The organism is Exiguobacterium sp. LL15 (assembly GCF_024436095.1).
GTDB lineage: Bacteria > Bacillota > Bacilli > Exiguobacteriales > Exiguobacteriaceae > Exiguobacterium_A > Exiguobacterium_A indicum.
The window spans coordinates 2,139,338-2,180,415 of record NZ_JANFNX010000001.1 but is presented as its reverse complement, the minus strand read 5'-3'; the positions used below and the strand labels follow the sequence as shown (position 1 = coordinate 2,180,415).

Here is a 41,078-nt window from a genome sequence, read left to right as displayed (position 1 = left end):
GTCCTGTGGTGTAGCGGTTAACATGCCTGCCTGTCACGCAGGAGATCGCGGGTTCGAATCCCGTCAGGACCGCCATTGTTAAGGCTTTGTAGCTCAGTTGGTAGAGCAAAGGACTGAAAATCCTTGTGTCGGCGGTTCGATTCCGTCCAAAGCCACCATCTTTATTAACAACATGATTTTCCCATTTGTGGGGGGGTAGCGAAGTGGCTAAACGCGGCGGACTGTAAATCCGCTCCCTCGGGTTCGGCGGTTCGAATCCGCCCCCCCCCACCACCATAGGGGCATAGTTTAGCGGTAGAACTACGGTCTCCAAAACCGTCAGCGCGGGTTCGATTCCTGCTGCCCCTGTTTACCATGGCGATTGTGGCGAAGTGGTTAACGCACCGGATTGTGATTCCGGCATTCGTGGGTTCAATTCCCATCAGTCGCCCTCTTATTATTGGGCTGTAGCCAAGTGGTAAGGCACTGGATTTTGATTCCAGCACGCGAAGGTTCGATCCCTTCCAGCCCAGCTTTTCAAGCGGAAGTAGTTCAGTGGTAGAATACGACCTTGCCAAGGTCGGGGTCGCGGGTTCGAATCCCGTCTTCCGCTCCAATGAGTGGCGCCATAGCCAAGTGGTAAGGCAGAGGACTGCAACTCCTTTATCGTCAGTTCGATTCTGACTGGCGCCTCCAACTATTTCTCAATTAAATAGTTTTGCAAGAGATTGTGCCGGTGTGGCGGAACTGGTAGACGCGCACGACTCAAAATCGTGTTCCTTTGGAGTGTCGGTTCGATTCCGACCACCGGTATCTTGCGGGTGTAGTTTAATGGTAAAACCTCAGCCTTCCAAGCTGATGACGAGGGTTCGATTCCCTTCACCCGCTTTATACTTTTTACACAATCTGATGTTTCACCTGATCATGCGGGTGTAGTTTAATGGTAAAACCTCAGCCTTCCAAGCTGATGACGAGGGTTCGATTCCCTTCACCCGCTTACCAAAAAAGAGCAATGTGTCGTTTTCGCTGACACCTTGCTCTTTTTGTTTAGGAAGGAATCTTAACAGGAAAGGAGTGAGTCGTGATGGATGGTGTACAATTGAAATTGGCTTTACAAGAGTACGCAGCAGAGATTGGAATCGATGAGCTGAAGGTGACGACGGCTGATCCGTTTCTTGTTTTAAAACGTAGACTCCAAGCACAACAGGAGAAAGGATTTGCTTCTGGTTTCGAAGAGCCCGATCTCGATCTACGAACGACTCCTGCGTTACTCGTAGAAGATGCTGCTTCGATCATTGCCATTGCGGTCGCGTATCCAAGTACTCTCAAAAATGCACCTCGTGGCAAGGAAGGGGAGCGACGGGGGATTTTTTGTCGATCGTCCTGGGGACTCGATTATCACCAGGCGTTGCGACAACGCTTGTCGTTACTTGAAGAAAAAATTCAAGAATTGAGTCCAGGTGCAAGGACGCGCTCCATGGTCGATACAGGAGAACTCGTCGATCGAGCAGTAGCAGAACGAGCAGGTATCGGATTCAGTGGGAAAAACTGCTCGATCATCAGTGAGGAGCACGGATCCTATCTCTATCTTGGTGAACTGATTACAGATATCGTCCTACCGCCTGATCAGCCAGTCGAAGAATTATGCGGGACATGCAATAAGTGTATCGACGCTTGTCCGACGGATGCGCTTGTTGAACCTGGCGTCATCGACGCTAAACGGTGTATCTCGTTTTTGACGCAGACGAAAACATTACTACCAGAACCATTCCGAATGGCGCTTGGGAACCGTCTATACGGTTGTGATACGTGTCAGCAAGTATGTCCGTATAACCGGAAGAAGAATGCGACACATCACGCTGAACTGCAGCCGGATCCAGAGCAAGTCAAACCGCTCTTAGTTCCACTCTTATCTATGAGTAACCGTGAGTTCAAGAGCCGGTTCGGGACGTTGTCTGGCGCATGGCGTGGAAAGAAGCCGATTCAGCGTAATGCGATTTGTGCGCTCGTCCATTACCGAGACAAGAGCGCGATTGAAGCGTTACGGTTAATGACAGAAACGGATGCCCGGGAAGACATGCGGGCACTGGCACTCTGGGCAGTCGGCCGGATTGGCGGAATCGATGAGAAGTCGTACATCGAATCACGTCTTTTAGCCGATATTGCAGTGGATGTGCAAACCGAAGGACAACGGTTACTTGAGGAGTGGGGGGAAGCAGATGCCATTTCAACAGCTCACTTATGAGTTTGGTACGTTGCTCGTCGCATGGGAAAAAGAGCACATCGTGTATCTCGATTTTGGATTGAATGAAGAGCGTGCTCGAACCTATTTGCAAAAAGAAACCGACGACGGTGAATTACCGAATGCTTGGCGCATGGCGTTTGATCGTTACGCAGTAGGCGATCGACAAGCGCTTGATGTACTTCCTTGTCAGTTGCGTGTCACGCCTTTTGCAGAGCAAGTATTGCACGCTTTACGAACCGTTCCGTTTGGTCAGACGATCAGTTACGGTGAACTGGCTCGAATGATTGGGAAACCAAAGGCAGCACGAGCCGTTGGCGGTGCCTTGAACCGGAATCCGATCGCGCTAATTTATCCGTGTCACCGTGTCATCGGGGCGACTGGTAAACTGACGGGTTTTGCAAGTGGGATTGCCCATAAAGAAGCGCTTTTAGCGCATGAGATAGGAGAGAATTAAACCATGGCTATTCATGTCGTTATGTATCAACCGGAGATTCCTCAAAACACAGGAAATATTTCACGAACATGTGCAGCGACGCATTCCGTCCTTCACTTGATCCGACCGCTCGGCTTCTCGACGGACGATAAGCAGCTTAAACGTGCGGGTCTCGATTACTGGGAATTCGTCGATGTCCGTTATCATGATTCGTTAGAAGAACTGTGGGAGAAGCATCCGGAGGGGATTTTCTACTATATTACGAAATATGGAGAACAGTACCCGAGCCAGATCGACTTATCGGACGTCGAACAGGATTATTTCTTTGTCTTTGGTCGGGAAACAAAAGGATTGCCGCTTGAAGTCATCGATGCGAACGCGGAGCGTTGTATCCGTCTCCCTCAATCGAACCTCGTTCGTTCACTGAACGTCTCGAACACGGCAGCGATCATCGTCTATGAAGCATTGCGTCAGCAAGGATATGCAGGTCTTCTATAAAGCAAAAGCTCCATCCTGATTCAGGATGGAGCTTTTATGAATTATTCGTTACCTTCAGGTTTTTTGTTGTAGCCTGCAGTGAAGATTGCTGTCAAAAACGCAAGACTTACGCCGACCATTAAGATAAATGCCATTTTTGTTTCCCCCTTCAGTCTCTTGAACCGATATAATCTATTATAGTATACCTGTAAGTGAAATTGTGTGCTACATATGAATTTTCTATGAATGGAGACTCCACATGCGTACGAATGTTTACCTGTTAAGTTATGCCCCGCTGATCAGCATCTTGTTATTTAGTACATCCCTTGCAATTGCAACGACAGAACTCGCATTACATTGGCTCGATCAAGTTGGTGTGTACGATGAACTACTGCAACTCTTGACGGCGCGCGATACGAAGCTCGTCGTTTGGCTCGGCTTTTTGATCGTCTACTTCATGATCTTCAGTTCATTGAAGTTATTATCGGATACGATCAATCAACTCGGTTTCGCCTTTTTCATCAAGGAACAAGAGGGGACGACACTCGGCATGTTACGTCCGGGTAGTATTCTGTTACTTATCGGAGGTTGTGTCAGCTTTGCCTTCATGACGTCCTTCTTACATGTCGGAATCGTGTTGCTTGCGTCCTTCCTCATCTATTTTATCTTTTATACAGTACAAATCAGTAAGATGACGAGTGCAGCAGGAGCCGTCGGATTGATCATCTTCTCCTTCTTGGCCTGGGGCGTTCTACTTGCTGGTCTATCATGGGTCGGTTTGACTTTATTTAATTCCTTCGGGGAAGCAATTTTATTTTCGAGTTGACTCAAGGGCGTAAAATCGTTGCCCACGTCTTAACCTGTAGCGTTGCATTCGCTTCGACAGGGAAAGGACGCGGGCGATCTGCCCCTAGCCAAATCCCTCCGATATGTTGATTTTTGATGCCAACGAACCACATATCCTTATTGTCGTTCGTTGTTCCTGTTTTTCCTCCAATATAACGAGCAGAGGAGTCAAATCCTTTGCGTCCCGTTCCATACGTCATGACATTTTTCAAACCAGCCCGTAATTCCCGGTTCGTCTGACTGGACCAAATCCGTTGTTCCTTTTCTTGTGGTCGTTCGACCGTTCCATTCTTAAGCGTAATACTTTTAATCATCGACGCCGGTCGATAGATCCCGTCATTGACGAATACGGTATAGGCATTTGTCAGTTCATATGGACTGATCCCGTACTGTAAACCGCCTAGAGCACTCGTAAACGCATCATCTTCCCGTGTCCATTGACTGAACTGAAACGGACGGATGGACTTCAATCCTTCCCGGAAGGAGACCGCGAACGCGCGAATCGCTGGTGTGTTGTAGGAATAGGCAATTGCGTCGGCAATCGTCACTCGTCCAAGTATTCGATTTCCGCTATTTGAAGGGCAGTAGCCATCGATACAGACGGGACTACCGTCTAGCGTACTGGACAAGCGGGCTTTCGTCTTCTCGAGATAAGGACCGTAGACAAGTAACGGTTTGATTGCTGAACCAGGCTGTCGGTAGGATTGTACAGCCCGGTTGAATTGACCGGTCAATTCGGATTTATAGCCGACAAGAGCGGTGACTCCGTGTGTTTGTCCGTCGATGCCAACATAAGCACCCTCAATCGGGTTGGGTAGATTGCGAAGAGCTTCTTTAGCCCGTCGTTGTTCTGCTGAGTCGAGATATGTCGAGATGACCGCCCCTTGTTGATGCAGATATTCTGCAGCATGCTGCTCACTCCAACCCTTTTTTTGAGCGGTCATCCGAACGGCAGCTTGAACGGTGGCATCGATATAATCTGGATAAGGAATACGCGGTTTATAGGATCGAGGCGACACACGAGAAATAGCAAAATCTTTCGTCAGTACACGATCGCGTATTAACGCTTGAACGATTCGTTGCTGACGTTTTTTTGTGTTTTCAGGAAAGCGCAGCGGGTCATAAAGAGAAGGATTATTCGGAATTGCTGTCAAAAAGCTGACTTCTGACCAATTTAACTCGCGTGCCGGCTTATTGAAATACGATTTTGCGGCAAGTTCGATGCCATAAATATTATTCGCGAAATAGGCTTGATTGACATACGCTGTCATCAGTTCTTTTTTCGAATATTTTTGCTCCAAAGACACAGCAATTAACAACTCTTTTATTTTTCTAGTATATGTTTTTTCGTTTGTTAGATATGTCATTCTTGCTAGTTGTTGTGTGATCGTACTGCCACCTTGAGATTTAGAATCAGACTGGTTTTTCGTAAACGCGCGTAAGATTCCTGTGATGTCATATCCGTCATGTTGATAGAAACGCTGATCTTCGATTGCCACAAACGCTTGCTCGACTTTTTTCGGCAATGTTCGAGGTGTTAAGTCATCCCGTCGCAATCCGTCATAGAGCTCGACCCGTTTGTTTTCATAGGTTACGGTGATTGGTTGGTAGGAGGTCAGTGGATGTCGTGTCGTCTGTTCATCGGCCCAGAAAAAAAGTGTGCGTGCTGTTTTTAACTCATCTTTAATTGAAAATAAGGAAAACAGAAGCATCATTGTAAGACCAAGTAAGACGAGATATCCTGTCGTAATTCGCATGAGAACTCCTTTCAAAAAGCCATTTCATTCCTATTATCGGTCTTTTATGGAGAAATCAATAGATTTTTTTTCGATTTTTGTATTTTAATAAACCTATTTTGCAGGAATGTTATATTAAAAAGAGAAAAGATTGGGTATATAGAAGTATCTGTGGATTTTAGAACGCGAGTCATCTGTAAAAAAAGAGCATAAATGGAGGGGACGAAATGGCTAAAAAGAATGTCGTTGCGATGTTACTTGCAGGCGGAGAAGGGAAACGTCTGGGAGCTTTGACGAAACACACTGCGAAACCAGCTGTTGCATTTGGAGGAAAATACCGGATCATTGATTTCCCACTTTCGAACTGTACGAACTCAGGAATCGATACAGTTGGCGTGTTGACGCAATACGAACCATTAGAGTTGAATCGATACCTTGGCATCGGAAGTCCATGGGATTTGGATCGTCGTAATGGCGGATTAACGATTCTTCCACCATACCAAGCACAGAACGGCAAAAACTGGTATGAGGGCACAGCAAATGCTATTTATCGAAACATGAGTTATATCAATCAATTTGACCCTGAATATGTTCTTGTTCTATCAGGCGACCATATTTATAAAATGGACTACGAAAAGATGATTGAGGAGCACCGTGTGACAGGTTCTGATGTCACGATTTCCGTACGTGAAGTACCATGGGACGAGGCACCGCGATTTGGTATCCTCAATACGGACGATGACTTACGAATCAATGAATTCGAAGAAAAACCAAAAAATCCGAAATCAAATCTTGCATCGATGGGGATTTATGTCTTTAACTGGGATATCTTAAAACGCCACTTGATTCAAGATGCCGGCGATGCGGAATCAAGCTTTGACTTCGGTAAAAATATCATCCCGAACATGCTTTTTGAAAATCTCAATATCCGTGCGTATAAATTCAAAGGATACTGGAAAGACGTCGGGACGATTCAATCCCTTTGGGAAGCGAACATGGATCTATTGACGGCAGAGCCTGAATTCGATTTGTACGAACCGTCATGGAAAGTACATTCGGTCAACCCGAATCAGCAACCACAATACATTGGAAACGCTGCGACAGTCGAGACATCGATCATCAACGAAGGATGCCACATCGAAGGAGAAATCAATCATTCGGTTCTCTTCTATGGTGTCGATGTAGCAGAAGGATCACTCGTCAAAGACTCGGTCATCTTCCCGAACGTCAAAATCGGACGAGACGTCACGATTCACCGGGCGATCTTAGCAGATGGCGTGATCGTAGAAGATGGTGCAACGATTGGTTCTCCAGACGGAGAAGTTTTCGTCATCGAAGCAGACAGTATCGTCAAGAAGAACGAAGTCATCAAAGAAGCGATTCAATAAGGGGGATATTCGAATGAAGGTCGATTTATTAGGTGTCATCAATCTGAGTGGGGAAGAAGGCTTTTTCAAGGAATTGACGGAGCATCGTAACTTAGCGGCAGTTCCATTTGCAGGGCGTTATCGGTTAATCGATTTTACATTAACGAACATGGTACAAAACGATATCGCGAACATCGGGATTTTTACGCTCGAGAAATATCGTGGCATGATGGACCATCTTGGATCTGGTAAAGAGTGGGATCTTGACCGTTCAAACGGTGGACTCTATATCTTCCCACCTGCATTGTCACAAGATGCGAACGAGTTCCGTGGGGATCTATCGAACTTCCACCTTCACCGTGATTTTTTCCTTCGCAGTAAGGAAAACTATGTCGTCGTCTCTGGTTCAAACATCTTATCCGCGGTGGATTATCGCGATGTATTACGTGAACATAAAGAATCGAATGCGGATATTACAGTCGTCTATACGAAGCGTGAACTACCTTGTAAATACTGCCGCCCGATCCGTTTTGGTGAACAGAATCGCGTGACAGCGATTGGATCACGCGGATTCCAGCCGACGGATGAGACGTTCTACATGGAGACGGTCGTTCTATCGAAAAATCTCTTTGTTCGTTTAATTGATGAAGCGATTGCTCGTGGTGAGTACGATTTACTTCAGAGTATCATTCGTTCGCAACTGAACCGTCTACACGTGCACGGTTATGAGTACAGTGGTACATCACAAGTCATTCACTCGCTTCGTTCATACTATCGTGAGAGCATGCTGTTGCTTGAACAATGGGGAGCAATCAATGACTTCCAGCACGTCTATACGAAAATCAAGCATGAGCCACCGACACGTTATCTACCGGGTTCTGACATCAAGAACTCACTTGTCGCGAACGGCTGTAAATTAGAAGGAACGACGACGGACAGCATCTTGTTCCGTGGTGTCAAAGTCGGTAAACACGCTCGTGTCAAGAATTCGATCATCATGCAAAAATCAGTCATTGAAGAGGGCGCAGTCGTTGAGTACGCGATTCTCGATAAAGAAGTCACCGTCAAACGCGGTCAAGTCATCCGCGGAACGGCAGAAGAACCAATCGTCATCAAAAAACAAACAATCGTTTAAAGGAGATGTCATTCATGAAGGTATGGTTTGCTGCCACGGAAGCGACACCCTTCATCAAGACAGGGGGGCTAGCTGACGTCGTCGGTTCGCTCCCTTTAGCGCTTGCTGAGGAAGGGGCGGACGTTTCGGTCGTCTTACCCAATTACGGTCAAATCAAGGAGCAATACAAATCAGAGATGGAGTTTTTATTCGACTTCATCGTACCGGTCGGCTGGCGTCAGCAATTTGGTGCTGTCCTCCGATTGAAACAAGATGGTGTGACGTTCTATTTCATCGATAATGAGTACTACTTCAAACGGGATGGCGTCATTTATGGACATTACGATGATGCGGAACGGTTTGCGTATTTCTCACGTGCTGTCCTTGAGATGATTCAACATCTAGATCGAAAGGAAGTACCGGATGTTATCCATTGTCACGATTGGCAAACAGGTGTGATTCCAGCGTTCTTACGCATCCATTATCAACATCTTGAGCGCTATCAAGACATTAAAACGGTCTTTACGATCCACAACTTACAATACCAGGGTGTCTTCCCGGAAGAAGTGCTCGGTGACTTACTTGGTTTGAGTCATGAACATTTCACAGCGGATGGGATCGCTCATAACGGTCTCGTCAATTACATGAAGGCAGGACTTGTCCACTCCAATCAAATCACGACAGTCAGTCCATCGTACCGTGATGAAATCATGGATCCGTATTACGGTGAGACACTTGAGCCGGTCTTGCAACATCGCGCTGTCGACGTGCGTGGAATCTTGAACGGAATCGACTATCGTCAATTTGATCCTGCTCATGATACGCATCTCGTTGAGACGTATTCCGTTGATACCGTCACGGAAGGAAAAGCAAAAAACAAGGCTGCCTTACAAGAGGAACTAGGTCTCCCGATCAATCCGGACGTACCACTGTTCGGTTTCGTTTCTCGTCTTGTCGACCAAAAGGGAATCGATTTACTCGCGCATATCTTACCAGACTTGTTCGAACTCGATGCGCAGTTCATCATTCTCGGATCGGGTGAAGCGGAATATGAAGGGTTGTTCCATCATGCGACATCGATTCGTCCAGACAAAATCGCTTCTTATATCGGATTTGACGTTGGTCTCGCACAACGGATTTATGCAGGAAGTGATGCTTTCTTGATGCCTTCGCGTTTTGAACCGTGTGGTCTCAGTCAGTTGATTTCGATGAAGTATGGCTGTTTACCGGTCGTTCGGGAAACAGGTGGGCTCCGTGATACGGTTAAACCGTTCAATCAGTTCACGTTAGAAGGAAATGGATTCTCGTTCGCGAATTATAATGCACATGAGTTTTTAGAAGCGATTAGACGTACGATTGAGGTTTATCATGATCGACCAGTCTTTGAGCATTTGATTGAGACAGCGATGAATGAGGACTTCAGTTGGTTGCGTTCAGCCGACGAATACTTGGCTTTATATCGTTTGATTGCACCGTCCGCCACTTGATCGTATCACTGGGAAAAGGGGTTACGTCATGTTCAAAGATAAAGAGAAGTTCAAGGAGAGGTTTACGGAACGATTCGTTTCGATGCATGGTAAAGCCATAACGGAAGCAACAGAAAACGATATCTATCAGACACTTGCCTATCTGGTACGTGAGACAGTCACGACTGATTGGTTACGAACGAAAGAAACATATATCCATAAAAAAAGTAAGCAAGTCTATTACTTTTCACTCGAGTTTTTACTCGGACGTTTCCTGCATAACAACCTATTGAGTCTTGATGTCTTAAAGGATGTGGAACGGGGACTTGACGAACTCGGATATCAGCTCAGTGATTTGACAGAAGAAGAGCCGGAACCTGGACTTGGGAACGGAGGGCTCGGTCGTCTCGCGGCGTGTTTCCTCGATTCCCTGGCTGCGCTGGGTCTGCCTGGACACGGGAACGGGATCCGGTATCAGTACGGTCTGTTTAAGCAAAAAATCATTGATGGTTATCAAGTCGAGTTACCGGATAACTGGCTGAAGAACGGGAACATGTGGGAAATCAGACGTTCTGATAAAGCGGTCGATGTTCCATTCGGTGGACATGTCTGGCTCGAAGAAGTCGGTGATGGATATCGTGTCCATCATGAGCCGGCTGAAATCGTCCGTGCTGTTCCGTACGATATGCCGATCGTCGGCTATCAAAACAAGGTCGTCAATAACCTGCGACTCTGGAGTGCTGAGTCTCCACTTGATGATGATGAATTACTTAGCCAATACCGTGGGAACTATAAAGATTTACTGGCACATAAACAATCGATTCAGACGATTTCAGAGTTTCTGTATCCGGATGATACGACGTATGAAGGAAAAGAGTTGCGTTTGAAGCAACAATACTTCTTTGTCTCTGCCGGATTACGGAGTATCTTGACGTCCTTTAAAAAGCGAAATCATTCATTGAAGCAACTCGGCAACCATATCGCTATCCATATCAACGATACACATCCGGTCGTCGCGATTCCGGAGTTGATGCGGATTCTTGTCGATGAAGAAGGATTTGGATGGGAAGAAGCATGGCGGATCACGAAGAGTGTCATGTCGTTTACGAACCACACGTTACTGTCAGAAGCACTCGAGCGCTGGCCGATCGATTTGTTCCGTCGCTTGTTACCGCGCATCTACCTCATCATCGAGGAAATCAACCGACGCTTCTGTAAGGATGTGCTTGCAAACTATCCACACATGGAAGCGCATATGCGAGATATCGCCATCATCGCGGATGACCGGATCAACATGGCTAATCTGGCTGTCGTCGGCACGCATTCGACGAATGGTGTCGCTCAGATTCATACTGAGATTCTGAAGCAGCGCGAGATGCGACTATTTTATGAGATGTTTCCGCTTCGCTTTAATAATAAGACGAACGGAATTACACATCGTCGCTGGTTCCTCTCATCGAATCCAGCACTGGCAAATCGTGTGACAGAAGCAATCGGGGATAGTTGGATTCAGCATCCGTCCGATTTGCAAAAGTTGACGAAATGGGCAGAAGATTCAGCATTACAGAAGGACATCGCCGAGATCAAACTTCAGCGTAAAGAAGAATTAGCGTTGCTCATTGAAAAAGAAACCGGGATCGTCGTGGACCCGACCTCGATTTTTGATGTTCAAGTCAAGCGATTGCATGCGTACAAACGTCAACTCTTGAATGCGTTACACATTCATTCACTTTACTATCGTCTGAAGGAAGACCGTTCCTTCACGATGACACCGCGGACATTCATCTTTGGTGCAAAGGCGGCGCCAGGCTATCATTATGCAAAAGAAGTCATTCGTTACATTAATGCATTGGCACGCTTGATTAACGATGATCCAGACGTCAGTCCGTACTTGAAAGTCGTTTTCCTAGAAAACTATCGTGTATCGCTTGCTGAGAAAATCTTCCCGGCAAGTGACGTCAGTGAACAGATTTCGACTGCAAGTTATGAAGCCTCTGGAACCGGCAACATGAAGTTCATGATGAATGGTGCACTGACAATCGGAACGCTCGACGGAGCGAACATCGAAATTCGAGACGAGGTCGGGGATGCGAACATCTTCATCTTCGGCTTAACACCGCAGGAAGTCATGAATTATAAGCAGTACGGTGGTTACAGTGCATACGATCAATACAGTGCCCAACCCGAGCTACGACGAATCATCGATAGTCTCGTTGATGGAACATTATTTGCTCCAGGTGAATTCCAAGCGATTTATGATTCATTATTGACGTATAATGATGAATATTTAATTTTAAAAGATTTCTTATCCTACCAACAAGCGCAGGAACGAATCGATCGGATGTATCAGCAACCAGAAGAATGGTATAAACGCGTCATTCTTAATATTGCACGGTCAGGTGTGTTCTCAAGTGACCGAACGATTAAAGAGTATGCGAATGCGATCTGGAACATCAAACCGATTCAACTCTGAACAAAAAGACACTGACAGATGTTTCTGTCAGTGTATGATGCTTACGAACGGGAGACATCTTCACCACGGCTGACCCAATCACTATAAGAGCCGGCGTAAAGCCGGACATCGGTTTTCCCGAGTGAATGGAGAGCGATGACATTGACACACGCTGTCACACCACTTCCACAATAGAGGATAGGGGCTTTGACCGGTAGGATGTCGGCGTACAGTTCTTTCAAATCTTCCGCGTCCCGTAAGCGACCATCTGGTGAGAGTGCTTGTTCGAAGAAACAATTCACGGCACCTGGAATGTGGCCGGCGACGTGATCGAGTGGTTCGATTTCTCCACGGTATCGATCGGGTGCACGGGAATCGATGACCATCGTTTCTGTCAGCTGATCTTTCAACTCTTCGAACGAGACAAGCATCTCATCTTGAAAACGAGGCGTGTACTGAGACGGTTCATAAGTAGGAACGTCGTCCGTGACCGGAAGATCGAACGCTAGGTAAGAGGAGAATCCGCCCTCAAGGACGACGACACGCTCATGTCCGATCCATTTAAATAACCACCAGGCACGAGCGGCATACGGAAAACCATCGTCGTACAAGACGACGAAGTCTTCTGGTGTTACACCATGCTGTTCCAGTGTGTGTTGCCACGCTTCTTTTGAAGGAAGCGGATGCCGACCACCGACCTCATCGATGGGACCGGAAAGGTCAGTCGTTAAATCCAGGTGCTGTGCACCTTCGACGTGTTGTTCCAAGAAAGCATTCCGTCCATATTCAGGTTGTTGCAAGTCATATCGGCAGTCAAACCAGCGAATCTGATCCGTTCGGACGAGCTGTTGAAGATCTGCCATTTGAATCGTAGGAAACATGCCTCATCACCTTACCCTTTCTAGTGTTAATCATATGAAAGGTATCGCTTCATCGCAAGTCTTACCCTCATTCAAAAAGGAGTCGATTTACCATGTCATGGAAAGAAACCTATCAAAAATGGGATCAGTTCGCTGATTTAGATAGCGCATTAAAAGAAGAGTTAGTCACGTTAGCAACGGATGAAAAAGCAGCCGAAGAAGCATTTTATAAAGAACTCGAATTTGGAACAGGTGGTATGCGTGGGGAAATCGGTGTCGGAACGAACCGGATGAACGTATATACGGTTCGAAAAGCATCACAAGGGTTCGCAGCATTCATTAAGGCGTCGGGGGAAGAAGCGGCAGCAAAAGGAATCGTCATCGCACACGATTCACGCCATTTCTCACCAGAATTTGCGTTAGAGGCGGCACGGACGCTCGCAAGTAACGGCATCAAAGCGTATCTGTTCGACGGTCTACGTCCGACACCGGAACTTTCGTTTGCGGTTCGGTCTTTACAAGCGGCGGGCGGGATCGTCATCACGGCGAGTCACAACCCACCAGAGTACAATGGCTATAAAGTATACGGGGATGACGGTGGACAACTTCCACCAAAAGAAGCGGATGAACTCGTTTCGTACGTCAGCCAAATCGAAGATGAGCTATCGATTGAACTGGAGCAAGAAGAAGTCCTTCGCGCGAACGGTTTGATCGTCCGTGTCGGAGAAGAGCTCGACGAGGCGTATCAAGAAAAATTACAAACGATTCGTGTCTTACCTTCGATTCAATCGGAATTAGCGAATCCACTTAAAATCGTCTTCACACCACTTCACGGAACAGGTCTTGTGCCGGTAACAGAAGGCTTGAAACGGTATGGATTCGAACACGTGATAGTTGTTAAGGAGCAAGCAGAACCAGACGGCGCGTTCCCGACCGTGACGTCACCGAACCCGGAAGAACATGCTGCCTTTAAACTGGCGATCGAATATGGTGACCGGACAGATGCAGACATTTTGATTGCGACGGATCCCGATGCTGACCGTGTTGGAGTCGCAACACGTGATGCAGCCGGAGAATGGACAGTCCTGACAGGGAATCAGACGGGAGCGTTATTGCTCGACTACATCCTTTCACAAAAAGCGGCACAGGGAACACTTCCAGCGAACGGATTCGTCGCGAAGACGATCGTTACTTCAGAACTGGGTGCATTGATTGCGCGTCACTATGATCTTCATGTCGAGAACACGTTGACAGGCTTTAAGTTCATCGGGGAAAAAATCAAACAATACAACGCATCGGGTCAATATGAGTATCTCTTCGGATACGAGGAGAGCTATGGTTACCTTATCGGTGACTTCTGCCGAGACAAGGATGCCGTCCAAGCGTGCTTGTTAGCTGCTGAGATGGCTGCGTACCATAAGAAAGAAGGACGGACGCTCTATGAGGCATTACAGGCGATTTACGAGCAGTTCGGGTACTTTGAAGAGTCACTCCGCTCTCTTACACTCAAAGGGAAGGATGGCGTGGCACAGATCGGGCGTATCATGGATACGTTCCGTGAGAATCCGCCAAAACAAGTGGCTGGAGAACAGGTCGTCTTATTCGAGGACTATGATGCGAGCATCGCCCACGATTTGAAGACACATCAACCTTCACCGATCAACCTGCCAAAATCCAACGTACTGAAGTTTACGCTTAGCGATGGATCATGGTTCTGCCTTCGTCCATCGGGTACGGAACCAAAAATCAAATTCTACTTCAGCGTCACGTCACCCGATGCTGCTGAGACGACACGGAAACGTCAGCAGATCGAAGATGAAGTCATGCAAGAAGTCGAACAAATTCAATAAGTCCTATGCAGGATCACGTCATCGACGGGATCCTGTTTTTTGTCTGAGAGCATCAAAAAGTGAAATCCGTGCAACCGGTACCATTTTGAGGTACAGTAAACGAGATAGAGTTTATACGATAGAGGAGTTGGAAGACAGATGGAACGGATTCAACTAACAGAAGATTTATCATTCTCACGCATTATTCATGGTTTATGGCGATTGAATGAATGGGAGATGACGAAAGAAGAGCGGCTTGAATTGATTGAAGCATGCCTTGCTTTAGGAATTACGACATTTGATCACGCGGATATCTATGGTGACTACACGAATGAACGCTTATTCGGAGAAGCGCTTGCTTTAAAACCGGAGTTACGTGACCGAATGGAGATCGTTACGAAGACGGGCATCAAGATGAAAGGGAACCATTTCTCGGATCAGTCGTTATCATTCTACGATACGACGAAAGAGCATATCATCAAACAGGTGAATCGTTCTCTTCAAGAACTCGGTGTCGAGTACGTGGATACGTTGTTGATTCACCGTCCAGATCCGTTGATGGACCCGAACGAGATTGCTGAAGCGTTCGTAGAGTTGAAGGACGCAGGAAAGGTACGGACATTCGGTCTCTCGAACCATACACCTGCGCAACAAAGTCTCATTCAGTCGCGCTTACCATTCATGCTCGTGACGAACCAACTCGAGTTGTCGGTTTCGGAACTGAAACATTTCGAGGATGGATCCGTTGATCTCTGTCATGAAAATGAGATGCCGTTGATGGCATGGAGTCCGCTTGCAGGCGGTCGTCTCTTCAAGGAAGAGCAATATGCACCGTTACGCGAAAAATTAGCTGAGATCGCAGAGACGATCGGGGCAGAAGAAATCGATGAAGTCGCATATGCATGGTTGCTCAAACATCCAGCACGTATCATGCCAATCGTTGGTTCTGGTAAGATTGAACGTATCGAATCTGCTGTTCGTTCGACGAAATTGTCTTTGACACGCGAGCAATGGTTTGAGATTTTAAAGGCATCACGTGGTCGTGACGTCGATTAATTGGTTTTAAGATAGAAGCGGATCAATGCGCACGTTGTCCGTTAGCGAAATAAAGTGAGAGGATCGTTTCCGATATATCATCTGGAGGCGATCCTCTCTTTCGTTTACGAATAGAGTGTTCCTCTCATTTAAAAGTAAATAAAAAAAGCCCCATCTCAAGGGGGAGGAGAGATGGGGGATCTATGAGGTTAAGCTTCTAAGCGAAGCATCTCCTGACGATATTTATCTAAACGATCTTTACTTGCTGACATGGCAGCTTGGTCATTGGCTTGAATCGCATCGAAGAGCGTACTGAGCTCATAATCGATTTCGAGACGTAGCACTGGAATTCGCTGCTCTGCATCTTGTCTACGGAAAGCTTCAATTACTTGTTTCATCTAGGCCACGCTCCTTTATAAGTTGTCAGATAATTCTGATTTTTATTAGTATACTTGATTATTCCCGGATTGCCTAGTGCTAAACCTAAAAAAATCTAAAAAAACACACTTGAAATCCTGACGGTTCCAAGTGTGGAAAATTCATTCTGGAATGCTGAATCGTGCCTCTAAGCGATGTTGAACACTTTGAATGAGTGTCGACATGATCCAGTAAATTGCAGCTGAGAATAGCAACAACGGCATGACGAGATACGTCGTTGCTGAAATCTGGTCAGAGACATACGTCAATTCTTCAACAGCAACAATCGTACCGAGTGATGTTGATTTGATGATATCGATGACAGAGTTCGAAAGTGGTGGAATCGCCCGAGATAGTGCTTGCGGCAAGATGACGTCCTTGAATGTCTTACGGCGCGGAATACCGAGCGAGTCAGCGGCTTCCCATTGTCCACGATCGACAGAGGAGATGGCAGCCCGGAACGATTCAGAGATATACGCAGAAAAGTGAAGCGATAAGCCGAAAGCGAGAGCTTGGAATCCAGTCAATTGAAGGACAACGAGACCATTGTATAAAATCAGGATTTGTAACAGCAATGGTGTTCCTCGGAAGAAGGAGACGTATAAACGTGCAAAACCGCTAAAGACGGCAAGACGGCTATCACGCATGACGGCAAGAATCAACCCGAGAATAAGCGCAAAGACGATGGCGAGACCACTTGCTAGAAGGGTCGTACCAATCGCCTTTGCGTAGACGTCCGAGTTATCCCGGACGATCGTTAGTAATTCACTCACTTACTGATATCCTCGTTGAAATACTTCTCACCGATTTTTGCAAGAGTGCCGTCTTCTTGCATCTCAGAGAGTGCTTTATTGAAGTCTTCTGTATACTTGCTGTTTTTTGCCATCATGAAGCCTGATTCGTTCTTGTCGAACGTCTCACCGACCGCTTTGACTTTATAGCCTGCTTTCTTCAGCTCCGTCAAAACGAAGAGACGATCGTTCATAGCAGCATCAACACGACCTGCTTCAAGATCTTTTAAGACTTGGTTCGCACCTTTGTAGTATTTCACTTTCGCGCCAGCTTCTTCAGCCGTCTTCGCGTAAAGTGAACCTTGTGTCGAACCGACTGTCTTTCCTTTTAAGTCGTCGAGTGTTTTGATGTCGTTCGTTTTATTGTTGACGATGATCGTTGAACCAGAGACCGTATACGCATCAGAGAAAGCGTATTTTTCTTGGCGCTCAGGCGTGATTCCCATTTGGTTCGCGATGACATCGATTCGTTTTGAATCGAGTGCTGGGATGAGTCCTTTGAAGTCCATCGCTTTGTAATCGACTTTATAGCCGGCACGTTTTGCGACTTCGTTCATGACGTCTACGTCATAACCTGTCAATTTTCCTTTTTCTTTATACGTGAAAGGTGGGTACGTTGCTTCTGTACCGACTGTAATGACTTTTGACTCTTTATCAGAACCTGCGTTGTCGTTCGAAGCGCCGCATGCTGCAAGCACCCCCGCTGTCGATAATGCTGCTACAGCTAATTTCAAACCGTGTTTCATAGCGCTCTCTCCTTTATAAATGAATGATTTCAATTCCTAGTTTTCGAATAGGATTAATTTTAAGCTACAAGCAGTATCATACAAAGTTACAGGAACGTCTGTCAATAAAAAAGACTGCCCTTAAAAGGACAGTCTGAAACATCGTAACTGATCGATGATGCGATTAACGGATCGTTGCTTCCGTCGCAGAGTCGAAGAAGTGTGCTTTTGTCATATCGAAGAAGAGATCAAGCTGCGATCCCATCTCGACGTGTGAGCGTGAATCAACACGTGCCGTGAACGCTTGTTGTCCGACTTTTGAGTAGAGGTAAGACTCTGCACCCATCAATTCGGATACTTCGATATGTGCTGGGAAGCGGTGTGCTGTTTTCGTGTCTTGGTAGATCAATTCCGCATGGATGTCCTCTGGACGAATTCCGAGGACGAGATCCTTGTTCGTGTAACCACGGTCGCGGAGAACTTTCATTTTTCCTTCTGGTACTTCGAACTTCTCTTCTGTTCCTGAAACGTGGAAGAGACCGTCTTCCGCTAATTTACCTGTCAAGAAGTTCATCGATGGTGAACCGATGAATCCGGCAACGAACATGTTATCTGGGTGATCATAGACTTCTTTCGGCGTACCGACTTGTTGAATGATACCCGCTTTCATGATGACGATTCGTGTCGCAAGCGTCATCGCTTCCGTCTGATCGTGCGTAACGTAAATCGTCGTCGTCTCAAGACGTTTGTGTAGCTGAATGATTTCCTTACGCATTTGTACACGCAATTTAGCATCTAAGTTCGAGAGCGGCTCATCCATCAAGAAGACTTTAGCATCACGAACGATGGCGCGACCAATCGCTACCCGTTGACGCTGACCACCAGAGAGTGCTTTTGGCTTCCGCTCGAGGTATTCTTCAAGACCGAGGATACGAGCTGCGTTATCGACGCGTTGCTTGATTTCATCTTTTGGGAACTTCCGAAGCTTTAATCCGAACGCCATGTTATCGAAGACGTTCATGTGTGGATACAGCGCGTAGTTTTGGAAGACCATCGCGATATCGCGATCTTTTGGCGCTACATCGTTCATGCGTTTGCCGTCGATGATGAAATCCCCACCTGAGATTTCTTCAAGTCCAGCAATCATCCGGAGCGTCGTTGATTTACCGCAACCTGATGGTCCGACGAAGACGATGAATTCTTTATCTTTAATGTGAAGGTTGAAGTCATCAACCGCTTTTGCATCACCTGAGTAGATTTTATCGATATGTTCAAGACGAATTTCAGCCATGTGTAGTTCCCCCTAATGTAAATGATGAAATAATAACGCTTACAAGATTTAGTATAAAAGAAGTCAGGGAGTCTGCCTATGGACAACCTGACTAAATGCAAACGTTTTCAATTAGGCATCATGCTACAAGAAGTAAGGTATAGAGGAAAGTAGCGCCTTCAAATGAGCGAACATCGATTCCAGTCTGCTCTGTCAACCGGTCGAGTCGATACTGGAGGCTATTTCGATGTAAGAATAGATGTTTTGCTGTCAGGGAGACGTTCAAATTAGCTCGACAAAAAGCAAGGATCGTCTCACGAGACTCTGGCTCGAGTAAACGGATGAACTGATCGACGAGTGTCGCGCGGTGCCGGTCATCTAGACTTGCAAGACGGATCATGGCAGGCAAGAAACGTTCGATTTGCATCGAAGGAACGAAAGCAAGCGCTGCTTGTTCGAGTTGGAACTGAACGGCGATATCACCTGCAGCACGTTGTTGACCAAGCAATACCTTACCGTCGAGTACAAAATCAGATTGTAATGCAAAAAATAAATCGGATAGTTCGGACTCGATGACAAACTCTTCGCGTTCAACGACCGTGAAGCGGTGTGTGCTAAAAGGAATAAGGATGCTCGTCTGCGAAAAGAAAGAGGAGAGCAATTGTTGAATTTCTTCACTTGTCCGTTCATCGGTTGGATTGAACAAAAAATGGACAAGTCGGAACGACTGATCTTCGAGGGCATGAGCAGATTGGATACGCTCTCGCCATAGATCGATATCAGACCGCGACGTCGTGATGATGCGTTCAGCGAATACATCAAGCAGTTGTTGTTCGCGGTCAGAGATGGCAGTCGCCTTGATTCCAAAACAGAGTCCATCTTCAAGGCGATATACGCTATACTGTTCCTGGCAATAAACATTCGGATCGGTCGTAAGCTGGTCATTGAATACAGTCATCAGTTGTCGTAACACACGGCATCACTCCTAAATCGTACATAACTATCTCGACTTTACCATAAGTCGAAAATCGGAAGGAATGATAACTTATGTCAGATACGTTTTTACTCGTATTGAAACTTGTCGGAATCATTGTCATTGGGGCCCTGATTGGCGCAGTCACGAATCATCTAGCGATTCGGATGTTATTTCGACCACTTGAACCGAAATACATCGGAAAATTTCGCGTGCCGTTTACGCCGGGTCTGATTCCTAAACGGCGAGATGAACTAGCAGCGAATCTCGGACGGACGGTCGTCAAGCATCTCTTGACGCCAGAAGGGATCGGGAAACGTCTCGCATCACCAGCTGTTCGTGGAGCTGTCACACGGCTCGTCGAACATGAAGTCATGAAATGGACACGTTCAGAAGAGACGACGGAAGCGTGGATTAGTCGATTCATCGATGAACCCAAACAACGGATTCAAGGGAAAATCAGTTATCACTTGGAACAGGAGTTTTCACTCCTCATGGGTAAATGGCGTGAGCAGTCCGTGCGCGAGTTGATCGGGGAAGCCGGAGAACAAAAAATCGAAGAGGTCATGCCAAGACTCGTCACATCCGTATTGCACCAAGCAGAGGAATATTTTGATGGACCAGAAGGACGTCTACAACTCGAGGAAACTGTTGCTCGTTTCATCCAACAGCGTCTCGGAGGTGGGATGTTCGGGATGTTGCTCGCGAACGTCAACGTCGTTGATATGATTCAGCCGGAGCTGAAACGGGTACTTCAATCAGAGTCGACGTCTCAGTTCATCCTTGCCTTATTACGTCAGGAATGGCAAAAGGGACTAGATCGTCCACTGTCGTCTTATATGACAGAAGAGACGGAGTCACGGATTCGACAGACCGTCAAAGAACAAGTCTTGGCGCGTTTACCGATTGAATCGATGCTTGCTACACCATTACGCGTCTGGTTGAATCCCCTCGAGTCACAATTACTCGAGCAACATGTCCCTGTCGTCATCGATCATCTATTCGAACGGACGACGAATCAAATCGGGCAAATTCTACAAACGCTTGATCTCGAAACGATTGTTCGAGAAGAGGTCGGTTTGCTGGATACTGCGTATCTCGAGGAAATCGTCTTATCGATTTCCAAGCGAGAATTCCGGGCTATCACTTGGCTTGGAGGGTTGTTAGGTGGTTTAATTGGATTGATACAGGCGGGGCTTTATCTCGTCTAAACAAATTGGAGGTTTTACTCATGGCAGAAACAAACTTATATGATCACGCGTACACACTGGAGCGTGCATTACGTGAGACTTCAGAGTACACGACATTAAAAGATTTGTACACGCAAGTTAACGCGGATCCGGAATCAAACGAATTGTTTGCATCGTTCCGTAACATCCAACTCGAATTACAACAAAAGCAGATGCAAGGTGAAGAAATCACACCAGACGATATGGCGTCTGCCCAAACAAAGATGCTTGAAGTCCAAAACAACCCATTAATCAGTCAGCTGATGCAAGAAGAGCAACGGATGCACACGATGCTGACGGAAGTCACACAAATCATCATGAAGCCGTTAGAAGAACTCTACGCGCCAATGATGGAGCAACAAGACGACGTTCAATAAGTCATCAAAAAGGAAGACGCGCCATTATGGCCGTCTTCCTTTTTTGTATAGCTCAAGATGAAGTAGGGACGATCCGTGGCAAGTAAGCGCGCTCGAAATGAATCAAACGACCTGAACGTGTGACACGAGCTGCATGATGAGCGTACCCACTCTCATTGAGACGCCGAATCCCTTCTTCTCGTGCCTGTCCATCTGCTTCTGCTTCAAAAACGTCATCGAGTAACGTTTCACCACGATCTGAAAAGACTGTAATCGTATACTGCATACTTGTTCCTCCCTTGTCTGATCGGTCTTGTACTTAGTATAATGAATAGCTATTCATTTTACAAGCGCAGGTCTAAGTCTTGCCACGTCAACTGTCGCGCAGCGGGAGGAGTAGTCAGGTGACTGACCGTCATACCAATCAAGCGGATCGGTCCGTCGAAGGTGATACCATTGAACAATTTCGTTGTTTCCTCAAGTAAGCGTTCTTCGTCCGCCGTTTCTTCTGAAAATGTATGCCGTTTCGAACGTGACTGGAATGTATCGGTCTTCCACTTGATCGTGATCGTCCGGCAAACGAGTTCTTTTTTTTGAAGACTCGCAATGACGGATTTTGATTCTCGAATCAACGTCTCGAATATCGTATCGATATCCTCCGTATCTTCTTCGAAGGTCGTCTCAGAACCAATCGATTTTCGCTCGCGTTCCGGACGAACCGGACGCTCGTCGATCCCGTGTGCCATCGCATGCAGTTCCGTTCCGCGATCGTGTCCGAGCAATGCTCGTAATTGTTCGACCGGCATTGCTTGGACATCTGCGACGGTTTCAATTCCTTGTTTTCGTAACGCTTGTTCCGTGACTTTTCCGACGCCGTGTAAATCTCCAATTTTTAATGGAGACAAGAAACTGAGGACGTCCTCTGGAGGAACTACCGTCATCCCGTTCGGTTTCTCGTATCCGGATGCGACCTTCGCGACGAGCTTAGAGTTCGAAACACCAGCAGAGGCCGTCAGACCTGTCCGTTCTTTAATTTGCTGAAGAACATATTGCGCGATATAGGTCGCACTTTTTTGATCAAAATAATTTTCCGTGACGTCAAGATACGCTTCATCAAGCGAGAGAGGCTCGACGAGCGGTGTCACTTCTCGAAAAAGCGCCATGATTTGCGCACTGACAGCTCGGTAGACGTCAAAGCGGGGACGAATGAAGACCGCACGGGGGCAGAGCTGGAAGGCACGTCTTGACGGCATCGCGCTATGGATACCGTATTTCCGTGCTTCATAGGAACAGGTCGCTACGACACCACGTGCATGAGGCGGTCCACCGACGACGACGGGAACACCTTTTAATCGAGGACGATCGCGTTGCTCGACGGAAGCGTAAAAGGCGTCCATATCAATATGAATGATTTTTCGTTCCATCGTACAAGCGTCTCCTTTCAGTAGATATGATACAATTAGTATAACGAACTTATGTTCTTATATCTATTTTTTTGGTCGACTGTTCTTTGGCATCCTAACAAGAGCGCCTAACCACCCACGCCAGCGCATCCAGTAGAAGATGCCACCGGTCGAGAGAAAAATTAGACCAAGGGATAGGGCGTAACCGTATTTCCATTCTAATTCCGGCATGATTTTAAAGTTCATCCCCCAAATCGCACCGAGAGCCATCGTTGGTGTCGCGACGGCAGTAAAGATTGTTAATGCCTTCATGATTTCGTTTCCACGGAAGTTCGAGACGGTCGTCGATAAGTCGAGCAGGACCTCAATGTCTTTTTGATAATGTTCAATGAGCATCAACAGACGGCGGACACGTTTCGTAGCTAGTTTCAACGAGAGATCCTCGAGATACGCGTCCTCGTCGAGAAATGATTCTTCACCAGCCATGACGAGCTCTTGAAACGGAACGATTAAATCGGACCAGTTCTCGATCGTGTCGCGTAAAGCGAAGATGCTATCGAGCGAATCTTCATTGATGCTGCCACGTAGTTCATCTTGTCTTGAGAATAGTTCCGTCTCAAACTGATCGATACCGGCAAAATACGTGTTCAGCTGTAAAGCAAGAATCGTATAAAAGGCTGCGAATGGATGCGCGGGAGAATAGGGAGCGACCAGGGACACGATTGAATCCGACAATCCAATCGTGATCAGTTTTTCTTTCGTTACATAAAAGCAAATCGAGCGACGGTCACTTTTGTCGACAGGATTTTGCCAGGTGACGACAGCGCCATAGAGAACCCCTTTTTCCGAGCGGGTGAAGTTCATGTCTTTCGATCGCAGCTGCGTCACCCAGTCCATTTCGGATTGATCGACGGCAGCCGTCGGAAAGGTTTGTTCATAGTCAGCTAAATCGAGATAGCGAGACCAATTAAATTGAGGTTCCAGTTCCATGTTCATGACTCCCATATAGTAGAATGAAATAGTATATGCCTTAAGTGTAGTCAATGGAATATAAAAAAGACACCTATTTTACAGATAAAGGACGTGTTTCAAGTATGAAAGGAATTGGTAAATTAGCAGTTGGAGAAACGCTCGATCAACGAGCGATGATCAAGCAAGCGGTCAAAGGAATTGCAGCGAATGGGAAACCATACTTGACGCTCATCTTGACGGATAAGACAGGCGAAATCGAGACGAAGATGTGGGATACGAGTGATCTTGAAAAATATGCGCCGAAATCAATCGTCCATGCTGCTGGAGAAGTCATGGACTATCGAGGGCGGACACAACTCAAGCTCAAACAAATCACGGTTCTAGAGGAGACGAATGTCGAGGACTATGTCCAATCCGCACCGATTCCGCGAGAGCAAATCGAGACGGAAGTCCTCGCGTTCGTAGAATCGATTCAGAACAGTGATATGAAAAAGCTCGTTAAACATTTGATTACTTCGCGATTCGACGCTTACTTCACGCATCCGGCAGCGGTCAAGAACCATCATGCTTTTTACTCGGGGCTGTCATACCACGTCCTTTCGATGTTGCGTCTAGCGGATCAAATCGCTCAACTCTATCCGACCTTAAACCGTGACGTGCTAATCAGTGGCATCATTCTGCACGATTATGCGAAAATCAAGGAGTTATCCGATCCGGTTGCACCGGAATATACGTTGCCTGGTAAACTCGTCGGTCATATTACGATGATGGTAGCGGAACTTGAAAAAGTCGGAGCAGAATTACAAATTGACGCAGAAGTACTGACGGTCTTGCAACATCTCGTCTTAAGTCATCACGGACGACCGGAATGGGGTTCTGCTGTCGCACCACAGATGCGCGAGGCAGAAGTTTTGTTCTTGATCGATAACCTTGATGCACGGATGACGATGATGGATCGTCTCCTTGAATATGTCGAGCCAGGACAGTTCTCGGAACGATCATTCGCACTAGATAATCGTGCTTTTTACCGTCCGAAGCTATAAGGGGGAGAAAAGATGAAGACGAAGTTGTTTGATACGGTTCAACTCGGAACGTTGACATTCCGAAATCGGGTCATCATGGCGCCGATGTGTATGTACAGTGCAAAAGAAGATGGACTCGTTACGGATTGGCATGTCACGCACTATGCAACCCGTGCGATGGGTGGTGTCGGTGGCGTCATCTTAGAAGCGAGTGCTGTTACGCCAGACGGTCGCATTTCAGCCGGTGATCTTGGAATTTGGTCAGATGCTCATATCGAAGGCTTACAACGGATCGCAGAGCAAGTCAAAGCAGCGGGTGCAAAAGCAGGCATTCAACTGGCCCATGCCGGGCGCAAAAGTACGACGGCAGAACCACCCGTTGCACCGAGTGCTTTACCGTTTGATGATACGTATACACATCCACGAGCATTAACGCTTGAGGAAATCGCGACGATCAAACAACAGTTCATCGATGCAGCACTGCGTGCGGAACGAGCAGGGTATGATTTCATTGAAATTCATGGGGCTCATGGTTACTTACTGAACACGTTCCTCTCTCCGTTATCAAACGTTCGTGAGGACCAATACGGTGGATCGGTTGAAAATCGGATGCGCTTGTTGCTAGAGATCATTGATGGCATTCAAGCCGTTTCCAAGCTCTCGATCTGGGTCCGGATTTCAGCAGCCGATCACGCAACAGGGGGAATGACGGCGACGGATTATATTCCACTCGCGAAAGAACTAGTTGCACGTCACATCGATCTACTCGATTGCAGTTCAGGGGCTGTCGTCGCTAATGCCGTACCGGAAGTGTATCCAGGCTATCAAGTGAGCTATGCAGAAGAGTTGAAACGAGAGACGGGTATTGCAACAGGCGCGGTTGGATTGATTACGACAGCTGCCCATGCAGAAGAAATCGTCCGTAACGGTCGAGCAGATATCGTCCTGCTCGCACGTGAACTACTTCGCCAACCTTATTGGGTCTATCATGCGGCAGCCGAACTAGGAGATACGGTCGCCTTGCCGAAACAATACGAACGGGCACCAATCCGAACGGTTCGTTAACTATCGCTCATATGAATGAAAAACGACACGAAAAAAGGAAGCCTTCGCGGCTTCCTTTTTTGATTACTGCTGTTGTTGTTGCATCATTTGTTGTTGCATTTGTTGTTGTTCTTGTTTATCTAAATCAAAAGCATCCTTGAAGTCTTTGTTTTCGATTTTAACATCGTATTCTTTCATGAGTGAACGGTAGATATCGTTCGGGTTGACTTGTGCTGCTTTTTCTTCAGCAAGTGCTTTTTTGATGCGTGCTTTTTCTTTATCAAGCGTAAAGTCTTTCTTTTCTTTACGATCGACTACTTTGATGATGTGGTAACCGAATTGTGTTTTAATTGGATCGGAGATTTTACCTTCAACGCCATCCTTGAACGCATAATCTTCGAATTCCTTGACCATTTTACCTTTTGTGAAGTATCCAAGGTCTCCACCTTTTGCACCGCTACCTGTATCTGTTGATTTCTCTTTTGCCAGTTTCGCGAAGTCCGCGCCGTCATCCAATTGTTTTTTGATGTCTTTTGCTTCTGACTCTTTCGCAACGAGGATATGGCTTGCTTTGACTTCGACTTTTTCTTGGTCAAAACGCTCTTGGATTTCTTTATCTGTTACTTTTGATTTCGCAGATTTTGCTTCCGTTAAGAGCATTTGTGTGCGAAGAACTGTCTCGAATTCTTTTTCGTTCTTGATTCCAGCAGATTTCAATGTTGTATTGAACTGCTCTTTATCCGGGAACTGGTCTTTTGTCTTCTTGACTTCTGCTTCGACTTCTTTATCCGTGACTTCTTTGCCGTATTTCTTCTCAAGCAATTTGTTCATTGTTTGCTGGAAAGCGATTTGAGCACCAGCTTTTTCGTATGCTTCTTCTTGGACGTCAGCCTTGTTGACTTCGCCACCTTTGTAATTGATGACGGCTTCGTCATTTGATCCACATGCTGCTAACGTAAATACACTTGCGACTGCTGCTGCGCCTAACAATTTCTTTTTCATACATACACCCCTAATTTACCATTTATTTCAACCGTTTTATCATATCATATTCTCGTCTGGTTGACAGCTGTATCTTGTCATGCCAAGAGATACTTGCTCTTTTCCATGCTATCACATCCAAGTAGTCGGTTGAGGATAATTTTTATGGGAAATTGTGAGGGAAATAACGCTCTTGAGACATAGTAGTAATGTCCTTGTCATGAGGAAAAAAGACCTAAAAAAAGCATTCTAGCTAGAGGCTAAAACGCTTTTGGTAAGGTTATGCTTTTTTGATCGAGTCCATGACTGGATCTTGAGGGCGACGATCTGCTTCTTCTGTGATCATCTTTGATGTCTCAGCGAATATGTCCATGAAGCTGTCGCCATACAAGCGACGTACGATCGCAGAAATGTCCGTTAATTCCGGGAACTTCCCGTACAATTCCTGAAGAGGAAGTGATGCACGGAAGACACCGTTTTCTTCAGGGCGGAACGCTTGAATCGTCTCAAGCAAGAGTGATTCGCCCTCTGGTGTCAACTGGACGTAGGTATTTCGTTTATCTGTTTCCTTTTTCGAGAACGTCAACAATCCGCGGTCTTCTAACTTCTTCGAGAAGTTGAATGCCGTCGAGACGTGCATGACACCATACTTCGCGATCTCTGAAATCGAGGCACCGCCTAGCGCGTGCGAAATCCACAAGATATGATGTTCATTGATGTTCAGATCAAAGGGCTTGATCCAATTTTGCCAATCTTTTTCTACCGTTTTCCATAGTGCTTTGCTTAACTGGACAATCTTGTGGCTATACAACAAAGCCTCTTGTCCAGGATATAACTTTTCGTGTTCCATATCTGACTCATCCTTTCGAAAGGTGACAATGGCTCAAACGCGCAAAATGCAAACTATACAAAAACAAATCGAAGCAACGGATCTTACTTTTGTGGAGAAAGCTGGTCTGCTTCCTGTTTCGCTTCATCAGCGAGAGACTGGATCTTCGTGAGCGATGCTTGGACTTCCGTTTGGTATTCCGAGACGCTCTGCATGACTTCTTCTTTGAAGTGCATACCAGACGCTTTTGCTGTCTCTACTAAGTTCTTGCCCTCCTGGGTCAAATCCTGCACATTCGTTACGATTGTAGAATAAGAATTTCGACGTTGATGACCGTTCGAAGAGTCGCTTTTCGTACCTTGGCGAAGCGCCTTCAGACCGTAAAAAGTCACAAGTGTTAGCGTAGCACCAAAAGCGACCCAGTTACGGGCGGGACGCTTCGACATATTGAACCTCCTTTTTAATATTAAAATATTTGTTTCATATTATTTTACCGAAAATCGAATGAAAGAAACCTATTTCGGCAATATTTTTCTAAGAATAGAAGAAAAAGAACAGACTTAGATGCGAGAAGCGATCGAATTTGCGAGTTCAGCTAATTCCTCTGCCGTGTAATCGTCATTATGAACTTCCCATTTTGCACCGAAACCGTCTTGTTTATCGTGACGCGGAATGAGGTGCAGGTGGAAGTGAGAGACCGATTGACCCGCTACTTTTCCTGTATTCGATAAGAGATTCATGCCAGCTGCCTCTGTCTCTTGTTGAAGCGCACGACTGATTTGCGGGATCGTCGCAAATACGTCTTGTGCTTGTTCAGGAGAGAGATCATACAAATTATCGGCATGTTGTTTTGGGATGACGAGCGTATGTCCTTTCGTCACTTGTGACAGGTCAAGGAAAGCGAGAACTTGTTCGTTCTCGAATACGATATGACCAGGGACTTCTTTGCGAGCAATTTTACAGAAGATACATGACTCTTTTTGCATGGAACGTTCACTCCCTTGGGTAAGATAATATTAGTATACGGAAAGTTTCCGACTTCCGCACGATTGACAGTCAAATTGAACCCGATACACTTAGAAACATACAGCTACTGAAGGAAGGAGCGAATTGCATGGCATCACGAGTAGCCTCGACGGCACAAAAAAAACGAAAACGGCGCCTGCTCGTCGGTAGCGTCATCATCGTCGGTCTTTTCTTATTCGTTGCCTTTTGGTTTGGACGTAACATGCAAGAAGCGGCGAGAATGGAGAAAACAGACGAGCGTCTTGCTACCTTGTTAAAGGAAAAGGATCAGCGTGGATTCCAACAACTCGTCACGATGAATGGTAAGTCACTACCGATGAGTGAAGCGACGCGACTCGTTAATTGGTTGACGGCTGACTCAGAACGGACGGGCCGGGTCATCGCACAAGTCAAACAGGATCAAGGCGCAGGGAAGCAAGTGAAGACACATCTGTTTTCGCTTCAAGAAGAAGATGGATGGCTTTGGTATGACCGGTACTCTCTCGATGTGAATCCTCAGCGGTTAACCGTTTCAAGTGATTTACCGGGAACGAAGATTTCATTAGATGGAGAAGAAGTCGGGACGATTGATCAGAAATCCCTTGAACTCAAGCGATCTCCTGGAGAGTACGATGTTCAAGCAAGTGCGGAACAATCCGGACAGACCGTCCAGGAATCAAAGACTGTACAACTCGGAGATGAACCGAACGCGACAGTCGACTTTAAATTGGCTGATCGATTCAATACGACCGTTTCGAACGAATATGCAGTCGATATCAAAACGTTACTTGAGACGGAAGTGAAAGCCCAGACTGGAAAAAGTATCGATACGATGATTGGCTATCTCGGACGTTCGCGTGACTCGTTCGAGAATACGTTCGGCACGCCTGATTCGACCGTTGCCAATCGAGCACGATACGATGGATATGAAGTGACCTATCAATCGGGGCAGGTGGAAGAATTGCTAATCCGATTAAATAAGACTCCGGATGAATTGGAAGCCATCGCTGGAAAACCAGAACGAAAGAAGCGCGAGCAAGTCGGTACCGTTTGGGAATATCCGTCTAGTTTTCTCGAAGGTGTGTTCGAATGGTTGAACTTACGAGCAGAAAAACGAGTCGTCGAGCGAGAGGACGGTATGTGGTTACAATTAAAAGACTAAAAAAATCCTCGGACTAGAACGTCCGAGGATTTTTGGTTATCGTTTATTCACCGCACGGAGAATGAACGATACGATAAGGATAAGAATGATAGCTCCGAGTAAAGCAGGAACGATTGCGAATCCGGCAACCATTGGACCCCAGTTTCCGAATAATGCTTGACCGATCAATGCACCAACAAAACCAGCGATGATGTTACCAATGATACCGCCTGGAACATCCTTACCTAAAATCAAGCTTGCTAGCCAACCAATAATACCACCGACGATTAACGCCCATAAGAATCCCATTTAAAACACTCCTTTTCAATTTAAGATCTATGATTACTTACGTACTGCCCGGAGAATAAGTGAGACGATGAAGATCAAGATGACTGCTCCGAGAATAGCCGGAATGACTGCGAAACCAGCAATTTTTGGTCCCATTGAACCAAAGATGGCTTGACCGATCATCGAACCGATGAAACCAGCGATAATGTTACCGATGATGCCACCCGGTACGTCTTTCCCGATAATTAAACTTGCGATCCAACCGATGAGACCACCAATGATGAGTGCCCATAAGAAACCCATTTCTAAACATCTCCTCTACATATTAGTTTTACCTGTTTTCAGGCAGTTATAAACACGTGCGAAAATGAAAAAATCTGAAATCGTTCATTCTTTAGTTCATTCTTTAAATGACTAGACGATTAGACCACTTGATAGAGAATGAATAGACGATTCATTGATTTCACTTTCAATTTACATGTAAATCGTTTTCATATATTGATGTAACGATTACACTTAGAGTAATTGCCGAAAAAACAAGTATTAAAACATTATATTTTAAAAAACTAGGCGTTACGCTAGAAAAACGAAGCGAGTCTACTTTACGATGAGCCTAAAGGGAGTGGCAGATATGTTATTAGACATTAAAGATTTGTCAGGAGGATACGGATCAAAAACCGTTCTGCATGACATCAATATCGAAGTCGACCGAGGTGAACTCGTCGGTCTAATTGGGTTGAACGGTGCCGGAAAATCAACGACGATCAAGCATATCCTTGGTCTTTTACCGGTCAAGACGGGATCGGTTCGAATCAATGGATTGGATTTAACGACGAACGAAACCGAGTATCGTCGCCAAGTGGCGTATATTCCGGAGCAGCCGATGTTATATGAACAACTGACGTTACGGGAGCACCTTCGTCTGATGGCGCAAGGATATGACGTCGAAGAAGCAATCGCGACAGAACGCGCGCAACATTATGCTGAACGACTTCGAATGACGAAGCAACTCGAATGGTTTCCAAGTGTCTTCTCAAAAGGGATGAAGCAAAAAGCGATGATTTTATGTGCACTCGTCACAGGCAGTGAACTGTTGATCGTCGATGAACCGTTCGTTGGACTTGATCCACTGGCAATCCGAGAGTTACTTCAGATTTTTAGTGAACTGAAGCAGGACGGTAAGGGGATCTTAATGTCGACGCATATTCTTGAGACAGCCGAGCGTCACTGTAACCGATTCGTGCTCTTACATGAGGGGCACATTGCAGCAGAGGGAACGACAGCTGCTTTACGCGCACGATATGGACTGCAAGATGGAACGCTGGATGATCTGTACGTTGCCGCGATCGAGGAGGCGGAACGATGAACAGCCAGTCCTTATGGAAGGAACGCTACCAGGCGGCGATGACGGAAACGGTGAAATATACAAGGTACATGGCGAATGGCGGACTGTTATTTACCGTTTACTTCGTTATTTTGTACGGTTTAGTCGTCTACGGACGTTTCCTCGACCAACTCGATCCATCGTTTCCAGGTCGATTTGTCATGGCAGCCTTGTTTCTGATTTTACCGCTCTATCGGACGAGTCGGACGTTTCTCGTTGAGGCGGACCAAGTGTTTCTATTACCGGTGTTAGCGAAGTTATCAAGTTTCATGCAACAAGTACGAGCGTACAATGCGGTCTTTGGTATCATCCGTGCTGTGATTCCGTTTTTAGCTGTCGTTGTTCTCTATGTTCGAACGGAACAGACCACACCACTTGAACTTGTTTTACTTGGGGTAGCGCTTGCTTTGTTCGGAGCTGCTGCGAATTTATCAAAGCTTGAAGGCATCGCACATCGGACGGTGTTACTGTATGCGTGCGGAGCGGCGCTACTCGTCATCATCGATATGGCGTGGATGACAATCGTCGTCGCACTTCTCTTAATGGTCGTACTCCATTTAAAGCGTCAGGACCATCTTCCTCTACGCGAATGGATTGCGCTCGAACAGGAATCGCGTGATCGTTTTTATCGATTAGCGAACTGGTTCGTCGATGTGCCGCATTTATCGGCAACATATAAACGCCGTCGTCTCTTGAGTAACATGGTCGAGCGGATTCCATATCGAGCGCAAACGACATTCGATTACTTGTATGTCAAACAGTTCATCCGGAGTGGAGACGGGATCGGATTGATTGTTCGTTTGACGCTGATCGGGGCTGTGTTCATGTGGTTAGCGAGTGGCAACGAGTTGTTCGTTGCGCTTGCAATCCCTGCGTTTGCAGGATTGACAAGCTTTCAACTAGCACCGTTCACGAAGGCAGTGGACCAACATCTATTGACTCGTCTATTACCGTATGGAAATGCTGTACAGGCGAAACGAAAAATCATCCGCTTCGCAGCAATCAGTCAATGCATCGTCTTGACGCTACTTGGATTCTTTTTAAGCGGATCCATCTATGTCGTTGGTGGGGCAGCCTTGGCGCTTGTGATTGGTGAATACTACGCTCGAAAATAATAAACAAGAAAGAGCCTACGCGATGAATCCATCGTGTAGGCTCTTGTTCTTTTTATTAATTGACGCGTTCGTTTGAGAGATCTTCTTCTTCGACCATACGCAATTCTTTGCTGACAGGAGCAGGGAGATCGTAAGAAGATTGACCATGTTCCGCAACGTCCAGTCCGCGGAGTTCATCTTCGCGTGTGATCCGAAGACCAATCGTAAGGTCGAGAACTTTTAAGAATGCATAACTCAAGACACTGACGATGACGACGGCAAAGACGACACCAAGTGCTTGAACACCGAGTTGCGTAAAACCGCCACCATAGAAGAGACCAGCTTGTCCGATCCCTGTGATTTCAACGAGTCGTGGTGAAGCGAAGAATCCAGTTGCGAGTGTACCCCAGATACCAGCGACGCCATGAACGGAGAAGGCACATAATGGATCATCGACACGGCTTGCGAGAAGAATGCTCGTTCCATATGTGATCACACCAGCGAGGAAACCGATGACGACAGCTGCCCACGGTTCGACGAAGGCACAGGCTGCTGTGATGGCAACGAGTGCAGCTAAGACACCGTTGATGATCGAAGGGATATCTGCGACACGACGGTGCCAGAATGAGATGGCAAGAGCACCGAGGGCACCTGCTGCAGTCGCAAGTAACGTCGTCAAGGCAACGTAACTAAAGAATCCATCGGCAATCGTTAGTGTCGAACCAGCATTGAAGCCGAACCAACATAACCAGAGGATGAAGGCACCAACGACAGAATAGATGACGTTGTGTCCGAGTAACGGTGTTTTTTCAGCACCGATTCGTTTCTTGAGCAGTAAAGCAGCAACGAGTGCAGCAATCCCACCTTGTAAGTGAACGACCGTTGATCCAGCGAAGTCTTGCATCCCGAGCGAACCAAGGAATCCACCTGCCCAAACGGAACGTGCAATGATCGGATAGATGATAGCAACGAAAAACGTTCCGAACAACAGGTAGACGGATAATTTAGCACGTTCTGCGAATCCGCCCCAAGCGATTGCGAGGGAGACAGCGACGAATGAGAGTTGGAAGAGGAACTTCACATCAATCGTGATGTTCGACCAATCAAGACTGCTGAATCCTCCTTTTAAAAAGAATCCTTCCGTTCCGATGATAGAATTGCCATCACCAAACGTCAATCCGAATCCGATGGCCCAAAAGGCGAGAGCGGCAACCGAGAAGCTGATGATTTGTTTGACGGCGACGTGCCCCGCGTTCTTCGCCCGTAACATCCCTGTTTCTAGAAGTAAGAATCCGATTTGCATCGTAAAGACGAGCAGTGCTGCGAATAAGACATAAAACGTATCGACTGAGATAGCGAGTTGTTCCAGTTTCATTGTCGTTCCTCCTTTATCCATTTAAAGTATGTGTTTACTTTAGACGGAAATACTTTCAAAGAAACGTGTTGTGTCAGAAAATCTGACATGGTATTTTTGTGGAAAGGAGTGACGAAGATGAACTACCGTGAAAAAAAGGTGATGTCGATCGGAATCGTCTGTGAATTGACCGGCTTGTCAGAACGTCAGATTCGTTACTATGAGGAACGGAAGTTGATCTTTCCAGAACGGACAAATGGAAAAACACGAAAATATTCGTTTACGGATGTCGAGCGACTCGTCGAAGTCGCGGAAAAAATCGAGGATGGCTGGCGTACGCACGAAATTCGAGAAAAAGAACGTAAGGTAACGGAACAGCAACGTTCAGACTTGATCCGCGGTCAGTTAAACGCTGCGTTCGGTCTTTACAAGAAACAGTGAACATTTCATGAACTGGTAACAGAACTGTCATTTTGTAAACGATTTATTGGCACAGACTTCTTAATTTCAGATATAATGTTTCTGTGTTCACAAACTTATCGTACGTTTTTTTGGGGCGTTAGAACGAGTATAAAGGGGTAGTTATGATGAAGAAATTCAATGATACGTTTTTGCGGGCGATCCGTGGCGAGCAGATTGATCACGTTCCCGTCTGGTACATGCGACAAGCAGGTCGTTATCAAGCGGAATATCGTGAAATCAAGAAGACGCGGACGCTTTTCGAGATCACACATGACTCGGAACTAGGCGCATATGTGACAGAACTACCTGTAAAACAATTAGGGGTCGATGCAGCGATTCTGTATAAAGACATCATGACGCCACTTCCATCGATGGGCGTTGACGTCGAAATCAAGAGTGGTATCGGTCCAGTCATCGCGAACCCGATTCGCACGATGGCAGATGTCGAAGCATTACAACCATTCAACCGCGAAGATATTCCATATATCTATGAAACGATTCGTTTGTTACGAGAACGACTCGAAGTACCGTTGATTGGTTTTTCCGGGGCACCATTCACGCTTGCGAGCTATATGATTGAAGGTGGTCCTTCGAAGGGATACCATAAAACGAAAGCATTGATGTATGGACAACCTGAGGTATGGCATGCCTTAATGGAGAAACTAGGTGACATGGTCATCGATTACATCAAGTCACAAGTGGATGCAGGAATCCAAGCGTTCCAAATCTTTGATTCATGGGTCGGAACGACAAGCCGGAAAGATTATGTCCGTTACATCAAGCCAACGATGGAACGCATTTTCACGGAATTAAAAGATACAGGCGTGCCGATGATCATGTTCGGTGTAGGAGCGAGTCACTTGGCAGAAGAATGGCACAGTTTACCGTTAGACGTCGTCGGACTTGATTGGCGTTTGTCGATTGACGAAGCACGTGAGCGTGGATTGACGAAACCTGTCCAAGGAAACCTCGACCCGTCTTATCTGCTAGCACCGTGGGATATCCTTGAAGCAAAAACGAAGGAAATTCTCGACATGGGAATGAAGCAACCAGGATTTATCTTTAACCTCGGTCACGGCATCTTCCCGGAAGTCGATCCAGAAGTATTGAAACGTTTGACTGCATTTATCCATGATTATTCGAAAGAAAAAATGGAGGTAGGAAAATGAAGACGTTAGGACTACTTGTTATGGCGTACGGTACGCCATATAAACCAGAAGATATCGAGCGTTATTATACGCACATCCGTCGCGGGCGCAAACCGTCTCCAGAAGCATTGGCAGAGTTGACGGAACGTTACGAAGCCATCGGTGGTGTCTCACCACTCGCACAAGTCACGATTGATCAGGCTGAAGAGCTACACCGTCAACTGTCTGAGAAATATGCTGGTGAAATCGAGTTCAAACTCTATCTTGGTCTGAAACACATCGAGCCATTCGTTGAGGATGCTGTCGAGCAAATGGCAAAAGACGGCATTACGGAAGCGGTCACGGTCGTTTTAGCACCACACTATTCAACGTTCAGTATCCGTTCATATAACGGTCGTGCGAAGGAAGTCGCGGACCAACATGGTATTCGTCTCGCATCCGTCGAATCGTGGTACAAAGAAGAAGCGTTTCTCGATTGGTGGGGGAAAGAAATCCGCAAGACGTTCGACGCTTTACCAGTACCTGAAGAGAAAGCCGTTCTCGTCGTTTCAGCACACAGTCTACCTGAGAAAATCATTGCAAACGGTGATCCATACCCAGAGCAATTGAAGGAAACAGCCGAATTGATCGCGCAACGTGCTGGTGTACCGCATATGATCACAGGCTGGCAATCGGCTGGACAAACGCCAGAACCATGGCTTGGACCAGATGTTCAGGATTTGACACGTGACGTCTACGAAGAAAAAGGATATGAAGCATTCGTCTACGTACCCGTTGGTTTCGTTGCCGATCACCTAGAAGTATTGTTCGATAATGATTACGAGTGTAAAGTCGTCTGCGACGAACTCGGAATTCACTATGCGCGACCTGTCATGCCAAACGCGGATCCAGCTTTCATGAAAGCTGTCACGGAAGCCGTCGCGAAACAGGTGGGTAGTTATGTCCAGTAAACGTCTCGTCATCGTGGGCGGTGGTATATCAGGACTTGCAGCCGCCTATTATGCAGAGAAGCAGTTTCCAGAGATGAACATCACGTTACTCGAGGCAGAGGGTCGTCTCGGTGGTAAGGTGGCGACATATCGGGACGAAGGATTGACGATCGAGCGGGGACCGGATTCATACGTCGCACGGAAACACGTGTTGACGGATCTCATCGAAGAGATCGGATTAGGGGAGCAACTCGTTCGCAATAACACGTCGCAAGCGTATATCTTGGATGCGCGCGGTCTCCACCCGATTCCAAAAGGTGCCGTCATGGGCATCCCGACCGATTTAGAGTTATTCGCAGAGACGTCTCTACTGACGGAAGAAGAAAAGGCAGAGGTGACAGAACGCTTGCTTCACCCTGCTCCTGATTTGACGATTCCGGAAACAGACATCCCATTAGGGGAATACCTGCGTCCGCGTCTTGGAGATGCGCTCGTCGAGAAGTTGATCGAACCGCTTCTTTCAGGCATCTATGCGGGTGATATCGACCGGATGAGTACGTTCGCGACCTACCCGCAATTCGTTGCGAATGAGCAAAAGGCTGGAAGCTTGTTCGAAGGGATGCGCCTCATGCGTCCGCTTGATCAACAACAAGGTCCGACGCTCAAAGCGACAGGTCAATTCCTATCACTTGCTACTGGACTCGAGTCTCTCGTCGAGCGTTTAGAAGAGGTGCTCGAACGGACAGAGATTCGTCTAGAGACACCACTTCGCTCCATCGAACGGGAAGAAGACGGGCGGTATCGTCTCGAAACGGATCATGGTCCAGAATATGCTGATGATATTTTGTTGACGATTCCGCATCGCCAAGTCGTGTCCCTGTTACCAGATGCGACGCTTCCAGGGCTTGCGAACCTTTCAACACACTCGACGGCGACGGTCACGTTGATTTTCGATAAGGAAACAGCGTTACCGATTGATGGAACGGGATTCATCGTCAACCGTCGGGCGCCGTATTCAATTACAGCATGCACGGCGATTGATCAAAAGTGGAATCATGCAGCACCGAATCATACCGTGCTCCGTGCCTTCATCGGACGCCCCGGAAAAGATGCACTCGTTCGTGAATCTGACGAAATGATTGAACGCGTCGTCTTAGAAGATCTTGAAAACATCTGTGGTCGTCCCTTGCAACCGGAACGTGTCGTCATCAGTCGTCTCTTAGACGGCTTACCGGCCTATACGGTAGGACATGCACAGCGGATTCAAGAAGTGCGAGAAATCGTCGCTTCTCATTATCCGCACATTCATTTAGCCGGACTCGCCTATGATGGTGTTGGATTGCCAGACTGTGTAGCAGGTGTCAAAGCGACGCTTGAACAAATGGCGTTACAACAACCGGAACCATGTAAAGAATCATGACACACCTAAACCTTTTTGAAGCTAGCCGTGCTTCAAAAAGGTTTTTTTGTCTTCAGAAGAATGACACGGAAGGAAACGGGAATAAGAGACAGAGGAATCAAAATTGAAGAATACCGTTGAAGCGGGAGGGAATCGTATGGTGGAAGTATGGAGTACGTTCACGATCATCATCGTCTACGGATTGCTTATCATGAATATCTTGGCTGTCCTGACGGTTATTTTTCTTGAGCGGCGCGATATTGGTGCGACATGGGCATGGGTATTCATCTTGTATTTCGTTCCGCTCGTTGGGTTTCTCGTCTATCTGTTTTTCGGAAGACTGTTGAAAAAAACGAATTTTTATCGTGTCACGGATGAAGAACAACTGGAACAGGATAGACGGATCGCCTTACAGAAAAAAGAACTTGTAACGATGGGACGGCACCCGATGATTCAAAAGCACCGGGATATGATTCGGATGAACCTGATGTCGAACGGTTCCCTGCTCAGTCTCTCGAATCAACTGCAGATTCTTTCGGATGGCGAGCAGAAGTTCAATCGGATGATTCAAGATATCCGCCAGGCAGAGCATGAAGTGAATATCCAATATTACATCATTCAGAAAGATCGTCTCGGGTTAGCGTTGATCGATACATTGACCGATTGTGCCCGTCGTGGGATCAAAGTACGTCTATTGTATGATGCTGTCGGATCACGAAGTCTCAAACGGACGGATTTTAAGGATTTACTCGCACACGGAGGAGAAGTGTTCGCCTTTTTCCCGTCGACGATTGGTTTCGTTAATTTTCGATTGAACAACCGGAATCACCGTAAATCCTGTATCATCGACGGTCGAATCGGCTACATTGGTGGGTTCAACGTTGGTACGGAATATCTCGGGATCGATGAAAAGTTCGGCTACTGGCGGGATACACATTTTCGCTTGGAAGGTGACGTCGTTCACGATCAACTCGACCGCTTCATTCTCGACTGGAACCAAGCAAGTGACGTCTATACGGAAAAATCTTTGTTTTACTATGGAACGCACAGGATTCAGGATATATTACCGATGCAAATCGTCACGTCGGGTCCGGATTCTCGTTCAGAGTATTTGAAGCTTGCCTTGATCAAGATGATCAACGAAGCCAAACGGACGATTTATATCCAATCGCCTTATTTCATTCCAGACACGAGTTATTTAGATGCATGTAAGGCAGCCCTTCTGTCCGGAGTGGAAGTCCGTATCATGATTCCGAACAAACCGGACCACCCATTCGTTTACTGGGCAACGACTGCTGCTGTAGGAGAGTTGTTATCGTACGGAGCTAAAGTCTACACGTATGAACCTGGATTTTTACATGCAAAGACGATCGTTGTTGATGGCGAGATTGCTTCGGTCGGGACGACGAATATCGATGCGCGAAGTTTTCGGTTGAACTTTGAAATGAACACGATCGTTTATGATCAGGCAGTAGCGATTGAACTAGAACGTCTTTTCCTCGCTGATTGTGAGGTATCAAAGCTCATGACGGTCGAGTCGTATGCCGCGCGTTCAAGAACGATCAAATTCAAGGAAAGTATTTCGCGTTTGTTGTCACCGATTTTGTAAACCGCGTTTACGACCAGGCAAAATGTGAAAAATGGTATAGTGGTATGGAAATAGAAAAAGAGGAGAGTGAAGACGATGGCAAATCCAATCAAGCTACTCGTATCAGACATGGATGGAACCGTTCTTTCAGGTAAACAAAGAATTGAACCGGAGACGATTCAGGCAATTGAAGCGGCACGCGAACAAGGTGTCGAATTTGCAATCGCAACAGGTCGTAACTACTTAAATGCAAAAGAATTAACAGATGCAGCAGGAATCCACTGTCCGATCATTGCTTCAAACGGGGCACGTGTGATGACCGTCGATGGAGAAGAGTTGAGTGCGACGACGTTGACGACCGAACAAGCACAGCAAATTTACGGCATCATTAGTCAATATGAAGTTTTCTTCGAGATGTTCTGTGATCGAGGACTCGTGACAGCACAAGGAGCGACGATCGACGCAGCCTATGATTCGCTGAAAGAGTTGAGTGAAGAAAGTGATCGGGCGAAACAAGTGCTTGATTTCTTCCACGATCGTTATTATGTCCACGAAGACGTCAAGATGATTGATGGATTCCGATCGTACATCCGTAACCAAGCGGGACAAGTATTTAAATTTATCTCATTCTCGTTTGATCAAGAATTAATGAAAAAAATTTGGCAGGAAATCGAGCAAAAGGTCGACGGTGTCTATGTCACGTCGTCAGGACACGATAACATCGAAGTCATGGCAGTTGGTGCCGATAAAGGAACGGCGGTTAAAATCCTCGCAGACCACCTCGGTGTGCCAATCGAACAGGTTGCTGTCATCGGTGATAACCTGAATGATCTTCCGATGTTCAAAGTTGCCGGTAAGGCGATCGCAATGGGAAATGGTCATGATGAGGCAAAAGCGATTGCCCATTACGTGACGAAAACAAATGATGAGCACGGCGTCGGATATGCGATTCAGCAGTTGGCGTCCCGCGCTTGGTAAGGGGGACGTTTCATGTTTAAGGCATTCAAGGAGTTTGCCTTTCGAGGGAATGTGATCGATTTAGCGGTCGGGGTTATTCTGGGTGCTGCGTTTAGTGGGATCATCAAATCCCTCGTCGACAGCGTCTTTATGCCACTGATCGGTATCATCATCGGGGGCATTGATGTCAAAGGATTATCGGTCATGGTCGGAAATGCAGAGTTGCAGTACGGTCAATTTCTTCAAGCGAGTATCGAGTTCTTGTTGATCGCCTTTGCACTGTTTATCTTCGTCAAAGGCATCACTTCATTCCGGAAGAAGGAAGAAGTCGTCGAAGAAGAAGCGGTACCAACGACAGAAGAAAAATTATTGACAGAAATCAGAGATGCCTTGATTCATCAAAATGAGTCATCGACGAAAAACTGACGGATACAACAAAGGCTGACTCAAAAGTCAGCCTCTACAAAGATAAAGGTGG

The 41,078-nt window shown here is 46.6% G+C and carries 41 protein-coding genes and 10 tRNA genes; 34 read left to right on the top strand and 17 right to left on the bottom strand.

Annotated elements, in window-relative coordinates:
* Positions 1 to 82 precede the first annotated feature (82 nt).
* From NOM72_RS11365 to NOM72_RS11300, 14 genes are all read left to right on the top strand, one after another.
* A tRNA-Phe gene (locus tag NOM72_RS11365) sits at positions 83 to 158 on the top strand.
* Positions 159 to 189: 31 nt separating this feature from the next.
* Positions 190 to 273, top strand: a tRNA-Tyr gene (locus NOM72_RS11360).
* Positions 274 to 277: 4 nt separating this feature from the next.
* A tRNA-Trp gene (locus NOM72_RS11355) sits at positions 278 to 348 on the top strand.
* Positions 349 to 357: 9 nt separating this feature from the next.
* Positions 358 to 430, top strand: a tRNA-His gene (locus tag NOM72_RS11350).
* A 10-nt stretch (positions 431 to 440) separates the two neighbouring features.
* Positions 441 to 512: transfer RNA gene (locus NOM72_RS11345), tRNA-Gln, on the top strand.
* An 8-nt stretch (positions 513 to 520) separates the two neighbouring features.
* Positions 521 to 595, top strand: a tRNA-Gly gene (locus NOM72_RS11340).
* Between the two features lie 6 nt (positions 596 to 601).
* Positions 602 to 675 (top strand) — tRNA-Cys (locus NOM72_RS11335).
* A 36-nt stretch (positions 676 to 711) separates the two neighbouring features.
* A tRNA-Leu gene (locus tag NOM72_RS11330) sits at positions 712 to 792 on the top strand.
* Between the two features lie 4 nt (positions 793 to 796).
* Positions 797 to 867 (top strand) — tRNA-Gly (locus NOM72_RS11325).
* A 38-nt stretch (positions 868 to 905) separates the two neighbouring features.
* Positions 906 to 976: transfer RNA gene (locus tag NOM72_RS11320), tRNA-Gly, on the top strand.
* 87 nt (positions 977 to 1,063) lie between these two features.
* Positions 1,064 to 2,224: a tRNA epoxyqueuosine(34) reductase QueG gene (gene queG / locus NOM72_RS11315; protein ID WP_255999180.1), complete on the top strand. Its 1,161-nt coding sequence runs from the start codon at positions 1,064 to 1,066 to the stop codon at positions 2,222 to 2,224.
* A complete protein-coding gene (locus NOM72_RS16130; RefSeq protein ID WP_305120369.1) occupies positions 2,199 to 2,678 on the top strand; it encodes a methylated-DNA--[protein]-cysteine S-methyltransferase in 480 nt (159 codons plus the stop codon). Before queG ends, NOM72_RS16130 begins: the two co-directional genes overlap by 26 nt.
* A 3-nt stretch (positions 2,679 to 2,681) precedes the next feature.
* Positions 2,682 to 3,155 carry a tRNA (uridine(34)/cytosine(34)/5-carboxymethylaminomethyluridine(34)-2'-O)-methyltransferase TrmL gene (trmL, locus tag NOM72_RS11305; RefSeq protein WP_023467320.1) on the top strand — a complete coding sequence of 158 codons (474 nt, stop codon included), beginning with the start codon at positions 2,682 to 2,684 and terminating at the stop codon, positions 3,153 to 3,155.
* Between the two features lie 238 nt (positions 3,156 to 3,393).
* Positions 3,394 to 3,960, top strand: a complete 567-nt coding sequence (locus NOM72_RS11300; RefSeq protein WP_255999179.1) for a DUF5366 family protein — start codon at positions 3,394 to 3,396, stop codon at positions 3,958 to 3,960.
* Position 3,961: 1 nt separating this feature from the next.
* Here NOM72_RS11300 and NOM72_RS11295 read toward each other — a convergent pair whose 3' ends face one another.
* Complete coding sequence (locus tag NOM72_RS11295) at positions 3,962 to 5,737, bottom strand: transglycosylase domain-containing protein (RefSeq protein ID WP_255999178.1); 1,776 nt, start codon at positions 5,735 to 5,737, stop codon at positions 3,962 to 3,964.
* Between the two features lie 206 nt (positions 5,738 to 5,943).
* Between NOM72_RS11295 and NOM72_RS11290 the strand changes: the two genes are divergently transcribed.
* The 4 genes from NOM72_RS11290 to NOM72_RS11275 are packed head-to-tail and all read left to right on the top strand — an operon-like array spanning position 5,944 to position 12,136.
* Positions 5,944 to 7,104 carry a glucose-1-phosphate adenylyltransferase gene (locus tag NOM72_RS11290; RefSeq protein ID WP_023467324.1) on the top strand — a complete coding sequence of 387 codons (1,161 nt, stop codon included), beginning with the start codon at positions 5,944 to 5,946 and terminating at the stop codon, positions 7,102 to 7,104.
* A gap of 13 nt (positions 7,105 to 7,117) precedes the next feature.
* Positions 7,118 to 8,218, top strand: coding sequence for a glucose-1-phosphate adenylyltransferase subunit GlgD (gene glgD, locus NOM72_RS11285; RefSeq protein WP_023467325.1), 1,101 nt, complete (start codon positions 7,118 to 7,120; stop codon positions 8,216 to 8,218).
* 14 nt (positions 8,219 to 8,232) lie between these two features.
* The gene (glgA, locus tag NOM72_RS11280) at positions 8,233 to 9,684 is read left to right on the top strand and encodes a glycogen synthase GlgA (RefSeq protein WP_023467326.1); all 1,452 of its coding nucleotides are present in this window, start codon (positions 8,233 to 8,235) and stop codon (positions 9,682 to 9,684) included.
* Positions 9,685 to 9,712: 28 nt separating this feature from the next.
* Positions 9,713 to 12,136: a glycogen/starch/alpha-glucan phosphorylase gene (locus tag NOM72_RS11275; protein WP_035398490.1), complete on the top strand. Its 2,424-nt coding sequence runs from the start codon at positions 9,713 to 9,715 to the stop codon at positions 12,134 to 12,136.
* Positions 12,137 to 12,177: 41 nt separating this feature from the next.
* Here the strand turns inward: NOM72_RS11275 and NOM72_RS11270 are convergent, their stop codons facing one another.
* Positions 12,178 to 12,996, bottom strand: a complete 819-nt coding sequence (locus NOM72_RS11270; RefSeq protein ID WP_035398489.1) for a sulfurtransferase — start codon at positions 12,994 to 12,996, stop codon at positions 12,178 to 12,180.
* Positions 12,997 to 13,088: 92 nt separating this feature from the next.
* Here NOM72_RS11270 and NOM72_RS11265 point away from each other — a divergent pair, with 92 nt between their 5' ends.
* Positions 13,089 to 14,825, top strand: a complete 1,737-nt coding sequence (locus NOM72_RS11265) for a phospho-sugar mutase (RefSeq protein ID WP_255999177.1) — start codon at positions 13,089 to 13,091, stop codon at positions 14,823 to 14,825.
* 138 nt (positions 14,826 to 14,963) lie between these two features.
* A complete protein-coding gene (locus tag NOM72_RS11260) occupies positions 14,964 to 15,860 on the top strand; it encodes an aldo/keto reductase (protein ID WP_058714001.1) in 897 nt (298 codons plus the stop codon).
* A gap of 188 nt (positions 15,861 to 16,048) precedes the next feature.
* Here the strand turns inward: NOM72_RS11260 and NOM72_RS11255 are convergent, their stop codons facing one another.
* The 5 genes from NOM72_RS11255 to NOM72_RS11235 form a co-directional block, all read right to left on the bottom strand.
* The gene (locus NOM72_RS11255) at positions 16,049 to 16,237 is read right to left on the bottom strand and encodes a hypothetical protein (protein ID WP_023467331.1); all 189 of its coding nucleotides are present in this window, start codon (positions 16,235 to 16,237) and stop codon (positions 16,049 to 16,051) included.
* Positions 16,238 to 16,378: 141 nt separating this feature from the next.
* Positions 16,379 to 17,029 (bottom strand): amino acid ABC transporter permease, encoded by a 651-nt coding sequence (locus NOM72_RS11250; protein WP_023467332.1) that lies wholly within the window; start codon positions 17,027 to 17,029, stop codon positions 16,379 to 16,381.
* Positions 17,026 to 17,793 carry a transporter substrate-binding domain-containing protein gene (locus tag NOM72_RS11245; RefSeq protein ID WP_023467333.1) on the bottom strand — a complete coding sequence of 256 codons (768 nt, stop codon included), beginning with the start codon at positions 17,791 to 17,793 and terminating at the stop codon, positions 17,026 to 17,028. Before NOM72_RS11245 ends, NOM72_RS11250 begins: the two co-directional genes overlap by 4 nt.
* 163 nt (positions 17,794 to 17,956) lie before the next feature.
* Positions 17,957 to 19,063, bottom strand: a complete 1,107-nt coding sequence (locus NOM72_RS11240) for an ABC transporter ATP-binding protein (protein ID WP_023467334.1) — start codon at positions 19,061 to 19,063, stop codon at positions 17,957 to 17,959.
* Positions 19,064 to 19,181: 118 nt separating this feature from the next.
* On the bottom strand, positions 19,182 to 20,015 hold the full coding sequence (locus NOM72_RS11235) for a PucR family transcriptional regulator (protein ID WP_023467335.1): 834 nt from the start codon (positions 20,013 to 20,015) through the stop codon (positions 19,182 to 19,184).
* Between the two features lie 74 nt (positions 20,016 to 20,089).
* Here NOM72_RS11235 and NOM72_RS11230 point away from each other — a divergent pair, with 74 nt between their 5' ends.
* Positions 20,090 to 21,226: a DUF445 domain-containing protein gene (locus NOM72_RS11230; protein WP_035398483.1), complete on the top strand. Its 1,137-nt coding sequence runs from the start codon at positions 20,090 to 20,092 to the stop codon at positions 21,224 to 21,226.
* A 20-nt stretch (positions 21,227 to 21,246) separates the two neighbouring features.
* Positions 21,247 to 21,621, top strand: coding sequence for a YlbF/YmcA family competence regulator (locus NOM72_RS11225; protein WP_023467337.1), 375 nt, complete (start codon positions 21,247 to 21,249; stop codon positions 21,619 to 21,621).
* 52 nt (positions 21,622 to 21,673) lie between these two features.
* Here the strand turns inward: NOM72_RS11225 and NOM72_RS11220 are convergent, their stop codons facing one another.
* The 3 genes from NOM72_RS11220 to NOM72_RS11210 form a co-directional block, all read right to left on the bottom strand.
* Entirely contained in the window at positions 21,674 to 21,886 is a 213-nt protein-coding gene (locus tag NOM72_RS11220) for a YhzD family protein (protein WP_023467338.1), read from the bottom strand.
* A 58-nt stretch (positions 21,887 to 21,944) separates the two neighbouring features.
* The gene (gene dinB, locus NOM72_RS11215) at positions 21,945 to 23,024 is read right to left on the bottom strand and encodes a DNA polymerase IV (RefSeq protein ID WP_255999176.1); all 1,080 of its coding nucleotides are present in this window, start codon (positions 23,022 to 23,024) and stop codon (positions 21,945 to 21,947) included.
* Between the two features lie 63 nt (positions 23,025 to 23,087).
* Positions 23,088 to 23,993, bottom strand: coding sequence for a magnesium transporter CorA family protein (locus tag NOM72_RS11210; protein ID WP_023467340.1), 906 nt, complete (start codon positions 23,991 to 23,993; stop codon positions 23,088 to 23,090).
* Between the two features lie 104 nt (positions 23,994 to 24,097).
* On the opposite strand from NOM72_RS11210, the gene NOM72_RS11205 reads away from it, so the two are divergent.
* Both NOM72_RS11205 and namA read left to right on the top strand, forming a co-directional pair.
* Positions 24,098 to 25,018, top strand: a complete 921-nt coding sequence (locus NOM72_RS11205) for an HD domain-containing protein (protein WP_029340932.1) — start codon at positions 24,098 to 24,100, stop codon at positions 25,016 to 25,018.
* A 12-nt stretch (positions 25,019 to 25,030) separates the two neighbouring features.
* On the top strand, positions 25,031 to 26,062 hold the full coding sequence (gene namA / locus NOM72_RS11200) for an NADPH dehydrogenase NamA (RefSeq protein WP_255999175.1): 1,032 nt from the start codon (positions 25,031 to 25,033) through the stop codon (positions 26,060 to 26,062).
* A 63-nt stretch (positions 26,063 to 26,125) separates the two neighbouring features.
* On the opposite strand, the gene NOM72_RS11195 is transcribed toward namA, so the two are convergent.
* The 4 genes from NOM72_RS11195 to NOM72_RS11180 all read right to left on the bottom strand — a co-directional run bounded on the left by NOM72_RS11195 (position 26,126) and on the right by NOM72_RS11180 (position 28,837).
* A complete protein-coding gene (locus NOM72_RS11195; protein WP_023467343.1) occupies positions 26,126 to 27,043 on the bottom strand; it encodes a peptidylprolyl isomerase in 918 nt (305 codons plus the stop codon).
* Positions 27,044 to 27,302: 259 nt separating this feature from the next.
* A complete protein-coding gene (locus tag NOM72_RS11190; protein WP_023467344.1) occupies positions 27,303 to 27,872 on the bottom strand; it encodes an HTH-type transcriptional regulator Hpr in 570 nt (189 codons plus the stop codon).
* 83 nt (positions 27,873 to 27,955) lie between these two features.
* On the bottom strand, positions 27,956 to 28,297 hold the full coding sequence (locus tag NOM72_RS11185) for a hypothetical protein (protein WP_023467345.1): 342 nt from the start codon (positions 28,295 to 28,297) through the stop codon (positions 27,956 to 27,958).
* A gap of 114 nt (positions 28,298 to 28,411) precedes the next feature.
* Positions 28,412 to 28,837, bottom strand: coding sequence for an HIT family protein (locus tag NOM72_RS11180; protein WP_023467346.1), 426 nt, complete (start codon positions 28,835 to 28,837; stop codon positions 28,412 to 28,414).
* A gap of 128 nt (positions 28,838 to 28,965) precedes the next feature.
* On the opposite strand from NOM72_RS11180, the gene NOM72_RS11175 reads away from it, so the two are divergent.
* A complete protein-coding gene (locus NOM72_RS11175) occupies positions 28,966 to 30,018 on the top strand; it encodes a zinc ribbon domain-containing protein (RefSeq protein WP_255999174.1) in 1,053 nt (350 codons plus the stop codon).
* 36 nt (positions 30,019 to 30,054) lie between these two features.
* Here NOM72_RS11175 and NOM72_RS11170 read toward each other — a convergent pair whose 3' ends face one another.
* Both NOM72_RS11170 and NOM72_RS11165 read right to left on the bottom strand, forming a co-directional pair.
* The gene (locus NOM72_RS11170; RefSeq protein WP_023467348.1) at positions 30,055 to 30,306 is read right to left on the bottom strand and encodes a GlsB/YeaQ/YmgE family stress response membrane protein; all 252 of its coding nucleotides are present in this window, start codon (positions 30,304 to 30,306) and stop codon (positions 30,055 to 30,057) included.
* A 33-nt stretch (positions 30,307 to 30,339) separates the two neighbouring features.
* A complete protein-coding gene (locus NOM72_RS11165; protein ID WP_023467349.1) occupies positions 30,340 to 30,588 on the bottom strand; it encodes a GlsB/YeaQ/YmgE family stress response membrane protein in 249 nt (82 codons plus the stop codon).
* Between the two features lie 328 nt (positions 30,589 to 30,916).
* Between NOM72_RS11165 and NOM72_RS11160 the strand changes: the two genes are divergently transcribed.
* Together NOM72_RS11160 and NOM72_RS11155 are read left to right on the top strand one after the other, a co-directional pair.
* A complete protein-coding gene (locus NOM72_RS11160) occupies positions 30,917 to 31,651 on the top strand; it encodes an ABC transporter ATP-binding protein (protein WP_023467350.1) in 735 nt (244 codons plus the stop codon).
* A complete protein-coding gene (locus NOM72_RS11155; protein WP_255999173.1) occupies positions 31,648 to 32,784 on the top strand; it encodes an ABC transporter permease in 1,137 nt (378 codons plus the stop codon). Before NOM72_RS11160 ends, NOM72_RS11155 begins: the two co-directional genes overlap by 4 nt.
* Before the next feature lie 55 nt (positions 32,785 to 32,839).
* Here NOM72_RS11155 and NOM72_RS11150 read toward each other — a convergent pair whose 3' ends face one another.
* Positions 32,840 to 34,138: an ammonium transporter gene (locus tag NOM72_RS11150; protein ID WP_255999172.1), complete on the bottom strand. Its 1,299-nt coding sequence runs from the start codon at positions 34,136 to 34,138 to the stop codon at positions 32,840 to 32,842.
* Between the two features lie 117 nt (positions 34,139 to 34,255).
* Here NOM72_RS11150 and NOM72_RS11145 point away from each other — a divergent pair, with 117 nt between their 5' ends.
* From NOM72_RS11145 to mscL, 7 genes are all read left to right on the top strand, one after another.
* The gene (locus NOM72_RS11145) at positions 34,256 to 34,558 is read left to right on the top strand and encodes a MerR family transcriptional regulator (protein ID WP_023467353.1); all 303 of its coding nucleotides are present in this window, start codon (positions 34,256 to 34,258) and stop codon (positions 34,556 to 34,558) included.
* 143 nt (positions 34,559 to 34,701) lie between these two features.
* Entirely contained in the window at positions 34,702 to 35,748 is a 1,047-nt protein-coding gene (hemE, locus tag NOM72_RS11140; RefSeq protein WP_023467354.1) for a uroporphyrinogen decarboxylase, read from the top strand.
* The gene (gene hemH / locus NOM72_RS11135) at positions 35,745 to 36,677 is read left to right on the top strand and encodes a ferrochelatase (protein WP_023467355.1); all 933 of its coding nucleotides are present in this window, start codon (positions 35,745 to 35,747) and stop codon (positions 36,675 to 36,677) included. The genes hemE and hemH overlap by 4 nt, the downstream gene beginning before the upstream one ends.
* On the top strand, positions 36,667 to 38,076 hold the full coding sequence (hemG, locus tag NOM72_RS11130) for a protoporphyrinogen oxidase (protein WP_055967016.1): 1,410 nt from the start codon (positions 36,667 to 36,669) through the stop codon (positions 38,074 to 38,076). The genes hemH and hemG overlap by 11 nt, the downstream gene beginning before the upstream one ends.
* Positions 38,077 to 38,212: 136 nt before the next feature.
* Positions 38,213 to 39,664, top strand: a complete 1,452-nt coding sequence (cls, locus tag NOM72_RS11125) for a cardiolipin synthase (protein ID WP_035398470.1) — start codon at positions 38,213 to 38,215, stop codon at positions 39,662 to 39,664.
* 75 nt (positions 39,665 to 39,739) lie between these two features.
* A complete protein-coding gene (locus tag NOM72_RS11120; protein ID WP_255999171.1) occupies positions 39,740 to 40,621 on the top strand; it encodes a Cof-type HAD-IIB family hydrolase in 882 nt (293 codons plus the stop codon).
* Between the two features lie 12 nt (positions 40,622 to 40,633).
* Positions 40,634 to 41,026 carry a large-conductance mechanosensitive channel protein MscL gene (gene mscL / locus NOM72_RS11115; protein WP_023467359.1) on the top strand — a complete coding sequence of 131 codons (393 nt, stop codon included), beginning with the start codon at positions 40,634 to 40,636 and terminating at the stop codon, positions 41,024 to 41,026.
* Positions 41,027 to 41,078 lie beyond the last annotated feature (52 nt).

What these genes read in the sequence shown, in the direction of transcription:
- queG (WP_255999180.1), top strand. Translation starts at nt 1,064, where the DNA reads ATGGATGGTGTACAATTGAAATTGGCTTTACAAGAGTACGCAGCAGAG.
- NOM72_RS16130 (WP_305120369.1), top strand. Translation starts at nt 2,199, where the DNA reads ATGCCATTTCAACAGCTCACTTATGAGTTTGGTACGTTGCTCGTCGCA.
- trmL (WP_023467320.1), top strand. Translation starts at nt 2,682, where the DNA reads ATGGCTATTCATGTCGTTATGTATCAACCGGAGATTCCTCAAAACACA.
- NOM72_RS11300 (WP_255999179.1), top strand. Translation starts at nt 3,394, where the DNA reads ATGCGTACGAATGTTTACCTGTTAAGTTATGCCCCGCTGATCAGCATC.
- NOM72_RS11295 (WP_255999178.1), bottom strand. Translation starts at nt 5,737, where the DNA reads ATGCGAATTACGACAGGATATCTCGTCTTACTTGGTCTTACAATGATG.
- NOM72_RS11290 (WP_023467324.1), top strand. Translation starts at nt 5,944, where the DNA reads ATGGCTAAAAAGAATGTCGTTGCGATGTTACTTGCAGGCGGAGAAGGG.
- glgD (WP_023467325.1), top strand. Translation starts at nt 7,118, where the DNA reads ATGAAGGTCGATTTATTAGGTGTCATCAATCTGAGTGGGGAAGAAGGC.
- glgA (WP_023467326.1), top strand. Translation starts at nt 8,233, where the DNA reads ATGAAGGTATGGTTTGCTGCCACGGAAGCGACACCCTTCATCAAGACA.
- NOM72_RS11275 (WP_035398490.1), top strand. Translation starts at nt 9,713, where the DNA reads ATGTTCAAAGATAAAGAGAAGTTCAAGGAGAGGTTTACGGAACGATTC.
- NOM72_RS11270 (WP_035398489.1), bottom strand. Translation starts at nt 12,996, where the DNA reads ATGTTTCCTACGATTCAAATGGCAGATCTTCAACAGCTCGTCCGAACG.
- NOM72_RS11265 (WP_255999177.1), top strand. Translation starts at nt 13,089, where the DNA reads ATGTCATGGAAAGAAACCTATCAAAAATGGGATCAGTTCGCTGATTTA.
- NOM72_RS11260 (WP_058714001.1), top strand. Translation starts at nt 14,964, where the DNA reads ATGGAACGGATTCAACTAACAGAAGATTTATCATTCTCACGCATTATT.
- NOM72_RS11255 (WP_023467331.1), bottom strand. Translation starts at nt 16,237, where the DNA reads ATGAAACAAGTAATTGAAGCTTTCCGTAGACAAGATGCAGAGCAGCGA.
- NOM72_RS11245 (WP_023467333.1), bottom strand. Translation starts at nt 17,793, where the DNA reads ATGAAACACGGTTTGAAATTAGCTGTAGCAGCATTATCGACAGCGGGG.
- NOM72_RS11240 (WP_023467334.1), bottom strand. Translation starts at nt 19,063, where the DNA reads ATGGCTGAAATTCGTCTTGAACATATCGATAAAATCTACTCAGGTGAT.
- NOM72_RS11230 (WP_035398483.1), top strand. Translation starts at nt 20,090, where the DNA reads ATGTCAGATACGTTTTTACTCGTATTGAAACTTGTCGGAATCATTGTC.
- NOM72_RS11225 (WP_023467337.1), top strand. Translation starts at nt 21,247, where the DNA reads ATGGCAGAAACAAACTTATATGATCACGCGTACACACTGGAGCGTGCA.
- NOM72_RS11220 (WP_023467338.1), bottom strand. Translation starts at nt 21,886, where the DNA reads ATGCAGTATACGATTACAGTCTTTTCAGATCGTGGTGAAACGTTACTC.
- dinB (WP_255999176.1), bottom strand. Translation starts at nt 23,024, where the DNA reads ATGGAACGAAAAATCATTCATATTGATATGGACGCCTTTTACGCTTCC.
- NOM72_RS11210 (WP_023467340.1), bottom strand. Translation starts at nt 23,993, where the DNA reads ATGGAACTGGAACCTCAATTTAATTGGTCTCGCTATCTCGATTTAGCT.
- NOM72_RS11205 (WP_029340932.1), top strand. Translation starts at nt 24,098, where the DNA reads ATGAAAGGAATTGGTAAATTAGCAGTTGGAGAAACGCTCGATCAACGA.
- namA (WP_255999175.1), top strand. Translation starts at nt 25,031, where the DNA reads ATGAAGACGAAGTTGTTTGATACGGTTCAACTCGGAACGTTGACATTC.
- NOM72_RS11195 (WP_023467343.1), bottom strand. Translation starts at nt 27,043, where the DNA reads ATGAAAAAGAAATTGTTAGGCGCAGCAGCAGTCGCAAGTGTATTTACG.
- NOM72_RS11190 (WP_023467344.1), bottom strand. Translation starts at nt 27,872, where the DNA reads ATGGAACACGAAAAGTTATATCCTGGACAAGAGGCTTTGTTGTATAGC.
- NOM72_RS11185 (WP_023467345.1), bottom strand. Translation starts at nt 28,297, where the DNA reads ATGTCGAAGCGTCCCGCCCGTAACTGGGTCGCTTTTGGTGCTACGCTA.
- NOM72_RS11180 (WP_023467346.1), bottom strand. Translation starts at nt 28,837, where the DNA reads ATGCAAAAAGAGTCATGTATCTTCTGTAAAATTGCTCGCAAAGAAGTC.
- NOM72_RS11175 (WP_255999174.1), top strand. Translation starts at nt 28,966, where the DNA reads ATGGCATCACGAGTAGCCTCGACGGCACAAAAAAAACGAAAACGGCGC.
- NOM72_RS11170 (WP_023467348.1), bottom strand. Translation starts at nt 30,306, where the DNA reads ATGGGATTCTTATGGGCGTTAATCGTCGGTGGTATTATTGGTTGGCTA.
- NOM72_RS11165 (WP_023467349.1), bottom strand. Translation starts at nt 30,588, where the DNA reads ATGGGTTTCTTATGGGCACTCATCATTGGTGGTCTCATCGGTTGGATC.
- NOM72_RS11160 (WP_023467350.1), top strand. Translation starts at nt 30,917, where the DNA reads ATGTTATTAGACATTAAAGATTTGTCAGGAGGATACGGATCAAAAACC.
- NOM72_RS11155 (WP_255999173.1), top strand. Translation starts at nt 31,648, where the DNA reads ATGAACAGCCAGTCCTTATGGAAGGAACGCTACCAGGCGGCGATGACG.
- NOM72_RS11150 (WP_255999172.1), bottom strand. Translation starts at nt 34,138, where the DNA reads ATGAAACTGGAACAACTCGCTATCTCAGTCGATACGTTTTATGTCTTA.
- NOM72_RS11145 (WP_023467353.1), top strand. Translation starts at nt 34,256, where the DNA reads ATGAACTACCGTGAAAAAAAGGTGATGTCGATCGGAATCGTCTGTGAA.
- hemE (WP_023467354.1), top strand. Translation starts at nt 34,702, where the DNA reads ATGATGAAGAAATTCAATGATACGTTTTTGCGGGCGATCCGTGGCGAG.
- hemH (WP_023467355.1), top strand. Translation starts at nt 35,745, where the DNA reads ATGAAGACGTTAGGACTACTTGTTATGGCGTACGGTACGCCATATAAA.
- hemG (WP_055967016.1), top strand. Translation starts at nt 36,667, where the DNA reads ATGTCCAGTAAACGTCTCGTCATCGTGGGCGGTGGTATATCAGGACTT.
- cls (WP_035398470.1), top strand. Translation starts at nt 38,213, where the DNA reads ATGGTGGAAGTATGGAGTACGTTCACGATCATCATCGTCTACGGATTG.
- NOM72_RS11120 (WP_255999171.1), top strand. Translation starts at nt 39,740, where the DNA reads ATGGCAAATCCAATCAAGCTACTCGTATCAGACATGGATGGAACCGTT.
- mscL (WP_023467359.1), top strand. Translation starts at nt 40,634, where the DNA reads ATGTTTAAGGCATTCAAGGAGTTTGCCTTTCGAGGGAATGTGATCGAT.